Here is a 44,859-nt window from a genome sequence, read left to right on the forward strand (position 1 = left end):
GCACCATCAGACGCTTCGGCATGCCGAAGGGCGGCCGCTTCCTGCTTGCTCGCTTGCCTCTCACTACGTCACCGGCTGGAGGCTATCGCCGCGGCACCGCGCTGGGAGCGCGGCGTCTTCTCCCCCACCCGGCGGGATTCGATGGTGCGAGGGTCGACCGCTTCACCCGGGGCGCCTTGCTGGTAGACGCCCTCGGGGTCGCTGTCGCGGTCGTGCGGAAGGAGGAAGAAGACGCGGCGCAGCTGCAAACGGCTGTCGGGGTCGGCTTCGGCATCGGGGGCGAGTTCGCTGTAGCCGACCATGCGTCCGTCGCGGGCGTAGCGGGGCTTGCCGCGGCGGCGGGTGGTTTTGTCCAGGGCCTGGCGGACGTAGTCGAGGTGGTCAGTGTCCTCGAGCCAGACGACGTTGTCCTCGTGGGCCAGTTCGCTGTCTTGCAGTAGCGAGCTCATTCCTGCGGCCCCTTCTCGTCCCTGACGTTTTCGATGTGGCTGGTCAGCGGTGTGATCGCGGCTGTTCTGGCATGGCTGGTGTGTGGCTGTGCGCAGCTTTCATCGTACGTGCGCGAGAAGAGGGGTGGGCAGGACGCTCGGCGTACCCGGCCAGTGACGGTCCTCCACGCGGCCCACCGGCTGCGCAGCGAAAGCCTGCAGAGCGTCTACGGCCTGTGGCGGGCCGCCGACGACGCCGGGCGGCCCTTCGCGCTGTTCCTGACCGGGACCGAGCAGCTGCACCGTGTGTTCAAGCGGCTCTCGCTGGAGGGCCTGCGCAGCTACGCTCACCTCCGCCACCGCCTCGACTACTCCGAGGCGTCCTCAGCCCGCGTGCCCCGGGCAAGGACAGCCAGGACACCAATGTCTGCCGAGGAACGCAGCCATGAGGCCATGGGCGCGGTGGGTGGTGCGAACAGGTCCGGTACGGCCACCGACTCGACCGGTCGCGCCGGGCACCCGCTGCGGCGGGCTACATCCCCTAAGGAGGTCGCCTTCCAGATGCTCCGCCCCGACGGGCGGACCACCACGCAGCACGCACCGGCCGTATGGACGCTCGCCCGCCGCGGCTACAGCGGCAGCGGCCGCCTCGACCTGGGTCTACACCAGCAGGCTCGCCACGGCCTGCGGCCTGGACGAAGACCCCCAGGCCCGCGCCCTGTTCACCACCTGCGCCTACACCAAACTCCTTGAGCACCAGGACACCCATCCCGACACCCGCCTGCTGCGTGTCCAGGCCGCCTTCCTCCAGGACCCCAACATCTAGGCGAGCACCGAAGGTCGAGGTGCGTAACCGGCTCCTGCTCTGAGCAGCGAGCACGATCCAGACCGCAAGGACGCACCGGTACCGTTGTGATCATGGTGATCGATCCAGGCTTGCACGAGATTTCCGGCGCGGACATTCCCCGGATACTCGACGAAGCCGCCCGCTTGGGCGTGCCCGCCTTCACGCTCGCCACCGCCGGGCGCACCGACCAGGAAGCCTTCTTCAAGGCGGTACAGTCGGCACTTCCCTTGGACCCGCCACTCGGGACGGTGCACATGGTGTGGGAGGCCCTCACGGATTCACTCTGGGGCGGGCTCCACGCGCTGAAGGCTCCCCGTGTGGTCATCGTCTGGCCCGACGCCCATCCCGTCGCGGGCCCCCAGGGCGACTTCGAGGTCGCACTGGATATCCTCCACGAGATGGTCACCAGCCTCGCCGAAGCCCAGTACACCGGTGGACAGCCCACACACGTCTCCGTCTACACCGCACCGGCCACTGGCAGCAGACAGCACCCTGGGGCGTAACGGCCACGGGATCGAAGAGTCCTCGCGCATCACCGCCCCGGGCAGCAGACGCACCCACCCGCAGGGTCAGGCCGCCGGCGGCAGCCCCGCCGCCAGCTCCTCGACACGGCCCACGGGGACGCTTGCGCCCGGCACCACCTTAACGACGCGCAACACGGCCTTGTCGCCTTCAAGCCGCTGCTTGCGGTCCTCGGCCGCCGTCACCGAGTACGACACGGCAGACGAGCCCACTTTTTCCCCGCTGTCCCGCCACACCACTTTGACGTTCCGCATCCGTCTCCCAGGGGATCGCTACCGGCCGCCACCACAGTGGCTCGAAACCGATCAGGGATGGACGCTGGCCCGGCGCCTCTCCCGCCAGGTCCCCGTCACCGAGCAGGCACATGGGCACAGCCCCCTCCCGCAGATCACCGTCATCCACTGACAGAGCCGTGCCGCCGGGGCGATCAGCCGCCAGCAGGAGCATGCGTACTCATGTGCTGTCCCCGGCAGGCGCCGGAAGGCGGACATGGAGGTGGGGACACGACGGGCATGGCAGACCGGCGGCACCGAGGCCTCGGAGTCTTCAAGGAGGCGGGCGGGCTCCTGCTGGCGTTGTCTTTGGGAGGACTGGCGAGGGCATGCACGCGCGAGTCGGCCGCGCCGGAACTGCGCGCACAGGCCACCTCCCCCCAGACCGCATCCCGCAGAACAGCGGGGAAACAGGGCATGCGTACCGTGATCGCGCGCCTGATGGCCGTGGAGGGCGGGCCTGGAGCACGTGCTCACGCGTTTCCATGACTCCTGCGCCCGGCCCACCAAGCACTCGGTCTCGAGAACAACGCCCCGCGCAACGCCCTGGAGTGCCGCATGGACGCGGACGTCTACTGCGGGGTCCAAGCAGACATCACCTACAGACAGCGGGCAGCCGTATGCGAGCCGGCGCCTGCCGCGCGCTGGAACCAGAACTGGGCCCCCTCCCCCCCGTCCTGCCAGATACAGCAGCGCGGAGTCCCGCCCGTGCGGCCACGCATTGTCGTCCAGGGCTTGCAGGACAAACACCCGGTCCTTCACCAGCCGCCATGCCAGTGAAACGAGCCCGCGTGCTACCCGCACGTGGCAGACCGCGTCCAGTACGAGACCGTCACTTCCCGCTCCCGCCCGGGGGCGGGGCACCGCCATGTCCCGTGAATGATCCGCGGCGGGCTCGGGACGCGCCCCGCTGCGCGAGCCCGCGCCCTGGCGGGCTTCGCCCGCGACCAGGCGCCGGGCGATCCGGCGCCTGGCCGCATGCTCGTCGTAGCCGGCGTGATCCACCGCCCTCGTCCAGCAGCGCCGTCCCCTGTTGCCCCATCGGCACACTCGTGCCTGCCTTGGGCCTGGTCGCTTGTCCGTAGCCGGTGGCGTGCGGCCTCAAGTCGGCAGTTGTCCGGGCGCTGTCTACTCCTCAAGCGCGACCGCGCTCCGGGCCAGGTTGTGCTCCAGTCGCTGCAGCACGTCCAGAGTTGTGGTGCGCTCGTCGGCGCTGAGCTCGCCGGTAGCGGCGGCTTCGAGTTCCGCCCAGGTACGTTCGACTTCCCGGCGCAAGGCGAGGCTGGCAGGGGTGGGTTCGACGATGACGGCTCGCTTGTCGGTGGGCGAGGGGCTGCGGCGTACGAAGCCGGCATTCTCGAGCCGCTGGACGGTGCGGGTCATCGTGGCGGCGTCGGAGTCGATCAGACGTACGAGGTCGGTCTGGCGTTGGGGGCCGAGTTCCCACAGCTGCATCATCACCAGCTCCTGGCCCGGATACAGCCCGACGCGGCGCAGGAGCTGCCCAGCGATCATGCGGTGCAGGCGGGCCACGCGGAAGATGGCGTGGCTGATCGGACCCGCGTGGGCGGATGCCGGCACCGGCACGGTCGCCGCGCTCACCGCCGCCGCGCCTGCTGCCCGGGCGTGGGCCTCATCAGAAGGCGGATGTGTCATGACTACGCACTCTTTCCAAGGAAACTTGCCCGAGCAGTGACACGCCTAGTCTGCCATGACAGAGCCCAGCCTTCTTCGACGCCCTATCTCACCTGCATATTTACAATGTGATGCGGGTCACTGCAACCCTGGGGAATCCTCACCTCCATGATTTAGTTGTTCGGACAGTAAACGCGCTACGGATCGTGGATCGGCCCGGGCGCCCCCGCTGGTGAAGGAACGACATGACTACTGCATTCGACCCGATCGACCTGGGATCCGTGCGACTGGCCAACCGGGTCGCCATGGCGCCAATGACCCGCAGCCGGGCCTACGGCCCCGGTGCGAGCGCAACGCCCGCGATGGCGACCTACTACGCGCAGCGGGCGGGCGCCGGGCTGATCATCACCGAGGGCACCCAGCCCTCCGCAGTCGGCCAGGGCTACCCCGACACTCCGGGCCTGCACTCCGAGGAGCAGGTGGCGGCCTGGCGGAAGGTGACCGAGGCGGTTCACCGCGAGGGCGGAGCGATCTTCGCCCAGCTGATGCACACCGGCCGCATCAGCCACCCCGCCCTGCTGCCCGGCGGACTGCACCCCGTGGCACCTTCGCCGGTGGCAGCCGAGGGGCAGGTGTTCACCCACGAGGGCCCCAAGGACTTCGTCACTCCCAAGGAGCTCAGCGAGGCCGAGATCAGCGAAACCATCGCCGACTTCGCAGCCGCGGCACGCAATGCGATAGCCGCGGGCTTCGACGGAGTGGAGATCCACGGTGCGAACGGATACCTGATCCACCAGTTCCTCGCCCCCAACACCAACCAGCGCGCCGACGGCTGGGGCGGCTCCGTCGAGGGCCGCATCCGCTTCGCAGTCGAGGTCGCCGCCGCCGTGGCCGAGGCGATCGGAGGCGAAAGGGTCGGCTTCCGCGTCTCGCCCGGCAACCCCTACAACGACATCGCCGAGGACGACCTTGCCGCGACCTACGCGGCGCTGGTCAAGAAGCTGGCCCCGCTGGGCCTGGCCTACCTGCACATGCTCGAAGGCCCCCACCGCGACCTCACGCTCCAGCTGCGCAAGGAATGGCAGGCCGCCTTCATCCTCAACCCCTTCACCCACCCCGACACCACCGGCCCCAACGCGCTCGAACTGATCGAGGACGGCACGGCAGACATGATCGCCTTCGGCGCGCTGTTCCTGGCCAACCCCGACCTGCCCGCCCGCCTCGCCGCGAACGGCCCCTACAACACCCCCGACCCCACCACCTTCTACGGCGGCGACGAGCGCGGCTACACCGACTACCCCACCCTCGCCGCCTGACGTGTCAAACACGCGGCGGAGTCCCCGCGGCTCCTAATGTGCTGTGCCGACCCATGGAAAGTCCCTGCCGGCGTGCCGGTGGGATGCAGAGAAAGGGTGCAACCCGATGGCACTGCCTGTCTTGTTCGGCGCCAACGTCGACCCCTTGTGGGCCGAGGCGGGCCGGCCGCTTCGGCTGGCGACGCAAGCGGAGCGTGACGGCCTGGACCTGATCACCGTCCAGGACCATCCGTACCAGAGCGCCCACTACGACACCTGGACCCTTATGTCGTTCCTCGCGGCGGCCACCGAGCGGGTGACACTCGTCCCCACGGTGGCGAATCTGCCGCTGCGGCCGCCAGCGATGCTGGCCAAGGCCGCCGCGAGTTTCGACATCCTCTCCGGGGGCCGCCTGCGGCTGGGACTGGGGGCAGGGGCCTTCTGGGAGGCGATCGAGGCAATGGGCGGACCCCATCGGGACAAGAGGGAAGCCGTCGACGCTCTCGCGGAGGCCATCGAGGTCATCCGTGCGATGTGGAGCGGGCAGCGCTCGGCCAGAGCGGGCGGCGCCCACTACCGCGTCGCGGGAGTGCACCCGGGCCCCACGCCGTCGCCGGCGCTGGATATCTGGCTGGGCTCCTACGGCCCTCGCATGCTGGCACTGACTGGCGCCAAGGCCGAGGGCTGGCTGCCTTCCCTGGCCTACCTGGGCCTGGAAGCCCTTGCGGACGCGACCGCCAGAATCGACGACGCCGCCCGCGGCGCCGGACGCGACCCCGGCCACATCCGGAAGGTCTACAACCTCGGCGGCCTGATCACTCCCACCAAGCGCGGCGACTTCCACGGCCCCGCCGACCAGTGGGTCGACCAGATCGTCTCCCTGGCCACGGAGCGGGGGATGAACGGCTTCGTGTACTGGCCCAGCGAGGACCACGAACGCCAGCTGGCCCTCTTCGCTCACGAAATCGTCCCCGCCGCACGCTCAGCACTCTCCCCCTGACCGACAGGCCGTAGGTCAAGTGCCTCACCCTGCCGCAGGAGTGGGGCCCCGGCCTGCTCGGCTGCTCGCCACTGGGAGTCATCTGCAACTGTGGTCCTGGCGTGCGGTGTTCCTGCTCAACGTCGCACTCGCGCTGGTAGCGTTCGTCGGCACGCTCGTTTTCGTGCCGGAGTCCTCCGAGGCCGATCCGCCGGCGGTGGACGTGGCCGGAGCGGTCCTGGTGGCCGTCGGCCTGGCCGTCCTCGTCCACAGCGTGCTCGAGGCTCCCGAGCACGGCTGGGCCAGCCCTCCCACTCTCGCGCGCTTCGGGCTCGGCTTCCTCGTTCTCATCTGCTTCGTCGGCTGGGAACTCAGGCAGCGCCACCCACTGTGGTTCCTCGGCTGTTCCGCAACGCCCGCTTCTCAGACGGCGCACTCTCCGTCTCGTTGCAGTTCTTCGCCTTCTCCGGCTTCATCTTCGTGATCACGCAGTACCTGCAGCTGGCCCGCGGCGACAGCCCCTTCATGGCCGCGGTCGGCGTCCTCCCGATGGTCGCGGCGATGATGCCCAGTGTCCGCCTCACCCCGCGACTTACCGCCCGATTCGGTACCTGCGGCCTGTGGACCGCCGGCCTGACCGTCGTGGCGGCCGGCCTGACCGTTCTCGCCCAGTTGGAGGCGGACAGCTCCTACTGGCTCCGCGCCTGCGGACTTAATTCCTCCAGGCGCGGGGATGGGCCTGGCGATGAGTACCGCCACCACAGCGATCACCGACGTCCTGCCCCCAGCACTGCAAGACGTCGCCTCGCCATGAACGACCTCTCCCGGGAACTGGGAGGCGCACTGGGAATCGCCGGGTTCGCCAGCATTCTCAGCACCATCTATCGCAATCATCTGCAACTGCCCCCGATGCCGCCCGCCCTCGCCCACGCGACGCAGTCCTCACTCGCCGCCGCCACCGCAATCGGCGAACCCGCCCTCCACCCGGCACGCGCCGCGTTCACCGACGCCATGCACACCGCCCTGCTCAGCGGCGCCGCAGCCGCCCTCACCGCAGCAAAAACCGCCCGCATACTGCTGCGCCACTCCCCCGAGAAGGCCAACAATCCAAGCCACGACACCACCGCGCCGCCGACCGGCCACCCTCACTCCCGATAAGAAACCGCAGCCACTGCGCTCAGGACTCGACCCAGGGCCCGGCCGAGAAGGTGGGCACATCACGCCAGGATCCAAACCGCAGCACGCCCAACCCAGCAACGGTGAACAGGGAACCCTCGCTGTCGCCGGCATGAGCGAGGAGAAGCGGTCCTCGAAGCGGTCCTCGTCAATGCGGATCCCAGCATGCTTCGAGGCCAACCTCGAAGCACCAAAGTCCCGCGCCCCCCACCCCTGCCCCGGGAGCGTGAGCAGGCCCCGCGACCATCAGCAGGATCGCGGGGCCGCCGAGGGAGAACCGATCAGATTCCTTACGGGGTGTGAGGCCGATTCTTGCGGGCGCCTCGCAGATCGCGCAGGTAGAGCAGGGCCACGCACGCGATGAACCACGCGGCCAGGACGGCGAGGCCGGACCACAGGCCGTCATTGTGGAAGTAGGACATCCCCTGCAGGGCGCGCACCCCCGCGCCCACGGGCAGCACGCCGGAGAGCGGGTGCAGCCAGTCGGGCAGGTAGGAGGCGGGCATGACCCCGCCGCTGGTGGCGTTGCCGAGGATGAGCAGAACGACCGAGGCGATGGCGGCGCCGGCGGATCCGGTCCATTTCACGATGGCCATGGTCGCGCCGCCCGCCGCCATGGCCATCAGGGCGGTCACCACGGCAATGCCGGCGAAGGAGCCGGGAAGGGCGCCGAAGCCGGTGTCGCCGGTAAGGAGGGCAACGATGATGCCCCCAAGGGCCCCGAAGAGGGTGAGACTGGCGATGCGCTGGCGAAAACGCAAGGCCGGTGCGGCCTGGTAGGTCATCATGCCGAACAGATAGCCGGCCAGGACCAGGCCGAACGCGGCGTAGAAGACCGACAGGCCACGGGTGTCGCCGGCGGACACCTCGAGGATGTCCTGGGCGGCCGGAGGCGGGCCCGCCTCGGGGCCGGCTTGGGCGAAGGCGGCGGTGAGGGTGGCTGTCACAGAAGGGCCGTTGGCACCGGCGTACAGCAGCTTCTCCCTCCCCGCGCCACGGTCGGGAACGTAGGCGGCGTACACGTCACGGCGCTCGACCGCCTCACGGGCCGCTGCCTCGTCACCGTAGGGCCGCACATCGAAACCGCCAGATATGGCATGTTCCAGTCCGGCTTCCAGCCGCTGCGCCTCGGCGGCGGTACCGACCACCGCGACGGGCAGGTCATGCGGGCGGGGGGCGTGAAACGCGGCGAGGTACACACTTACGAAGATCGTCCCGATGGCGAGCACCACTGCGACGGGAAGCAGCACACCCTTGAGACCGGAACGAGGATGGGGCTCCGGGGCCGGGTCGGTCATGTCGCCGTGGGCGGCCGGCAAGACGTCGGCCGGGCGGAGTGGGGTCGAGGCTGGCATGAAGGAAGACCGTCCAGAAGTTGTAAGCTGCCTGATAACAACAGCAGTAAAACATAAGTTGCCTTACAAGTCGGGGAGCCACGTGAACGACAAGCCCATCCACACCGGCTACCTGGCCTGGCACTTCGCCCAGGCCATGGGCGCCCGCCTGGAGAAGGAACTGCGCACACTCGAGCTCAACCTCGCGCAGTACAACGCCCTCCAGCACGCCGATCGCCAACCCGGCATCTCCAGCGCCGACGCCGCCCGCCACGCCGGCATCACCGCCCAGTCCATGGGCTCCGCCGTGGGCAGCCTCACCGAACGCGGCCTGATCACGCGCTCACCCCACCCCACCAACCGCCGCGTCCTGTGCCTGCACATCACCCCCGACGGCTCCCGCCTGCTCACACGGGCCAGCACTGTCGTCCGGCACGTCAACGAAGAGGCCCTGGCCATCCTCGAACCCCAGGAACAAGCTGACGTCCACCGCCTCCTCCACCGCCTGGTCACCCACCTCAACCCCGGCGCCCTGCCCCCCGCCCCAGCTCCCAAGGCAACACCCGGCCCGTAAAGCCACCACGCCCCGCCCCACCCGCGCCACCTGCGTCCATCTCCGGACTCCGGCGCCTGTGGGCAGGGGTCAGACGGTGAGGGAGCTGGCCGGCTCATCCTCCGCGGATCCGAGCCCCGCTTCGAGGACAGCTGGGACGATAGCGTCCCTACGGTCGCCGGCGACCTGCTGCGCATCCCCGGCACCACCGCCGCCCAGCAGCAGCCGCGCCCCCTCCAGGCCCAGCTGCCCGCCCACCTACGGCAACCGACCTCGCCCGCCCCGGAGCCCCCGGCGCAGGAACCGACCCTGGGCCTGGCCGCGGCACTGGACGCGACGGAGGCCCTGGCGGAGGCGCAGCGGTGCATGGGCTCCTCGCGGCAGATGGCGCAGTGCCTGCCGTCGCCCGCGGCTCTTCGACCAGGCTGCGCTTACGTCGCTCTTCGTCCCGCCGCAAGAACGCAGGCGGGCCACGCGGAGTCGGCCACGGTGGCGGCCGCCGACGCCACGTCCGACGCTTGGCGGCCGCAGATGCTCCTAGGCGGATCGTTTTTGCGGTGAACATTGACGTCCACTCGGAGGAGCAGGGCTCGGGTTCAAGCACACTGCTGCCGACCTCCAGGCGAAACGCGGCCAGTGCCGCAAGAGACAGATTCCCGTGAGGAGCCTGCATTTGCCACGGTCCACCCTGCACGCGGCCAGCACCCGTGCCCGGCGGAAGAGCACTCCCCCGGGCCCGCAGAGCGACGAGCCTCCGAAGAAGAGGTGGTGGAGGTCCCGGTCGGAGTGGGGACCATGGGAGCAGAAGGAAGGACTTCGCGCACGCATCGCGGAGCTTCAGGTCGTCATCGCCACACTGGGAAAACGGGCGCAGGCAGATCCGGAGAGACGCGCCTGGGCGGGACCTTTCGCCGAAAAAGCGCAGGCGGAACTGCAGAAGGCCAACGAGGCGCTCGCACACAACGACCATCCGGTGATGAGACGGTCGGCGCACCTCGGTGCCGCACAGGCGCACATCGACAGTGCTGTGAACATGATGGTCTGGGCGGCGTCCGCCGAGGACATCAGAGCGCAGCTACCCCAGATGGTGGCGCTCGTGGACGAGCACTTCGCCTTCGGTGACCCACAGCAGGTCCGCGTCGCAGAGATCGCCCGCGAATTCCGCGACGATCCGCAAAGGGTACTCAATCCTAGTGAACGCGCGTTCCTTGCCGAGACCGTCAGTCTCGCCAGGCGGCTGCTCCGCAAGGAGATACTCCGTGTACGCAGTTTCGTGCGCATCGTCCGTGCCGTGACGCTCGGTATGGCAATCGCCGTGGTCGCGATCGCCGTACTCACGAACATTTGGGAGGACGCAGTCCCGCTCTGTTTCGTGCCGGAATCCAAAGCGCAGTATCGGGTCGTCTGTCCGACTATGAGTGGAGGCCTCACTCCGGTGGAGCCAACCAATGCCCAGATTGCGCATGTCGCCAGGGCCCAGGATTATCTCCTCATCGAAATCGCCGGCATGGCGTCCGCAGTGATCGCCGCTGCGGCAGCCCTCAGACGCATCCGCGGCACTGCCCTGCCCTACGACGTGCCGGTCACCCTCGCCTGCCTAAAGATTCCCACCGGCGCCCTCACCGCAGTACTCGGCCTCCTGCTCATGCGCGGCGGATTCGTCCCCGGGCTCAGCGCCCTGGACTCCACCCAACAGATCATCGCGTGGGCCCTCATCTTCGGCTACTCCCAGCAGCTGTTCACCAAATGGGTCGACACCCAGGGCCAAGCCCTGCTGGACGCGGTGCACGGCCCCAACAGCCTCACGCCACCACCGTCCTCTTTGCCGCAGCCCGGGGCCGGCAGCAGCCTGTAAAGGCGCCGAAGAGTGCTCTGAGCAGGGAGAACACACCCTTTGGATACCGAGCACGGAAGTGGCCCCGGCAGTGGGAACACAAGCGCCCACGACAGGAACCCCACCACCCGCCCCTTTCATGTAGGGCGGGATGGCCGCTATCTGTTCCTGCAGCAGACCACTGGCCAACCAGCGGACGGAGGACCGGGGGACGATGCCGCCAACCGAATGCCGTTGGCATGCGTGTCCCCGAAGGCCCAGGGATGTCAGACCGATGCGCTGGGGCCAGTGGCGCTTGCGCGTCATGGCAGCAGCGCACCAAGGGCCTGCTCGGCCAGCTGGATGCCGTGGGTGGCGGCGATGGTGGTGGCACCTCGCAGGAACTTGTCCTTCAGCTGAGTGGTGATCTGACGCAGTCGGCCGGGTTCGGGGTTCGCAGAGGTAGCTTCCGTGTGCAGGGCCTGGGCAACATTCTCCAGCTCCGCCCGGTCCGTCTCTGAACGGTGTGCGAGTCAGCGCATGACGCGCAGCGGCAGGATGCCTTCCCCCTGCGTTAGGACCCTGATGGGCGAAGGCGGCGAATGCCGCGGTCTCTCGCCGAGGTGGTTTGCCTAGGATCAGGCCCATGAGCAGCCCGAAGACCCCGGACACCGCCGGCACCCGTGCGGATGGCATAGGTGCCGTGAGTGCCGCCGAACTGGCCGAGCTGGAGGCTCAGGACGCGGCCCACCTCGCGGAGCCGGAGGCGACGGAGGCCATGCTCCGCGCGGAGCACGGCCCGTCTCAGGCGCCGGAGCCGGTCGTCGCGGCGGCGCCGCCCGGCGGCTGGCCGCCCTGCCCGTGCTGCGGCCACCAGAGGTTCAGCGCGTGGTGGTCCTACGAGATCTGCCAGGTCTGCTACTGGTAAGAAGACCCTTCCCAGCTGCGCTACCCGTGGTCGCCCTTGGGCCCCAACGGCATCAGCCTGATCGAGGCCCAGGACAACTAGCAGCGGCCCACCTACTGGCGCCGCCACGAGACCCCACGCCCCCGCCCATGAGCTGACCGCCCCCTTCTCCCCGGGACCGCATGGGCAACGGCTCCCTGGTGCACAGCGGTAACAACCAGACGGGGCGCGGTGACGGCGGCGGCGAGACCGTCGCGGTGGAGTTCGCGCGTATCCCCGACCAGATCACGTCGGTCGTGTTCGTCGCCGCCGCGTTCAACAAGGGCAGCTCCTTCGAGAAGGCCCGCAACATCAGCTTCAAGGTCTACGACGCGACCAGGGGCAGCGCCCAGCAGGTCGCCGACATCTGGCCGAGCCTGCTCACCCAGGACAACGGCTGCGCCGTCGCCAAGGCCGTACGGGTCGGCGCCAGCTGGAAGCCCGAGGTCATCAACATGACGGGAAGGATAAAGCAGGGCGACGAGCACGCCCTGATGCGCTTCGCCATCAGCAAGTAGCCCCACCCGCCGCCCCGTACGCAGGCGGCGGGCCGGACACCCGGGGGCAGCGCACGCTCCTGCGGCTGTCGCCGACGCACCACCGCGTCAGCCACAGCCGAGGGCGGGCCCGGAACGCTAGCCGTCCAGCCAGGGGCGGCGACCCGGCCCCGTCGGGTGGGTGCCGGTGACGGCCATGACAACCGAGTACAGGCTGGTCTCCGCCGCGATGAAGAGGCGGTTGCGCTTGGCCCCGCCCCAGGAGATGTTGGCGACCGCCTCGGGGACGACGAGCCGTCCGATGAGTGTGCCGTCCGGGTCGTAGCAGTGCACACCGTCGGCCATCGCCGCGGCCCACAGCCGACCGCCGTCGTCGAAGCGGAGGTTGTCGAAGCGCGCGTTCTCCCGGGCCCCCGCCTCGGCGAAGACCTTGCCGTCGGAGAGGGTGCCGTCGTCGTGTACGTCGAAGACCCGGATGCGGCCCGCGCGGGTGTCGGAGATGAACAGCTGCCGTTCGTCGTGCGAGAAGACCAGCCCGTTCGGCGCTCCGAAGCCGTCTGCTACCAGCCGCACTTCGCCGCTGGCGGGGTCGATGCGGTAGACGTTGTTGGCGCCGATCTCGCTTTGGGCGCGGTAGCCCTCGTAGTCGCTGGTGATGCCGAAGTCCGGGTCAGAGAACCAGATCGAGCCGTCGGACTTGACCGCCGCGTCGTTCGGGCTGTTCAGACGCTTACCCAGCCACCGGTCCGCCAGCACGGTGAGGGTGCCGTCGTGTTCGGTGCGGGTCACCCGTCGGTTGCCCTGCTCACAGGTGATCAGCCGGCCCTCGCCGTCGAGGGTGTTGCCGTTGGTGTGTCCCGCCGAACGGCGGAAGACGCTGACGGCGCCGGTCTCCTCGTCCCAGCGCAGCATCCGGTCGTTGGGGATGTCGCTCCAGACGACCTGCCGCCAGGAGGGTACGTAGACGGGTCCCTCGGCCCAGCGGCATCCGGTGTACAGGACCTCCAGGGCGTCGTCGCCGTTCATACAGCGCCCGGTGCGGAACCGCTCGTCGAACATCTCGTACAACCCAGGTCGCTCGTCAGCCATGAGCCTCTTCCTCTCCTACGAGTCCCGCCCTTGCCGAAGCTTGTTCGGTCTGTGGTGCACATTGCAGGATGAGCTATGGTCATTACAAGAAGATTCCGAATGGAGAGTTGTGGATCACATAGACCGAACCCTGCTGGCGCACCTCCAGCAGGACGCCACCCAGTCCTATGCCGCACTCGGTAAGGCCGTCGGCCTCTCCGCCGGTGCCGCGCACGAGCGCGTGCGCAAGCTGCGCGAGCGCGGCGTCATCCGACGCACTACGGTGGAGGTGGATCCGGCCGCGGTGGGCAGCGTCGTCCTGGCGTACGTGATGGTCGAATCGACCTCGTGGATGGGTGATTCGGCGCAGGACTTCGCCGCGCTGCCCGAGGTGCTGGAGGCGCATGTCATCGCCGGCAGCGCCTCCGTACTGGTCAAGGTGAGGACCGCGACCACCGAGCAGCTCCAGGACGTGCTGCGCCGGATCTACGCCATCGACGGCGTCAGCGGAACGCAGGCCACAGTGGTTCTGGAGACGTTCTTCGAGCGACCGCTCTCACCGCAGGAGAGCTAGTGGCCCGTCCGGCGGTCTGCCCGCCGGGGCCTCACGCGGAGACGATCGCCCGCTCCAGCACACCCTGCTCCTGCGGGGTGAAGCCGGCCAGCGGGGAGTCCAAGGCGAGGAGCCCGAGCAGGCGTTCGCGCAGCGCGGTGCCCTCGACGGTGAGGACGAGGTCCGCGCGGCGGTAGGTGGGGGCGGCTGGCGCTCGATCAGCAACTGTTTCTCCAGCTTGCCGACGACGAACGTGGTGTTGGAGGGGTCGCAGCTCATACGTTCAGCGAGCTCCCGCATGGCCATCGCCCCACTCATCTCCCGCAGCGCGGTCGCCTGGGACGCGGTGAGCCCCAGGATGGCGGCCCGCTCCCGTACATGCTGGGCGATCCGCTGGGCCAGCCCGTTCAGCAGGCCGCACAGCTGCCGCTCGGCGATGGGCTGCTGCTCGGGCGAGGTCGCCATGCCCCCACCCTGGCAACTCCATCAAGGCAACATATCTACAACTTCAATGATTCTAACTTGATGCTTATCGTGCCGTCAGGGAGCTGGCTGACGACCCATTGAGCGATGCTCGCCCTGCACCTGCTCCAGTCCGCCCTCGTGCACGTCAACACGCTGCTGATGCAGCAGGTCCTCGCCGACGAGGAGTGGGCCGACACGCTCACCGATGCCGACGGCGGGCCCTGTCACCACTGTTCTGGACGCATGTGAACCCCTACGGCCGGTTCGAGCTGGACATGAGCAGCCGCCTGAGCTGGGCCTGGTCTCCCCGGCCAGGGCGGTGTGTGGCCCACGCAGCCCGCAGGGCGATGCGGCATCAGCCAGAAGGGGACGCCACGGTTCTCGGTGTGGGCAGTGGGAGCGTTTCGCTCCAGGCGCGCGCCGTCGGTGTGCGGCGGTGGAGGGGCGCAGGGCGTGGCCTTGTTGAGGCCCGTTTCGTCAGGCGGTGGGGTCGGCCGTGGGGTGGTCCATGATGTCGGCCAGGTTGTAGTGGGCCCGCTTCTCGATGATCTTCCCGTCCTTGAACGTGAACAGGTTGATCATGGAAAAACGTACGTGCGCTCCGCGCGGGGGGATGCCGTAGTAGTCGCCGCCCTGGTCTCCTTCGACCACGACGTAGGCGTCGACCTTGTCGGGGCGCGGCCACGAACGAGTACGGCCAGCCGGGAACGAACTGGTCACTGGACCGTCCGCTGCGTCCCTAGCGCTCTGACTGGTGATGCCGAGAAACTGGCTGAGTACCGCTCGCACATGGTTGCGACGCTGGAGCCGTACGGTGGCAGATACCTCGCCCGGGGCGCAGACGTCGACGTTGTGGAGGGCGCCTGAACGCCCGGACGATCGTGCTTGTGGAGTTCCCGGAAGTGGCTGCCGCACGGCCGTGGAACGACTCGCCGGAGTATCAGGCGATCGCTGCGCTGCGCATCTGCAACACCGACAGCAAGCGGCTGATCATCCAGGGGCTGTGAGTTCGCACGGCCGTTCAAGGCAGCTGATCAGACTGCGGTCGCGAGCGGGCCCCCCAGCGGACGCCCTTGCCGCTGCGGACCCGGGCACGCTCCTTGCGCTGAGCGGCGAGGACGTCCGGGTTGGCGGGCGTTGGCGTTACGCAAAGCGCAGACAGGCGTGCAGGGCCCGGGCCTGGGTGGTGTGGTTGCGGTGGTCTGAATCGGCAACGGTGAATTGCCGCAGCGGACCGAAGTGGATCTCGATCAGCCTCGCCAAGGACGCGTAGGCCGGGGCGAAGCACAGCTCGACCCAGTGCTTCTTGGCCCGAACCCCCGGATTGCAAGGGTTCATTGGACGTATCGACCGCCAGTCATCAAACGATCGTTTGCCGACAGGTGAGCTCTCGGCAGGGGCGGCGGGCTGGTCTGCTTGCCGGGAATCGGATCGCCATTAACGGGGTTGGTGGGGGGAAAGCCGTTATTGGAGGGGTCATGAGAGCGATTCAGGTGTACGAAGTGGGCGGTCCCGAGGTGCTGCAGGAGGCCGAGGTGGACCAGCCGCGGCCGGGTCCGGGCGAGGCAATCGTGGAGGTCGCCGCATCCGGGGTCAACTTCCTCGACGTCTACCACCGCGAAGGCCGGTACAGCCTCCCGCTGCCCTTCACCCCGGGCGCTGAGGGCGCCGGCACGGTCGTCGAAGTTGGACCCGGCGTCGCTGACGTCGCAGTCGGGGACCGGGTCGGTTGGGTGGAGATTCCCGGCACGTATGCCGAGCGGGCCGTCGTGGACTCCTCCCGGCTGGTGCCGCTGCCCGACGATATCGGCTTCGAGACAGCCGCCGCCGTGCTCCTCCAAGGCATGACCGCGCACTATCTCGTCAAGGACGCCTACCCGGTTCAGAGGGGTGACACGGTGCTCGTGCATGCGGCTGCTGGTGGCATGGGGCTGCTTTTGACCCAGCTCATCACCCATCTCGGCGGCAGGGTGATCGGCACGACGTCGACCACGGCGAAGGCCGAGCTGGCGAAGCGTGCCGGGGCCGCTGAGGTGATCCTTTCCTCCGCGATCGACGATCTCGCAGCTGAGGTGAGGCGGCTCAACGGCGGTCAGGGACTGCCGGTTGTTTTCGACGGCGTCGGCGCGCACACCTTCGATGCGAGCCTCGCCAGCCTGCGAACCCGCGGCCATCTCGTGCTCTTCGGCGCGGCAAGTGGTGCCGTGCCTCCGTTTGATCCGATTCGGCTCGCCGACGGCGGTTCGCTGACCCTGATCCGGCCCAGCCTCGGGGACTTCATCGCCGATCGGTCCGAACTGCTCCGACGGGCCGCCGATGTGTTCGAGTGGGTGCGCTCCAAGGCGCTTGAGGTCACCGTAACGGGCCGCTACGCATTGTCCGAGGCCGCCCTGGCCCACAGCGATCTGGAGGGTCGGCGTACCACCGGCAAGCTGCTCCTCATACCCGATGCGGCCACTCTTGGACGCCGCGAGGAGACGCAGAGCTGATCGCGGGTGACGAGGTCGGGGATCTTGGAGGCTGGGATGTCGAGGGCATGGCCGACTGTCATCGCCAAGATCCCCGACAGCGTCAGGCACTCAGCAGGCCAAGATCAAGTTTTGACGGGTTTCTGGCGTATCCGGGTCACACCCCTTCAAGACCCCTCAGCCGAGACCTGGCTGACCCGTCCACAACCTCCGGGAGAGAACACCTAGAGCCAAGACCACTGACTTACCGTCGGAACACCGGACACCAGCTGCCGCACAGTCGAAATCCGGTTCGTCCCCCACAGAGCGGACCCTTCTAACCCAATAACCCGACCCCGCCCCGAGGGCCTTCCCGTGCCAGGGGATGGCCCTCGGGGCGCGGCGTCAGCGAGCGTGCGGACGCCATGACGCCGAGGAGAGCCGTCCCGCCCGGCGCGGAACGCCAAGCCGCGCGGGGTGCCGACGGCGCCTTTCAGGGCGGGTGGCAGTCCACGCGAGGGCGAAGACCCCGCTCAGCGCCGCCAGACCCGCCTCGGTGACCGGCAGCGGGTACGGGCCGACGCCCCACAGCACCCAAGGCCGACCGCCCCCGCCCAGGGCGCTGAGCAGCATCCCGGGCCGGTGAACGTGTTCCCAGGGCGGTACGTAGGCCACCCCACGTCAACGCCTTCGTCAACCACCCCGTGTCCGCCCCCTGCGCGCCCCTCGAGCGTGCGCCGCTCAGCGGGGACGAGACAGAAAAGGCGGCCTCGCCCCGCAGCTGCCCGTCAGCCTCCGCCCGGCGCACGCCGTAGCCGGCCCTTGGCGGGAGGCTGGGCGACCGGGACTTCGCGCTCGTGTTCCGGCTCGCCGACGGAGATCTGTACGTGGGTCATGGTGGTGATGGACCCCTTCATGTCGTCCGACCGGTACGAGTGACCGACCTCCATGAGCCAGCTTCCTTCCACTGTCCGGAACACCCGTCGGCCGTACATCTCGGGCTCCTTGGCCGCCCACCGGAAACCACTGCACGTACGGGCCGGCTCGGCAGCCTGCGCGACGGCTGCCTGACCTCGGCGGGCCAGGTGGGACGGCAACAGGTCCGAGCGTGGCATCCCGGGTCCGCTCAGTCCGCGATATGGAGCTCCGGGCGGGTCCACAGGGTGAGGTCGCTGCTGGTGGCGACTGCCAGGGTGCGACCGGACGGCGCGAAGCCGGCGGCGCGCAGCTCCGAATACTGGGAGTGGAAGATGTGCCACCAGGTGCTTCCCGCCGGTCCCTTGTGTGCTCCGCCGTCGGCGGAGAGGATGACGCGGTCGTGGGGCCATTCGGGGCTGACGACATCCAGCGTCCAACCGTCCGAGGTGGTGCTGTGCAGACCGCCGCCGAAGAGGCCTGCGACGCGGACCGCTGTCCCTGCGAGGGGACCGAGGCCGGGGCAGGTGAGGTCCGGGTGTGCGTCGGGCGTACTCGTGGCGGGATCGGGGTCCCGGTCACGTGCGATCCTCTCGCCCGTGACCGCGTCGAAGAGTCCATGGCCGGCACTGGATACGACCATGACGAGGTCGTGTCCGGTGTCCGGGTGGACTGCGAAGCCGATGCCGAGCAGACCGCCCACGGCGATTCCGTGGTCCAGGACGAGCTGCCATGGCGTCGGAGCCGACGTGAGGGCGGCCGCAAGGTAGCGCTCCCGTAGCCGCTGCTGGTGTTCCATGATCAAGCCTGTCTCCTCGGTGCGATTCGCGTCGAGGATCTCTCACACAGTGTCCCAAGCGCCACCAACTCCGGTGGCGACCTGTTCCTGCGGACCGGCAGCAGCAGCGGTACGTACAGCTCGCCTGACGAGTGGGTGCGTGATAGCGGGTGGGGTGTGTTGGCCGCTCATGGGGTGTAGGTGTGGTTCAGGGTGTGGCGGTGCGGTCGGAGATGAGGCCGGTGATGGCTCGGTAGGTGTCGGGCAGGCGGTCGTGGCGGTGGGTCCAGCGGATGAGCTGTTTCCAGCGTTTGTGGTCGGCCAGGGCATGTTCGCCGGTGATTCGCTGTCAGGAGTGGTCGTGTCGCTGGCGTTCTCGGTCTTCGACGAAGCGCGCTATCGCTCCCGGTCGTAGTTTGCGTGGCGGGGGTGAGGGCCCGCCCGGGATGGTCACGGCTCATTCCGAGGCAGACGTCATCAAGGAGGACCTGGACCACGCCGGTCGAAGACTGGCTGCTACCTGCCGTGCGGGCGGCGGCCGTGTCATGCATCCACCCTGGCCTGAGTGTGTCAGCCCGCAAGTGTGGCCGTTGTGGCCGGCGATGACGGTGGCTTTCCTTGTGTTCTGCTTCTTCTTACCCGACACAAACACACACCGGCCGCTCCGGCCCGCGGCGGGGCGGCGGACCTGGACGGGTGGCATCCAGTCCCCGCCCCTCGCCTGACACCGGCGGCCCTCCACCCCGGCCACCCACGGCCTGGCCAACTCCGCCACCAACGACGACAGATAAGCCATCGAGACACCCGTGAACAACGGACGCGGCGCCAGCACGGCCCGATCAACCATGCCCTCACCACCAGAGCATGCCCCACCCGCTATCACGCACCAACTCGCTAGCATGTGCATCAAGAAAGTCTGCTGATCAGCTCGGAGATGTCATGCCCTTGCGGATGAAGTTGAGCGCGATAACACTGGACTGCCCTGATCCACTGGCTCTGGCTGCGTTCTATCAGCAGGCCACCGGCCTGGAGCCCCACCCGAAGTCGGACGCTGACTTTGCCGGTCTCACCCGTGAGGACGGACTCCTCATCGGATTTCAAAGGGTCGACGACTACCGGGCCCCGAGCTGGCCCGATCAAACCGTTCCCCAGCAGCTTCACCTTTGCTTCGACGTCACAGACCTGGATGAGGCGGAGGCCGGGTTGCTGGAGCTGGGCGCGGGCAAGATGGATCACCAGCCGCATGAGGACAGGTGGCGGGTCCTCACCGATCCAGCTGGTCATCCCTTCTGCATCGTCAGGGGATGACTCGGACGTGCTCCCGCACACGACATAGCCGAGGGTGTTCATCCGTACGCGGTTGGGGAGGTTGAGGGCTTTGAACCCCACACCGCGTCAGTCCACCCACTGAGGGGGGAGCTTCCCATGAGGCTCCCCCCTCAGCTTGACTCGACCGGGGAACGACCCCTCACCCTCATCCACGTCCCGACTTCCACCACATCCCCGGGCATACGTGTGGGTGACACCTCACTGCCCTGATAGGCGGGTGCTCCCCGCTTGCCGGAGCGCAACAATCAAAGTGCCTCGGCCTGGGGGTCCTGGTTGTGGGCATCTGTCGCCAGGGATCCGTGTCTTGAGTGTTCTTGACGGGAACCATGCGTGATCGTCTGTGCGTGATCTTCGGACGGAGGTGCATCGATATGAGCACAGGTCTTCCTGAAGGTGTAGACACACCCGCGCTGGTGGTCGACGTCGAGGTGATGGAACGGAACATCGTTCGGATGGCAGCCGCGGCCGGAACAGGCGGTTTTGCGCTGCGTCCTCATGCGAAGGCGCACAAGTGCCGGGAGATCGCCGACCGGCAGATCGGCGCGGGGGCAGTGGGTCTGACGGTGGCCACCGTTGCTGAGGCGGAGGTGTTCGCCCGAGGCGGTACCAATGATCTGTTCATCGCCTACCCGTTGTGGGTCGACGATGGCAAGGCTCGGCGGTTGCGTCGACTGGCGGAGACCGCGGCACTGCGGGTCGGCGCCGACTCTGTGGAGGGTGTCCAGCGTCTGGGGCGGGCAGTTCGGGGGGCCGCGCGCCCGGTCGAAGTGGTGGTCGAGGTCGACAGCGGTCACCACCGCACCGGAGTCCTCCCGGCCGATGCCGCCGCGGTGGGCAAGGCGGCCGCTGATGCCGGGTTGGATGTCGCAGGGGTGTTCACCTTCCCCGGGCACGGATACGGCTACGACCCACAGGCCCGGGAAAATGCGGCGCGCGAGGAGGAGCTGGCGCTCGGCGAGGCGGTCGAAGCCCTGGAGGCCGTGGGTCTGTCTGCGCGGGTCGTCAGCGGGGGATCAACGCCGACGGCCGGGCGGTGGAGGCCCGGATCGGTCAATGAGCTGCGGCCCGGTGTGTATGTCTTCAACGACGCGACCCAGCTGGCCATCGGGACCTGCACCCCAACCGACCTGGCCCTGTACGCCATCGCGACCGTGGTGAGCGTGCCGGCCAGCGGACGCTTCGTGCTGGACGTCGGCAGCAAGGTACTGGGCTCCGACAGGTCACCGTGGGTCACTGGCCACGGGTACCTGCCCGCCTTTCCGGGCGCGTCCCTCACGTCACTGTCGGAGCACCACACCACGGTGGTGCTTCCCGAGGGCACGAAGGCGCCATCGCTGGGCACCGTGGTGGCAGTCGTCCCCAACCACGCGTGCACACCGGTGAACCTGGCCGATGAGCTGGTCGTCGTGCAGGGCCATCAGGTCGTGGACCGCTGGGCCGTGGCGGCACGAGGGGCCAACACCTGATGGGCGAGCTGTGGCACCAACCAGGCGGGGTCGCCCCGCTGGCCGGTGCTGCCGACCGTCGCACGGACGCGACATGTCATGAGTCCGGTGCCAGGACTGTTCCGGTGAGGCAACCGTCGATCAGGTGAGGGCGGTACTGGGTCATCTGGAGCTTGCGTTTCACTGCTCCGGTGATCTGGCTGAGGTCGGCGTGGCGGGGTTGCCGATGTCGCGTCTGACCAGGGACCGGATGCCTTACTCGGGGTTGAGGCCGGGGGCGTGGATCGGTAGCCGGAAGACGGTGAGCCAGTCAGTGTTGGCCGCGAAGAGCTCCCGCGGTGGCGCGACCAGGTGCATGCGCAGTTTGTCCCACACGAGCACGATCGAGCCGACGGCACCGCCATCGGGCGGGCGCTGATCCAGTTCGGTGACAGCGCCGACGGCTTCACCGCGAACCTGACGGTCCACTTCCTTGTCGCCTGCCCGGACGAGATCCTGGAGCACCGCCTGCGGCACTACGCCGTCGAGTTCCGCAACTGGATCGTCCCCGCCGCGGCCGCCCGCGCCTGAGACCCCCGGCCGGGCGCCGGGGCCGCCCGGGGCCCGGCCGCGGAAGCCGAAGGGCCGCCCACCCCTCCTCACCGCACTGCGGGCCATTTATCACGCTTCAGATGCCAACCAGCGCGCTCAAGGGCCCTCCAGCGGGCTCCTGAACCCGCGAAGACCCACAGGCGCTGCGCGCCTCCCGGTGCAACGCCTCCTTCATGCCCGCCCGCGGCCAAGCCGGGAGCACGTAATCCGGCTTGTTCTGGGAGAGCAGAACGAACGCCGACCGCTCCCCCGTCACTGCCGCTGCCCGCTTCGAGTAGCAAGCAGCCGGTAGCACCAGGTGAACCGGCTCGTTCTGGAGGAGCAGAACAACCGGCGGCTCATCGAAGCGCGGCCGCTGGATGCAGGCGGCCCGGACATCAGCCCGACCACAAACACCCCCGACCCGGTCAACCCCACCGGCCCGTGGAACCAGCGCGTCACTACCGAGCGAGCGGAGAAGGCCCTGCGAGTGGTGATCAACTCGGTGGTCTTCCGCTCCTCCGGCCAGGACCCGACCAAGGCCGGTACCTACACCGAGATGACCTCCCGGCTGGCCGAACCCGTGCTCCTCGGCCTGGCCGTCCTTGCCGTCCGCGGACGCGTGAAACGCTGATCACCGCCACATGCGGCAAGCCGAGGACAGCGCCCTGCACCGGGAAGTGACCCATCATGCTGGAGAAATCCAGGTGCCTAGGCGCGGGCGGCGGGAGAATTCTGCTCCAGGCGGGCGCCCAGGGTGGCGGCGAAGTCTTCGGCGCGGGCCAGCTGGATCCGCAGCTTCTCCACCTGTTCGGTGGCGGCCTGCTGGTAGGCCCGTACGCGTTCCAGGAGGGCTTCGCGCTCGCTGGTGTCGAAACCGGTGCCGGCATCGAGTTGGTCGGTGGCGTTCAGCAGGTCGCGCATCTGGTCCAGGGTGAAGCCGAGGGGCTTCATGCGCCGGATGACCGTGAGCCGGGCGACGTCGGCTTCGGTGTAGAGACGGAAGCCGCCCTGTGAGCGGGCGGAGGGGACGACCAGGCCGGTCTCCTCGTAGTGCCGGATGGTGCGCAGGGACAGCTCCGTGCGCGCGGCGACCTCACCGATCTGCATGTGCTTGCCGTCCACGCCCGTGATCCTCTGGCCCTTTGTCGTCGTCGGCGTTCTCGGCCCGGGTGGGCACTGCCGATCTCTACTCTAACGTTAGGGTAGAGTTGCTGGTGGTGAGGGCGGCGTGCCGCTGCCTCGCCGTTGCCGTGTCGGGGCCGATGGTGCCCCCGGCGAAGACCCGATTCTTGCAGGAGACAAGCGTGCGCGAGCCCATGATGCCCGGCGCCGCCGCCTGCCCGCCGTGAGGCTTCGTCCCCGGACGTGAGGTAAGGCCCCCGCTCTTGCGCAGGCCCAGACCCGTCCCTCCTCCCTCGACTTCCGGTTCCGCACTTCGCGGGGCCGCCCGCGGGGTGCCGGACCGGCCCCTGCGCGTCCTTCCCGCACGCCTCGGCCTGCCGTAGGGGTGTGCCCGAGCACGACGGGTTCCGTCTCCCTTGTCTTCTGCTGCCACTGCTGTGTCCCCGACCGCGCGACTGCGCGGTTTGAAGCCCGACTGGATCTCCGACCCGAAGGTCTGGCGCACCGAGGTCCTCGCCGGCCTGGTCGTCGCCCTCGCATTGATCCCCGAGGCGATCTCCTTCTCGATCATCGCCGGAGTCGACCCCGCGATCGGCCTGTTCGCCTCCTTCACGATGGCCGTGGTCATCTCGGTCGTGGGCGGTCGTAGGGCGATGATCTCCGCCGCGACCGGCGCCGTCGCGCTCGTGATCGCCCCGCTGAACCGTGAGCACGGCTTCGGCTACCTGGTCGCCGCCGTCATCCTGGCGGGCGTCTTCCAGGTCATCCTGGGTGCGGTGGGGGTGGCCAAGCTGATGCGGTTCATCCCCCGCTCGGTAATGGTCGGCTTCGTCAACTCCCTCGCCATCCTGGTCTTCATGGCCCAGGTCCCCGAGATGCACAACGTGCCCTGGGCCGTGTACCCGCTGATCGCCGGCGGCCTGGCGCTGATGGTGTTCTTCCCGAAGGTCACCACCGTGATCCCGGCGCCGCTGGTCTCCATCGGGATCCTGACCGTGATCACCGTCGGCGCGGCCATCGCGGTGCCGACCGTCGGCGACAAGGGCGCCCTGCCCTCCTCCCTGCCGGTCCCGGGCCTTCCGGACGTGCCCTTCACCGTGGACACTCTGACGACGATCGCCCCGTACGCGTTCGCGATGGCGCTGGTCGGCCTGATGGAGTCGCTGATGACCGCCAAGCTGGTCGACGACATCACCGACACCCACTCGAACAAGACCCGCGAGTCCATCGGCCAGGGCATCGCGAACATCGTCACCGGCTGCTTCGGCGGCATGGGCGGCTGCGCCATGATCGGCCAGACGATGATCAACGTAAAAGTCTCCGGCGCCCGCACCCGCCTGTCCACCTTCCTCGCCGGCGCGCTCCTGATGGTGCTCTGCATCGCCTTCGGGCCGGTCGTCTCCGACATCCCCATGGCCGCCCTGGTCGCCGTCATGATCATGGTGTCGTTCGCGACCTTCGACTGGCACTCCATCGCCCCCAAGACACTTCGTCGGATGCCCGCCGGGGAGATCGCCGTCATGGTCATCACCGTCGCCTGCGTGGTCGCCACCCACAACCTCGCCATCGGCGTCGTCGTCGGCTCGATCACCGCCATGGTCGTCTTCGCCAGGCGCGTCGCCCACCTCGCCGAGGTCACCGCCGTGGTCGACCCCGACGGCACGACGGTCGTCTACCAGGTCACCGGCGAGCTGTTCTTCGCCTCCGCCAACGACCTGGTCGGTCAGTTCAACTACGCCACCGACCCCGACAAGGTCGTCATCGACCTGTCCGCCGCCCACATCTGGGACGCCTCCTCCGTCGCCGCCCTCGACGCCATCGAGACCAAGTACGCCCAGCGCGGCAAGACCGTCGAGATCACCGGCCTGAACGACCCGAGCGCCGACCTCCACGGCAAGCTCACCGGCGAACTCGCCGGCAGCCACTGACACGGCACGCGAGCGGCGAGAGAACCCTGGCACCTGGCTAGGGTCCTCTCGCCGTTCTGCCAGTTCAGGTTCGCGAGCGAACCCACGCCAGACTCAAGGTTGTAGAGGCCGAATCGCCACCGGTTCGCCCGCCGGAGGGGCCCTCCAAGATTCGGCGAACTCCTCGGTTTCAGGTGGTCGGCCAGAGCATGGTGGAAGCGGCCGTCCGCGAGGGTGGCACGGTCATCGGACGCCGTCAGCCGACGGCCGTGCCTGGTGACATCGACGCCACCATGCTGGACGGCAAGGCCACTGTGAAGCCGCTCCAACGCGATGCGGCCGGTCATGCTTGGCCAGTCCCCCACAACGCCGATTTCGAGTCCTCGCCCGCCGATGATGCGGAAATCAGCCGGCTCGGCCTCGGCAGCGTGGACCAGCGCGAGGAGATCCGAGTGTCGGTAGAGGAAGGTCCGGTCCACCCTTCCTGCCGAGCGATGTCGGACACACTGATCCGGCCCCCGCCCCGGGCCGCGGCGCTGACCGCGTTGACCACACGCCGGCGGCGCCGGGCGGAGTCGGCCTTGCGGCCATCGCCCATCGCGGAGCACACGCCGACCCCCTCGGCCGGACATCGGCAGCGGCTGACCGACCCGGTGCATCCCCGGCATGCCCGGCATGCCCGGCATCACACTGCGCCCGCGGCGCACGACCGAGACGGCCCGCTCGATCTGCGCCCGGTCCTCTGCGCTCAGATCGTCCAGATCCGCCCTGCCCCGGCTGATCAGCCGCCGGACCCGGCGGATCTCCTCCCCCCGAGGGCATGGCCTCGCTGCGCGCCCAGTCGTCCGCCTCGAAGGCCGACAGCAGCTTCTCCCGGCTGCGGAGGCGGTCTGCGAGATACGCCTCCACGCCCGCCGGGCAGGGATCGAGACGTTCGTCGTGCGCGCGCATGAGTATTTTGTTGCGATCAAGGCCGAGAAGACCGCACTCCTTGGGTGAAGACGCGTATGGAGTTCTATACGCATGTGCGGGTGCAGGGCGGAGGGTGCGGGTGGCCGGTGTCTCGGTCGGGAGAACCCTCTGCCCAGCGCGACCCTTCGTAGCGGGTGGCCAGGGTCCGTACCGTCTCGGCGATGCGGTCGCGGAGTTCAGCCGGTGCCATGACCTCGACATCGGTGCCCAGCCGCAGGAACTCTCCGTGGGCGTGATCGATCGACTCGATGGGCACCCGGGCCTGCGTCCATCCGTCACCGGTGGGTGTGACGCCGAGGCGGCGGGCGCCCTCCGAGGTGAGCCGTACCACGGCCTCCCCGGTGTGTAGTCGCGCTCGGAAGTTGGCCAGATAGCTGTTCCAGTGCGTGGCCAGGTCGAACCCGTCCGGGATGACGAACTCGTCTTCCAATGCACGGAGTTCGAGGATCTGGTCGATCCGGTAGGTACGGATCCCGGATGGCCCGTCGGCGACCAGGTACCAGCGGCCGGCCTTGAGGACGAGCCCGTACGGCTCCACCCGTCGCTCGATCTCCTCCGGCGCCCGCCAGCGCCGGTACCGCAGTACCACCGCCCGCCGTGCCCACACCGCGGCGGCGGCCGCCGTCAGGTGAGGCACTTGATCCACGTCGCCGTACCAGCCGGGGGCGTCCAGCAGGAAACGTTCCTGGATCCGCTCGGCATGCTCGCGCAGCTCCGCCGGAAGGGCGGCCCGCAGCTTGAGCCGGGCGCTGGCGAGCGCCTCGCCGAGGCCGAGCTCGGCGGCGGCACCGGGAAGTGCGGCAAGGAACGCGGCCTGCGCCTCGTCTGCGGTCAGTCCGGTGAGCCGGGTCCGGTAGCCGTCGACCAGCCGGTAGCCGCCCGCGTGACCGGCAGCGCCATACAGCGGGATACCAGCGGCACCGAGCGCCTCGACGTCCCGGTAAACCGTCCGGACGGAGACCTCCAGTTCCTCGGCCAGCTGCCGGGCCGTCATCCGGCCCCGGTTCTGGAGGAGCAGAAGCAGGGTGACCATCCGACTCGCACGCATGCCGCTCAGTATCCACTGACAGGAGATGTCAGCAGACCCGCCCTAACCTGCGGCGCATGGACGACTTCGACTTCCTGCACGGCTCCTGGGACGTGGCCAACCGCCGTCTCACCGCACCACTCGGCTCGGGCCCCGGTACCTGGGGGGAGTTCCCCGGTCACGCGGTGGTCCGGCCGCTTTTCGGGGGCGCCGGCAACATTGACGAGATCACCTTTCCCACCCTCGGCCGTCAGGGCGTAAGCCTGCGGCTGTTCGACCGGGAGACGGAGCGCTGGTCGATCCACTGGTCCGACAGCCGGTCGGGCCGACTGGATCCGCCGGTGGTCGGCGGCTTCACCGGTGACCGCGGCGATTTCCACGGAAAGGACACCTACAACGGCCGGCCGATCCGAGTGCACTTCGCCGGGTACCGCCTCGGCCCGGACACTGCCCGCTGGGAGCAGGAGTTCTCCGCCGACGACGGCCGCTCCTGGAAGCTCAACTGGACCATGGATCTCACCCGCACGGGGCGGGACGGCGGATGAGCATCGTCGAACTCCGCCAGTACACCTTGCATCCTGGAGACCGGGAGACGCTGATCGAGTTGTTCGAGCGCGAGTTCGTGACCGGTCAGCGGGCGGTCGGCATCACCGTCGGAGGCCGTTTCCGCGACCTGGACGACCCGGACCGCTTCGTCTGGTTGCGCGCGTTCCCCGACATGGCGCACCGCCGGCGCGCGCTGGAGGCGTTCTACACCGGCCCGGTCTGGCGGGAGCACCGCGATGCGGCCAACGCCACCATGGTCGACAGTGACAACGTCCTGCTGCTGCGCGGCCCGGGCTTCACGCCTCCGCCCGGCGCCGGTGAAGTGTTCGCGACCGTCTGCCACCCCACCGACGCGGCCGCCTTCGATGCGTACGCCGCCCGGCACCTGGGCCCGCGCCATGCGCTGCACCGCACCGAGCACGCCGAGAACGATTTTCCCCGCCTGCCCGTCCGCACCGGGGAGGACGCCCGGGTCTGGTTCGGCCCGGCCGAGCCACCACCGTGGCCGGCCCGACGGCTGCGGCTGGAACCCGTGACGTCGTAGCCTCGCGCTCTCCGGCCGACAGGTGATCAGCTAAGCGCAAAGCGCATCTGACCAGCGAGAATGAGGATTACCTGGGCCCCTGTTCCCGCACCCGTCGGAGGCACTTTCCAGGTGAACATCGTCTTGGGTGCTACCCGCGTGTGCGGATATCGGGTGGCGGCCCAGGGGGTGGTCTCGCAGGCCGGCGGAGTGCTGCTCGTGGAGACAGCCCGCCGGACAGAGCTGGCCGACGTGCTGTCGGCGGCACTCACCTCGTGGCGCAAGCTCAGAGCGGTACACGATCCCGGCAAAATCCTACTGGGTGTCGCGCTCGCCGTTGTCGCGGTGCTGCGGGCCGAGCCCGCCGTGTTCGGCCCGGTGGCGTCCGACCCGACCTGCCCGCCGACTCACCCGTCGTCAGCGCCATGGAAGACCTACGTTCCGGCTTCCCTCAAGTAGGCAGCGAAATTGACGTTGTCCTGCCCAGCTGGCGTCCCACCGACCCCGACACCGCTCACCGCCTCGACGCCTACGCCCGCCGGCTCTCCAAGCTCCCAGGTGTTCAGGGACTGCGCACCGCGACCGGCACCTATCTGGACGGCAAGCCCGTCGGCGCCCGATGCGATCCCACAGCCGCCGCCGCGGCCGCGAAGCCGCCGTGCGCGGGAGTACGGCGGTTCGCCCTACCGTCCGGCACCTGGCTGGCCATCAGCTCCACACCCCGGCCCTACAGAGCTGCCGCCGCTGACCTCCTGCACACCATCCGCGTCCAGCCGGCCCCCGCACCTGCCCTCACCGGCGGAGCCACGGCGGACTTCCTCGACACCCGCGTCGCCGCCCTCCAGCGACTACCCGCAGCCCTGGCCGTCGTGGTCCTCGCGACCCTCGCCCTGCTGTTCGTCTTCACCCGTAGCCTCTTCCTGCCGCTCAAGGCCTCTCTGATCAATCTGCTCAGTCTCACCGCGACCTTCGGCGCGATGGTCTACATCTTCCAGCAGGGCCACCTGCACTACCTTGTCGGCGACTTCACCGTCACCGGTACCACCGACCTCATGCTGCCTTTCATCGCGTTCTTTCTCGCTTTCGGCCTGTCCATGGACTACGAGATCCTGCTCCTGGCCCGCATCACCGAGGCGTACGGCCGTACCCGGGACACCACCCGAGCGACGGCTGACGGGCTACAGGCTGCCGCGCCCCTGTTCACCGCCTCTGCCGCCGTGGTTCTCGTCGTTCTGCTGGCGCTCGCGGTGACGGACGTCGTCCAAATGAAGATCATCGCTGTCACTGTGGCCCTGTCCGTCCTCCTGGACACGGTGGTGATCCGCCCCTTGATGGTGCCAGCCGTCATGAAGCTGGCGGGGCGGGCCAACTGGTGGCTGCCAGCTCCCTTGCGACGTCATCCTCGACTGCTGCATCCGGCCACCGAGCCGTCCCAGCGCCAAACCGCCGACAGCAATGTTCCCAAGCCCGCGGCCGAGGCCCCCGTATCCCCATGACCAGGCGCCGTCTCCCCTCCCCGGCCAGCAGGAACGCAGTCACCAGGAGCAGCCAATGATCCCGAAGCCAGCAGCACAGCCCCGCACAACCGACGGCCTGCTGCCGTTGAAACAACACAACGCACAGACGGAACCAGCGATGTGACGCAAATGCCGGACTCCATGAAAGTGACCGAAAAGCACTCCGCAGCCGACTGGACCCGCACGTCGCAGCGAGTGGCCCCCGCGCACGCGGGGATGGTCCGATGGGCCTGACCAGTATCACTGCCGCCATCAGTGGTCCCCGCGCCTTCGGGGAATGATCCCGCGCATCCGGCCTGCTTTGACCTCGGTGGGCTGTGGTCGCCACCCTGCTCGGCCCGTTGCACGCGCTCCAGGAAGAAGAGGGCGTCGAGTCATAAAGCCTGCCCGGACGTGCTTTCGAGCGTGGATCGGGGTCGAAGGGCTCTCAACGGTACTCAGCGGTGCTCAGCCAAGACGTCGAAGTTGCAGCATCATCAGTTCCGCGATGGCCGTTCACGCTCCGGATCTTCCCGCGCCCCCACCGGCTCGGGAACGCCCTTCAGCCCACGCACTCCCGACGTGCCGACTCGAAGCCCCCACTTGCGTGGGGACCACGTCGTGGAGCCGGTCGGTTCCCACCCCGATCACCCATGCCTGTGTGGGGACCACGCCCTGCCCGGCCTTGGCGTTGGGGCGGATTCACCCCCGCGTGCGTGGGACCATTGCGACGGTCATATGCGTCAGGGCCGAAGGTGCTTGAGGGTGAACTCGGGCTCAGCATAGAGGCCGGCCTGGGTTCCGGTCGGAACGGCCGAAAGATCCCCGGGAATGTCCGCAGCGTGGGCTTCGGCGTTGTCGACGGGGACGTAAGCCAGTTCCGTCACGTCGGGAAGTTTCCAGAAGCGGCGGCTGTTGGCGGAGACGGCGTACGCCGTGACGAAGCGGATGGAGGACGGTGCCGTCAGAGCGGCCCGGATGTAGCCGACGGCATCGCGCGGGCTCAACCAGGTCGCCACGTGGCGGGGCTCGGTAGGCAGGGGCTCGAAGCTGCCGATGCGCAGGCAGACCACCGACAGACCGAACTTGTCGGCGTACAACTGCCCTAGGGCCTCGACGGCCACCTTGCTCACTCCGTAGAGACCGTCGGGGCGTGCGGGCTCCTGTGGACCGGTGAGATGTCCGGCGGGGTAGAACCCGGTCACGCGGTTGCTGCTCGCCAGCACCACCCGCTCGATTCCCATGCGCCGCGCCGCCTCCAGGACATGATGCGTCCCCAGCACATTGGCTTCGAGCAGGTCCGGGAGAGGAGCCTCGTCAGGCACGCCGCCCAAGTGGAGCACACGGTCGGCTCCCGCGAGGGCCGATTCCACCGCGGCGGCGTCCCGCAGGTCCACGGTGTACACGTCCTCGTTCTCGGCTTCCGGGCGGAGCGGTACGCGGTCGAGCAGGACCAGGCGTGCCGCCTCGTGTCGTAGCGCCTCACGCACCACGGAACCGATGGTGCCCGCCGCTCCTGTTACCGCCACTGTTCCCAGACTCACTGCGCTCCCCCTGTTTCTCGACACCCCTTCCATCTTCGCGCCCGTTGATCCACTCCTCAAGGCGGAGGGGAACTGAGCAAGCAGAGCCGGCGCCTGGTCTCCTGAACAACAGGTACGGATGCTCAAGGAGCGCCACACCCCACTAGGGCCTGTGTGAAGTCGTGATCAGTCGGCGGCTTTGAGGAGGTCGTCGATCCGGAGCATCGCGGCGCGGATGTGGAGGCCGACGAGGTCGCTGTCTGAGGTTTTGTCGTAGCGGGTGGCGATCCCCGCCAGGCTTTCAGCTCGCTGAGCAGACGTTCGACTGTGTTTCGTTCGTTGCAGAGGCTGGCATCGTGGCTGATGGGACGGCCGCCTTTGGGGGGCGCCGTCCACCCCCTGCTGCGGCGCTGCGCCGCCACTGGGCCGGGGCGTGGGCGGGACCGAATCCCGGCCCGCTGGCCTGCGGAGGCCCGTACCATCGCCCGGCTGCTGCTCGTTCACGTCCGTCGCCTCATGACATTTCCACGCTGTTCTGCTCACCTGCCGTTCTGGGTCCCCGCCCCGATCGAGGCGCGCACCGGCTCGCGTGCTCCAGCAACCCGTCGGCCTCCGCCGATGAGCTGTCCCACAGGGTGCGTGGGGAACGGCGTCGCGGCGGTAGTCGAGCGGCAGTGAAGTCAGTCCAGGCCGGTCGCCCACGCCGTCAGCGCGGCGAAGTCGTCGATGGTGAGGCCGCGTCGGAGGTCGATTCGGCGCAGTAGGGCGGAACCGTCGTGGTGTTCCGCAACCCAGGCGCGATCGGTCTCTGTGATCGCGTCGTCGATCCAGGCGAACGCACGGCCCTTCGCCCACGCGACGATCTCCGGCGTCTTCCAGAACACACCGCCGCCGGGCCGCACTTGCCGGGAGGGCCAGGAAATGAAGGGCAGCTCGGGCAGTCCCAGAACCGGCGCGATGAAAGCGTTGGCTTCTTCCTCCCAAGTGGTCGCCCACACAAGGTCGAAGGGAAGGGCGTCCAGCGCCGGGCCGTGATCCGGGTTGAGCCACACCCGCAGCGGCTTCACGGGCTTGTTCGGCAGGCCCCACTCAGCCAGCCGACGCCGCTCGGCGGCCTCCCAACGAGGCGTGCGCAGACGGTGCGTCTGATACCCCGCGGGTCGACGGTACGGCTTCGCGGCATACGGGTTGAGCGGTCCGTCCACATCCACCAACAGCACTGGGCGCATCAGCTCATCCCCCTCGGTCCTGCGCCGTACGGTATCGCCCGGTACCGAGAGCGCCCAGCCGAATTCGGCGGGTGGGGAGCTCCGCAAGTCAGGTTCGAGGATGGAAGGACGATCTTGCTGGGGAACCGAAGCGCTGCGGTGCGGAGGCCCGCTGGTCGCTCCCGCGTCGATCTCTGAGCCACTGTGACGCGCCGTCTGCCGGCGCCTGGGCACACGGTCATGTGGGGTGTGCCCCGGGCCGGGCGGCCGGACGATGGGTCGATATTCTTGCGGTTCAGACCTCGTGGGGGGATCCGCAGGGCTGGCCCCACCATGCGCGCTCGGCTTCGTCGGCGCGGCACATCCACATGTGGTGCGGCCCGAACCGCTTCCGCCACGTCCATCAACCGTCCGGAGTTCCTTGTGAAACACCTCTTCCGCGGTCGGCGCGCCCTGGCGCGCACGGCCACGGTGGCGACGACTGTCATCCTGGCCGCGACGGCCGCGGGTACGGCCGTCGCCGACGGCTCCGCCGCGTCGTCCTCGGCGAAGAACGCCTCCCTGGCCACGGCCAAGGCCGCCGCGGCCCACAAGCCGACGCCCGCCGCGCCGTCCTACTTCCTGTCCGGGATCCTCCCGTCGGGCCAGATGTACGTATACCTGCCCGACGGAAAGGGCGGCTTCGGCCCCCGCTCCGGCGCGTACGTCTGGAAGGACTTCAAGTACGGCGTCTCCATCGACCTGGAGATGACCGGCGCCCAGGACGGCGCCTACCACGTCATGAACGACGGAACGCTGAACCTGTGGCTGCACGGCAACCTCAAGCGGATTGGCGGCGGTTGGAGCCCGTACGACAACATCATCATGCCCGGCGCCCTCGGCAGCGCCAAGCACCCCGACCTGCTGGCGCGCGACAAGCAGGGTTACCTGTGGCGCTGGCAGAGCAGGACGGACGGCTCGCTGGCCCCGCGTACCCGGATCGGTGGCGGCTGGAACGAGTACACCCGGATCACCGGCCTCGGCGACCTCACCGGCGACACCCGGCCGGACATCGTCGCCCGCGACAAGCAGGGCGTCCTGTGGCTGTACAAGGGCACCGGTGACCTGCGCACGCCCTTCGCCCAGCGGGTACGCGTCGGCGGCGGCTGGAACCAGTTCAACAAGCTGGTGGCCACTGGCGACGTCGACGAGGACGGCCGCAGCGACCTGGTCGCCCGTGACACCAAGGGGGACCTCTACCTGTACAAGGGCACCGGCAAGGCGGCCGCACCCTTCAACGCCAAGGTAAAGATCGGCTACGGCTACAACCAGTACCGCGAGCTCTTCTGATTCCGAGCGTTCCTGATGTTCCCGGTCCAACCCGGTGTTCCCGGTGTAACCGGTTCCTGGGATTTTCGCCGCGCACATCGTGTGGACCCGGCTGTCGGCAGGCGCGCGCGTTCGCGCCTGCCGGCGGCCCAGGGGCCAGGCACACCCCTGCACCCTCACGCCGCGTGGCCGAGGATCAGGGTGGCCACGGCGGGCGCGAGATACAGGACGGGGAAGACGACGGTCTTGTACGACCGGGCCCGCAGCACCGTGACGACCGCGCCCAGGAAGTACAGCACCAGAGCGACCCCGGCCACGACACCTATCACAGGGACCGCCAGACCGACCAGCAGACCGACGGACCCGGCCGCCTTGGCCAGCCCCAGCAGCGTCCACGACGAACGCGGCACGCCGTAGTCGATCAGCGGCTCCGTGACGAACTCCGCCCGGCGCAGGAGCGAGAATCCGGAAAAGCCGATCCAGGCGGCGGTGAGAACGGCAACGATGACGTAGGCCATGGACATGGAGTACTCCTATGCGTGGTGACGCGGCTTCGGTGAACGGCCGGTGGGTCGATCTGGTGTGAAGGCGTCGGCGTCGCCGCGCACCCTCACACTTGGCTGAACCGCGTCCGCCCCGATGTGTGACAGCCTCGCGAGAAATTCTCGAAAAAGTTCGCCGGCCCGCGCGCCGGGCCGTCCGTCGGGCTCTGCCACGCGTCAGCCCGGTCGCCCTGCCAGCTGCCTCTCGTCCCCTTCGCTTTCGCTGATGACGGGGCGGCGCACAGACGGCCGCTCAGTACGTAGAGCCCTTCGACGCCTTCGGGGGTCCGCGGATGTGGTCCGAGCGGGACCGGCCGCCGGGATGCCGGTTTGAAGGCGTGCACTCCGCACGGGCGCCGGGGCGGGTACCGAACGGTCGGCGATCGTCGGCGGTCGGTCGGGACACGCTGATCGCCCACTCTCCCCACCCAGCACGTTGCGATGAGAAGCGCCACACCGGGGAACCGGTCCGGGTTGATCACCGTCTCCCGGCACGTCACCGCCGTGGGGCACCCGTTCTGCGGCGGTTGTCGGTATGGGGGGTGTTCAAGTGGAGGGGGGATCGGTGCGGGGATTAACAGGGGCTGACCGGCGGAGGGATCAACCGGCCGAGCAGGACGCCGCCGCCCACACGATGTCGCTCGCGGCGTTGGCGCAGGCACCGAACCGGGAACGGCGGCGGGATCCCGTCGCGTCCACGGGACCCGGGGACCGCGTTCGCCCTGTGGGCGTATGACGCGGCGGAGGGCTGTCACCGGCCCCGACCAGGTGGGCTGACTCGGCCTCCGTCGGGGCGTCCCCCGCAGTACGGGGCTGAGCCGTCGTCCGCGCCTCCGAACTCGCGCCGCCCCGCCGACCAGTAGGATTCCGCGTCTACCGGAGGTGGAAGCCGAGGTGGGGATCGATGCCGGCCAGCTCACAGCCGGCGTCCCACAGGCGGGCCGCGACCGTCCGGTCGGCCATATGCGAGGGGACGGGCTCTCGTCGTGGTGTGCCACGCAGGCCGAAGACCCTCGGTCCCCACAACTGCCCTCCTGCCACCTCCCAGTCGAGAACGGCACGGACGATGGGCCATGCTCCGGCGTCCTTGCCCTGCACCACGAGCCCCGCAGGCAGGGCCCGCAGCCGCTTCGCGAAGGTCGTCACGTGTACGGGCGGGCGTGACGGGGTGAGGGCGTCCAGTGCGCCACCGGGGTGGGCCACCACACTGATGACCGTGCTGTCGGCGGCGCGCAGGCGGCGGTCGAGCTCGAAGGCGAAGCACATCTGCGCCAGCTTCGATCGGCCGTAGGTGCGCTTGGGCCGATAGTCCCTTCTCGACTGCAGATCGTCCACGTCCAGTCGCTCGGACCGTGCGGCGAAGCTTCCCACCGTCACGATGCGGCCTTCAGGCGCTGCGGACAGCAGGGGCGCCAGCCATCGGGTGAGCGCGAAGTGGCCGAGGTGGTTGGTGGCGAACATCAGCTCGTGGCCGTCCCCGGTCTCCCGACGCGGCGGATCGTCGAGCGCGACCCCGGCGTTGTGGACCACAGCGTCGAGACGGTCGAGGCCCAGCGCATCCACGGCTGCCTCGAGGGACGACAGGTCGGCGAGGTCCAGTTGCAGGTGCCGTACACGAGCTCCGGGTACACGCGCATGGATGGAGGCCATGGCGGCATCGGCCTTCGCGGCGTCCCGGCTGCCGAGGACGATGACGGCGCCGGTGGTGGCGAGCTGTTCCGCAACGAAGTAGCCGATCCCGGCGTTGCCTCCGGTCACCAGGACAGTCCTGTCCTCGGCTGACGGCAGGCGGTGAACGTCCCACGGTTGCTTTTGGGGTCCGGGAAGCATGAGAACAGGCTCCTTGCTCTGGGGGAAACGTGTGCTCCTGGGGAGCGGCATCCCGAACACGGTCGCAAGCGCCACCGACACACCTCCTACAGATCACGGCCGGCGCCGACAGAGCTCCGACAGCCCCCGGAGAATCGGGGACCGGGACCGTCGTCCAGGAGACGGCGCGTCGTCCGAGGCGAAGAATGCCGCAGCCGCGGCGACCTCTTCCGGGCGTCCGAAGCGGCCGACGGCGACCTGGTCGACGCTCCCGTCAGGGTGTACGTGAGGTGGTCACTGAGGTGGGGCAGCGGGTCGGGCCGCGCGTTACCGAGGAGTGGTCGCCGTGAGGGACGGACAGGTGGCTGCCGCGCGGCGCCAGACGGGCCAGGGGCTCGCCGTTCGTCACGCCGGGGGTGACGTCCTGGCCGCCGTCCACGACCAGTAGCGGGGCCGCGATGCGGGGCGCCAGAGCGGCGAAGGTCCACCTGCCGTCCGTACGAACTCGGGGGCGGCAGTCACTCCCCCAGTGCGCGCTGAGCCATGATGTCCCGTACAGGCTGCGGGAGTTCGTCCCAGTCGAGGCGGAACGGGCCACCGGCGGTAGCGACGGCCGCCACGCGCGGCTCCAGCTGCGCGGCCTGGCCGCGAAATAGCCGCCCAGACTCAGTCCGACGAGCCCGATGCGGGGGACGCCGAGGGGGCCGCTCCCACGGAGGCAACCCTCTCATCGAGACCGGCACCGGCTCTCACGGGGTGAACTCCTGCCAGCACCCGAGCCACGGCCACGAGGTGTCATGGCAGCGCGTCATTCGTGTCCCCCTGCCCTCCGGCGTCACGGGCGCGATCGGGGTGCGGCCGGGACGGGGACGGCCGACGCCACGGGGACCCCGGCGCCCGGAGGCACAGCTCCCAGGGTGATGGCCGATCAGGCTGTCGGTGCGACAGGGCGGACAGGCAGGGGTGGCGCCGGTGTCCCGGACCGGGTGATCTAGGCTGCGGAGGACCAGATGATCACCAGGCCGGGTCCATCGAGGTCTTCTTCACGGCGTCGAGCCGGGCCGTGGAAGGAGCGCCGTGCCTCCCGTCCGACCAACTCGCCGTGCCCTCATAGCCGGGGGCGTCGCCGCAGTCGCGTCGTCCTCCGCCATACATCCCGCCTTCGCCGCTGCGGCGCCCGCGCGGTCCGGCGCGCCGACGGCCGGTCCCGTCACGGTGCGGCTTCCCGGACCGACCGGCCCCTTCCCGGTGGGGGCGGCGGAACTGCACCTGATCGACCCTTCCAGGACCGACCCGTGGGCGGATCCGAAGCAACCGCGTGAGCTGATGGTGACGGTCACCTATCCGGCGGACGACACCCGGGGCCGTGCGAGAATGCCGTGGCTGCCGGCCGGTGCCGAACGTGCGCTGAAGGCCCGTTACGGAGGCGTCCTGGACGCAGTCGTCCTTCCGGCGACACACAGCGCGGATCGCGCGCCGGCCCGTCGCGGCCGACGCCCCGTCCTCCTGTACTCGCCGGGCTACGCCTCGGACCGCACCTTCAACACCCTCGTCGTCGAGGACCTGGTGTCCTGGGGGTACGTGGTCGTCACCGTCGACCACCCCTACGACTCCGGGGAGGTGGAGTTCCCCGACGGCCATGTCGTGCTCACACGCCCCGAGGAGGACGAGGACACCGTCAGGAGGGCAGTCGCGGTACGCGCCGCCGACCTCCGGTTTGTACTGGACCAACTGGCCTGCCTCGATCGGGGTGGAAACCCCGACGCCCGGCGGCGCCGTCTGCCGCGCGGACTGTCGAGTGTCCTGGACCTGTCCCGGGTGGGGGCGTTCGGGCATTCCCAGGGCGGCGCCGCGGCGGCGGCCGTCATGGCCGAGGATCCTCGGGTGCGAGCGGGTATCAACCTCGACGGCTCCGTTCGCGGGCCGGTGGTCGAGCGCGGGCTGGACCAGCCGTTCCTGCTGGTGGACACCGCCGTCCACGACGGCCTCCGCCAGGATCCGACCTGGTCCGCGCTCTGGGAACACCTGCGCGGCTGGCATCGGTGTCTGCGCCTGGCCGACGCGGACCACCTCTCGTTCACGGACCTGGTGTCCATGGGACCGCAGTTGGGGGTGCCGCTGCCCCTGCCACTGGGTACGATCCCCGCCGAACGGGCGGTGGCAGGGGTGCGGGCGACCGTACGCACGTTCTTCGACGCGCACCTGCGCGGACGCCCCGACACCGGACACCTGCTCATGGGGGCCTCGCCGCGCTACCCGGAGATTCAGTACATCGCCGGCCGCTAGAAGTGGCTGGTCACTGACTCTGTGGATGGGACCTGCTCTCCCCCCATGCAGGGGTGCTGTCCGAACCCTCACCCGAGGGCAGGGCAGGAGATAGGGGGATGAGCAGGGGCGCTCAGTGCCGCTCCGCCGACCTGATCAGCTGCAGCGTCATCAGGTTTCTCGTCATTCCGCAGCGCGGCCGATGAGTTTGTGGCTCCCCACGGGTCCAAGCTCATGACACCCCAGGAAAGGACACCACCATGTCGGAGCTTCTCGTCGACTTCATCACCTCCCTCGACGGCCACGCATCGGGAGAGGGGTGGCCCGGGTTCTGGGGTCTGGAGGGCCCGGAGTACCTCGCGTGGCTCGGCGAGCAGCCCGCGGCCACCTACCTGATGGGAGCGAATACCTACCGCCTGATGTCGGGCTTCGCCGCAGGCGAGGTCCCGAACGACCAAGACGGGTTCAGGCCCGAAGAAGAGGCGTCCGTCGACGAGCTCACGCAAGCATCCAAGGTGGTGTTCTCCTCCTCCCTCGAGGAGCCACTGGCGTGGGCCAACTCCACGCTCATCCGCGACGACGCCATCGAGACGGTCCGCGCCATGAAGTCGAACGGCTCGGAGCTCCTCAGCACGATCGGCAGCCTCAGCCTGTGCCGATCCCTGCTACGAGCCGGACTCGTCGACCGCTTCCGGGTTGTGATGTTCCCGGTGATCACCGGGGCAACGGGCGAAGAACGCATCTACGACGGCTATCCGGACGTTGCCCTCGAAATGATCGAGCACCGCACCTTCGACGGTCGCATCCAACTGGTCGAGTACAGGCCCCGCGTGCTCGAGCACCCGCCGCTCGGCGGCCCTGCGTGACGTCGCCCCGCCGGCCCCGGCCTGGATGCCACCAGGCCGGCGCCGGCGGACGCGAGCAAGGCCGACAGCCTCGCCCAGGCAACCTGCCCCTGGTGGAAACTCCCGACGCGTTATAGGCCGGTCCCTTTGCGGGCCGGATGCCGCACGATGGCCGGCACGACGCGACTCGCCACCACGCCCCGCAGCAGCCCCGGCTGCCGCGGAACGGCCATCGCCTCGCTCTCGCCAAGCGGCTCAGATCGTGTCTGAGTCGGGCATGAGCACGCCCCGGATCAGCAAGGTAGCAACAACCCGGACAGCCGCTCTCTCCCTCCCGATCGCGCACGCACACGGACGCTCGAGTCGCCATAACCGGCACCGGCACCGGCACCGGCACCGGGAAGTCAAACCTGGGCCCAGAAGTCCGCCCAGAGGCGGGAGCCTTTCGTGACTGACTCGATGCCGGGCACGCCGTCGTCGCTCAGGTCCTGCCAACGGCGGGCTTCAGCGTCGGCCAGGACGTGCACGGCCTGGGGCGTGGCGGCCACGAACGCCGGGATTCGCAAGGCTTGGTGGCGGGCCTGTACAGGACTGTCGCCGCCGTCGGAACGGCCTGTCAGAACGGCTTCGTCGGCAGAAGTGCAGTAGGAGCCCCAGCGCTCCCACGCGCTCAACAGTGCGATATCGGGCGCCAGGACGGTGCCGGTCTGCGTCAGGGCGTTGACGATGAGGTCCAGATCGCGGGCACCGGGGGCAAACTCTGCGTGGCGTCCACGGATCGCATCGAAGCCGAGCAGCCGCCATCCCCCCTGGAGGTCCCAGCGCAGACGAGGCGCCGAGCTGGGCAGGTATGGGTTGACTCTCCGCTCGATGTCAAGATCGAGCACTTGACCGCAGCCTTGGCCGAGACCGAAGTGCGACTCGCGGACTTGGCCACCGCACACACGGTCACCGCCGAGCTCACACCTGAATGAGTCCTTCACACCGCGACACAGGGACGCACGCACCGGTATCCACCGGGACGACGTTTACGCCTGGATACAGATTCGCTACACAGCGTAGCGCAACAGGGTTCCTTTCGGTGGTTGCCCCGGGGGGTCGCGCCAGCGATATATGCCTATATGCAGTCACGGTCATGGGTGGCGCCCCCATGCGGGGCCGCGCGTCCGCCCCGGGGGCGGCGGCAGCACGGGCCCGCACGACTGCCGCCCCTGGCCAGGCCGGGGGCGGCAGCGGGGTGTGCCGGTTTCCGGCTCCTGTCAGGCTCCGGGCATGGGGCGGTGTGTGCCGGAACCGCGGCGGCTGGTGTTGTCGCGGGCGGCGGACGCGGCGGCGAGGGCGAGGAGGGTGGCGAGGGCGCCGGTGATGAGGTTGCTGGTGATCGAGCGGGTATGGGCCACGTCGCCCGCGACGACCCATGGGGCCACGCAGGTCCAGATGCCTATGGCGGCCGCCGCCCAGGCCATGGAATGGGTGCGCTCGTAGGAGTTGCCCAGCCCTCCCAGGAGAAGCATGTAGGCGATACCTGCGATGAGGTTGGTGACGGCGAGGGTGGTGAAGCCGTTGAAGCCGACGATCCACGGGGAAGCGGCGAGGAAGAGGCCGGTGAGCAGGGCCAGGGCCTCGACCATCTGGGCACGCGGGGTAGCGGCCGCGCGGTCGTGCCGGGCGCGCAGCTCCATCAGGTCAGGGTGCTCCTCGATGGGCGTGCGGTGGATTGACGTCATGATGGCCTCCAGAGAAGGAGTGGTTGACTCCCCTCTACCCGTAAGGCGGACATAAACTCACAAATAGGGCGATCAGTCTGGGAGCCCTCACGTGGCCACGGTGGGGAGGCCTCCGCAGACGGTGCGGCTCCCAGCTGTACGCTTCCGCCACTGCCGAGAAGTGCGCCGCGGGCTCGGTAGCGGGGGTCTCCCGCCCAGCCGCGCCGCAGCGTCTGCTCTGGCACCTCGACGGGCGCTCCGGAAAGCGGCCACGGCTGGTGTTCCATCGGTGTCTACCCGCGCCACCGTCCTCTCTACTGTCACAGCCCATTCCGTCGCGGGGAGCGGCCAGGCGCCCCGCAAGCCTCGCAGAACCTGTCGCGCTGACAGGCACACCCCCGCGGCAGCCGGCGCCGGACGAAGCTGCTTCCCAGCCTGGCGGACCGGGGACCCGTCCTGGAACCGGCTGGCCTGGTCTGGTGCGCCGCGTTGCCCGCGTACGACAGCGGCGGCCCCGGTGCAGCGCACTCAGGTCCCGACTGGCCCCCGGGCGATCAGGACATCGGCTTCGTGGCGCCAGCCGAGGCAGGAGTAGAGGCGCTGGCCTTCCTCACTGGCGATGAGAAGACCGGTGCGGGCGCCCTGGGCCACGGCGGCCTCCGCCAGCGCGCTCATCATGGCGCGGCCCAGGCCGCGTCGCCGGTGCGCCGCGTCCGTCTCGATGCGATCGGCGATCGCATCGGCGCCGACCACGGCGATGGTGCCGCGCGCCGCCACCTCACCGGAAGGATCACGGAGGGAGACAACCGTGACCGGCCCTTGCGTGTGAACCTCCCGCTTGTACGGCGCGGCGGGCGCGTGCTGCGGGTGCTCGCTCAGATCGGTCGTCATGAGCCACTCGGACCGGTGGAGCAACTCCAGTCCGGCGGCGCCGACGACGGCTTCGACGGTGCCCGGGCGCAGCGTAGGTACCGTAAGCCAGGTGGTCTGCCTCGCAGCGGCGACGGCCGCCGCAAGCCGTGCCAAGGACTCGGGCTCCTCATCCGCACGCAACGCGAAAACCTCGACCTCGCGGCCGGGTTGGCCGCACCTGGACTGTAGGCCGTCCCCGGCAGGCCCGACCGGCTCAGCCTCGGGCAGGGAACGAGCCACGGTCCAACCGTTCAGCCAACGCCGTATCAACTCTGATTCGATCTTCGTCATCCGGTGATTAGAGCATGGCCGCAACCGGTGGACGGGCGAATATTCAGCCCCCTCGTCCGCCGCCGCCGGGCGACGCAGCCTCCACCTGCCTGCCGGTCCACAAACCGGCACAGGGAGCAGCGGCCGTCCCCTTCACGGTCATCCCTCCAGGTGTTCATGAGCCGAGGGACGGGCCACGGCAACGGGCTCGGACGACAGTCCCAGCCCGTCCCCCAGGCCAGGACGACTGCCCGCCGGGTCTCGACGGCCTGTACCAGCACGCCCGGGGCACTGCCAGCGACAAGGTGGCCACCGGCCGCTATCCGGTGTTGTACGTACCGGACGCATGGGACGTGTGGTCCATGCTCGAACTCACCGTGCCCGGCATCGAGCGCCGCTGCCGCGACAACGGGGACAACGGGGACAACGCACTGTGTGGCTGTTGCACCCGGACGGCCCGTGGGCCCGGGCAGAGGGCCGGTGGCCGCGGTCTCCGTGCTCCTCCCGCGCGATCCGCGAGCACCTGCGCAAACGCGGCATCCGTGCGGTGACCCCCATGCCCGCCGACAAGAAGAAGCAGAACACGATGAAAGCAACCGTCGTGGCGGACTGACGGGGGTGCACACTGTGGACCGATGCGCTGCGGCCAGGACGGATGCATGATGCGAACGCCACCGCCCGTGAACAGCACAAACACGATCCGCCCGCTGTCACGCACCGACTCGTTAGCATCAGCCCGATCCGTCGATGCACACCTGCCGACGTCCTGTGCGCCCGCGAAGCACGCCCAGTGGCGGGCACCCCGCTGACGGCCGTACTTCGGCGCCGAAACGCCCGCGTCCTCCACTTTCGCGCGGCGCCCCTGGCCAGGGCCGCCCGCACGAAACGACGAGCATGGCCGTATCCGCCATGCACGCTCGTCACTCCGCGTCGCGCAAGGGGCAGATCTCTCCAGGGGACCGCCCCGGGCTGCGCCCGCGCTCGGGGCCAGACCGAGGAATTCGTGGCTCTGGGTGCTGTCGGAGTCCGAGACGCCGATGTAGACCAGGCTCACCGGGTTGCCGTCCTGACCCGTGGGCCCGCGACTCCGGTGGTGGCGACGGCCATCGAGCTCACCTAGAGTTGGCCGCCCTGAGCGGGACCGTGTCGTCCGGCCGCTCCGGCCCTCGATCATGCGGAGTCAACGACCGGGCGGGCGAGGGCGTCACACGCGCGTTGTCGAAATCGTACGGGCCACCAACGGGCCGTCCCGTCCCATCCGTCCGTCTGGACCTTAAGGCCGCCCACCAGGCCCTTTTCCCGGGTTCGGCGGAGCGTCGACCCCAGGGCGCCGGATAGTCTCCCCCGGTCCACTGTCTCCACAGAAGGGGGGAAGGCGCATGCGGATATCACGAACGTGGCTCGTGCTCGCGGCCCTCACCACCATGCTCGCGACCCTCGGTCCGGCGACGGCCTCGGCCCGATCCATGTCAGGACCTGAGGCAGCGTCAGTTTCCACGAGCGGCACGGCGTCACCGGCGGCCACTACAGATACAGCGTCGCCGGTGAGCACAACCGGTGCGGCGTCCCCGGTGGTCACCACGCCGACGGGAACGCTCCAGGCGTTCTTCAGCCGACCGACGGTCAACTCCTTCGACAACTCGCTCGAAGTAAACACCATCCGCCTGATCGACGCCGCGAAGCCTGGCTCGGACGTGCGGGTCTCCATCTACGCCATTGACCGCCAGAGCGTTGCCGACGCCCTCGTCGCCGCGAAGGAACGCGGCGTCGACGTACGAGTCATCGGGGAACGCTGCCACCAGGGGCCGACCGGCTGGATCTGCCCCGAGGCGGACTCCGCGCTGCTGCCCGTCCAAAAGGACCTGGACAACCGTCTCGGTACCGATCGGACGACGTGGTGCCTGAAGGGCTGCATGCGCACCCAAGTCGAGAATCACGACAAGTTCTGGCTGTTCGGCGCCCTCAGTGACGGTCGGACCAACGTGGTCGCCCAGTCCTCGTACAACATGGCCGAGAGCAGCTACGCACTGCACAACGACATGCTGATCAGCGCCGGCGACAGCGCGATCTACAACGCCTACCTCGGGGCATGGAACCGCATGTGGCAGGTCGAGGCGTCGGGGGGCGACGAAACCTGGACGGACACCAACGGCGGGCATCAGAGCGGGCACGGCGGCACCGTTGAGGCGTGGTTCTACCCGCGGGCCTCCGCCGAGGACGACATGCTCGCGGCCCGCATCGCCGCGGTCCCGTGCGCCTCGGGCGGCCACATTCGCATCGCGATGGCCAGTTGGAGGACCGACCGCCCGCTCGTCGAGACGGCGCTGCGCGGGCGCGCCCAGAGCGGTTGCCGCATCGAGGCCGTCATCAGCGCGGGTGCCGAGGACGGCGCGAAGTTTCTGCCGCCGCTCGGGGTACCGGTCTACGTCCTGCCGGACGGCGGGTGCGGCCGCGACCCCCAGGCTCCGAAGCTGGACGGCAGCCCGGGACGCCAGTGCTCCAACTACCTGCACTCGAAGTACGTCCTGCTGGAATGGACGGGAGCCGACGGCGTACCCGAGCGACACGTCTACACCGGCTCGGCCAACCTCTACGGCCCCACGATCACGAAGACCGACGAGTCCTCGCTGCACATCGCGAACGCGGCCATCTACGATGCCTACGCGGCGGACTGGCAGACGCTGCGCGACTCCACCGTCAAGTTCCTGCCCGAGCGCTTCCCTAATGCGGCCTTGACCGCCGGCGTCAACGCCGACTCCGTCGGTGACCAGCGGGCCCCCGCGGTCGCGGCCCGCAACGGCTGGACGGCGGTCGTCTGGGAGAGCCAGGCAACGCTCGGCGCGGGCCACCCGACCCATGTGTGGCTGCGCGTCTACAAGGACGGTGTCAGCCAGTACGAGACGCGCGTGTCCATGGACACCGAGAACGCGGACGGCAGCCACGTCGACCCGGACGTCGACATCGACGCGAACGGCAACGCCGTCGTCGTCTGGACCGAGGACGCCGAC

General features: G+C 69.1%; 42 protein-coding genes and 7 pseudogenes. 28 read left to right on the forward strand and 21 right to left on the reverse strand.

Annotated elements, in window-relative coordinates:
• Nucleotides 1–68: 68 nt before the first annotated feature.
• Nucleotides 69–449, reverse strand: coding sequence for a DUF6009 family protein (locus ACZ4MU_RS34040; RefSeq protein ID WP_467883408.1), 381 nt, complete (start codon nucleotides 447–449; stop codon nucleotides 69–71).
• A gap of 153 nt (nucleotides 450–602) precedes the next feature.
• Here ACZ4MU_RS34040 and ACZ4MU_RS34045 point away from each other — a divergent pair, with 153 nt between their 5' ends.
• Nucleotides 603–1,181, forward strand: a complete 579-nt coding sequence (locus ACZ4MU_RS34045) for a hypothetical protein (protein WP_467883409.1) — start codon at nucleotides 603–605, stop codon at nucleotides 1,179–1,181.
• 165 nt (nucleotides 1,182–1,346) lie between these two features.
• Nucleotides 1,347–1,778: a barstar family protein gene (locus ACZ4MU_RS34050; RefSeq protein ID WP_467883410.1), complete on the forward strand. Its 432-nt coding sequence runs from the start codon at nucleotides 1,347–1,349 to the stop codon at nucleotides 1,776–1,778.
• 66 nt (nucleotides 1,779–1,844) lie between these two features.
• Here the strand turns inward: ACZ4MU_RS34050 and ACZ4MU_RS34055 are convergent, their stop codons facing one another.
• A complete protein-coding gene (locus tag ACZ4MU_RS34055) occupies nucleotides 1,845–2,051 on the reverse strand; it encodes a hypothetical protein (protein WP_467883411.1) in 207 nt (68 codons plus the stop codon).
• A gap of 1,146 nt (nucleotides 2,052–3,197) precedes the next feature.
• Nucleotides 3,198–3,725, reverse strand: coding sequence for a MarR family winged helix-turn-helix transcriptional regulator (locus ACZ4MU_RS34060; protein ID WP_467883412.1), 528 nt, complete (start codon nucleotides 3,723–3,725; stop codon nucleotides 3,198–3,200).
• Between the two features lie 224 nt (nucleotides 3,726–3,949).
• Here ACZ4MU_RS34060 and ACZ4MU_RS34065 point away from each other — a divergent pair, with 224 nt between their 5' ends.
• From ACZ4MU_RS34065 to ACZ4MU_RS34080, 4 genes are all read left to right on the forward strand, one after another.
• Nucleotides 3,950–5,020, forward strand: a complete 1,071-nt coding sequence (locus tag ACZ4MU_RS34065) for an alkene reductase (protein ID WP_467883413.1) — start codon at nucleotides 3,950–3,952, stop codon at nucleotides 5,018–5,020.
• A gap of 106 nt (nucleotides 5,021–5,126) precedes the next feature.
• The gene (locus ACZ4MU_RS34070; protein WP_467883414.1) at nucleotides 5,127–5,999 is read left to right on the forward strand and encodes an LLM class flavin-dependent oxidoreductase; all 873 of its coding nucleotides are present in this window, start codon (nucleotides 5,127–5,129) and stop codon (nucleotides 5,997–5,999) included.
• A 106-nt stretch (nucleotides 6,000–6,105) separates the two neighbouring features.
• A complete protein-coding gene (locus tag ACZ4MU_RS34075) occupies nucleotides 6,106–6,462 on the forward strand; it encodes a hypothetical protein (protein ID WP_467883415.1) in 357 nt (118 codons plus the stop codon).
• Complete coding sequence (locus tag ACZ4MU_RS34080) at nucleotides 6,426–7,136, forward strand: MFS transporter (RefSeq protein WP_467883416.1); 711 nt, start codon at nucleotides 6,426–6,428, stop codon at nucleotides 7,134–7,136. The genes ACZ4MU_RS34075 and ACZ4MU_RS34080 overlap by 37 nt, the downstream gene beginning before the upstream one ends.
• 308 nt (nucleotides 7,137–7,444) lie before the next feature.
• Here the strand turns inward: ACZ4MU_RS34080 and ACZ4MU_RS34085 are convergent, their stop codons facing one another.
• Nucleotides 7,445–8,452, reverse strand: coding sequence for an ABC transporter permease (locus ACZ4MU_RS34085; protein ID WP_467883417.1), 1,008 nt, complete (start codon nucleotides 8,450–8,452; stop codon nucleotides 7,445–7,447).
• A 139-nt stretch (nucleotides 8,453–8,591) separates the two neighbouring features.
• On the opposite strand from ACZ4MU_RS34085, the gene ACZ4MU_RS34090 reads away from it, so the two are divergent.
• The 4 genes and pseudogenes from ACZ4MU_RS34090 to ACZ4MU_RS34105 form a co-directional block, all read left to right on the forward strand.
• The gene (locus ACZ4MU_RS34090; protein WP_467883418.1) at nucleotides 8,592–9,062 is read left to right on the forward strand and encodes a MarR family winged helix-turn-helix transcriptional regulator; all 471 of its coding nucleotides are present in this window, start codon (nucleotides 8,592–8,594) and stop codon (nucleotides 9,060–9,062) included.
• A 637-nt stretch (nucleotides 9,063–9,699) separates the two neighbouring features.
• Nucleotides 9,700–10,896, forward strand: coding sequence for a hypothetical protein (locus ACZ4MU_RS34095; protein WP_467883419.1), 1,197 nt, complete (start codon nucleotides 9,700–9,702; stop codon nucleotides 10,894–10,896).
• Nucleotides 10,897–11,500: 604 nt separating this feature from the next.
• Nucleotides 11,501–11,782, forward strand: a complete 282-nt coding sequence (locus ACZ4MU_RS34100) for a hypothetical protein (protein ID WP_467883420.1) — start codon at nucleotides 11,501–11,503, stop codon at nucleotides 11,780–11,782.
• Between the two features lie 155 nt (nucleotides 11,783–11,937).
• A pseudogene (locus ACZ4MU_RS34105) lies at nucleotides 11,938–12,318 on the forward strand (TerD family protein); the annotation flags it as partial.
• Between the two features lie 117 nt (nucleotides 12,319–12,435).
• On the opposite strand, the gene ACZ4MU_RS34110 reads toward ACZ4MU_RS34105, so the two are convergent.
• A complete protein-coding gene (locus tag ACZ4MU_RS34110) occupies nucleotides 12,436–13,386 on the reverse strand; it encodes an SMP-30/gluconolactonase/LRE family protein (protein ID WP_467883421.1) in 951 nt (316 codons plus the stop codon).
• A 109-nt stretch (nucleotides 13,387–13,495) separates the two neighbouring features.
• Between ACZ4MU_RS34110 and ACZ4MU_RS34115 the strand changes: the two genes are divergently transcribed.
• Entirely contained in the window at nucleotides 13,496–13,939 is a 444-nt protein-coding gene (locus tag ACZ4MU_RS34115) for an Lrp/AsnC family transcriptional regulator (RefSeq protein ID WP_467883422.1), read from the forward strand.
• Here the strand turns inward: ACZ4MU_RS34115 and ACZ4MU_RS34120 are convergent.
• Nucleotides 13,922–14,383: a MarR family winged helix-turn-helix transcriptional regulator gene (locus tag ACZ4MU_RS34120; protein WP_467883423.1), complete on the reverse strand. Its 462-nt coding sequence runs from the start codon at nucleotides 14,381–14,383 to the stop codon at nucleotides 13,922–13,924. The two genes, ACZ4MU_RS34115 and ACZ4MU_RS34120, sit on opposite strands and share 18 nt — an antisense overlap.
• 105 nt (nucleotides 14,384–14,488) lie before the next feature.
• Here ACZ4MU_RS34120 and ACZ4MU_RS34125 point away from each other — a divergent pair, with 105 nt between their 5' ends.
• Nucleotides 14,489–14,632, forward strand: coding sequence for a hypothetical protein (locus tag ACZ4MU_RS34125; RefSeq protein ID WP_467883424.1), 144 nt, complete (start codon nucleotides 14,489–14,491; stop codon nucleotides 14,630–14,632).
• Nucleotides 14,633–14,860: 228 nt separating this feature from the next.
• On the opposite strand, the gene ACZ4MU_RS34130 is transcribed toward ACZ4MU_RS34125, so the two are convergent.
• The gene (locus ACZ4MU_RS34130; protein ID WP_467883448.1) at nucleotides 14,861–15,034 is read right to left on the reverse strand and encodes an ester cyclase; all 174 of its coding nucleotides are present in this window, start codon (nucleotides 15,032–15,034) and stop codon (nucleotides 14,861–14,863) included.
• Between the two features lie 138 nt (nucleotides 15,035–15,172).
• Between ACZ4MU_RS34130 and ACZ4MU_RS34135 the strand changes: the two are divergent.
• Nucleotides 15,173–15,390: pseudogene (locus tag ACZ4MU_RS34135) on the forward strand (DUF1330 domain-containing protein).
• 14 nt (nucleotides 15,391–15,404) lie between these two features.
• Here ACZ4MU_RS34135 and ACZ4MU_RS34140 read toward each other — a convergent pair.
• A pseudogene (locus ACZ4MU_RS34140) lies at nucleotides 15,405–15,694 on the reverse strand (IS630 family transposase); the annotation flags it as partial.
• 167 nt (nucleotides 15,695–15,861) lie between these two features.
• On the opposite strand from ACZ4MU_RS34140, the gene ACZ4MU_RS34145 reads away from it, so the two are divergent.
• Entirely contained in the window at nucleotides 15,862–16,872 is a 1,011-nt protein-coding gene (locus tag ACZ4MU_RS34145) for a quinone oxidoreductase family protein (protein ID WP_467883425.1), read from the forward strand.
• Nucleotides 16,873–17,618: 746 nt separating this feature from the next.
• On the opposite strand, the gene ACZ4MU_RS34150 is transcribed toward ACZ4MU_RS34145, so the two are convergent.
• The 3 genes and pseudogenes from ACZ4MU_RS34150 to ACZ4MU_RS34160 all read right to left on the reverse strand — a co-directional run bounded on the left by ACZ4MU_RS34150 (nucleotide 17,619) and on the right by ACZ4MU_RS34160 (nucleotide 19,370).
• Nucleotides 17,619–17,780 carry a hypothetical protein gene (locus ACZ4MU_RS34150; RefSeq protein ID WP_467883426.1) on the reverse strand — a complete coding sequence of 54 codons (162 nt, stop codon included), beginning with the start codon at nucleotides 17,778–17,780 and terminating at the stop codon, nucleotides 17,619–17,621.
• A 176-nt stretch (nucleotides 17,781–17,956) separates the two neighbouring features.
• Nucleotides 17,957–18,550: a hypothetical protein gene (locus ACZ4MU_RS34155; RefSeq protein WP_467883427.1), complete on the reverse strand. Its 594-nt coding sequence runs from the start codon at nucleotides 18,548–18,550 to the stop codon at nucleotides 17,957–17,959.
• A 181-nt stretch (nucleotides 18,551–18,731) separates the two neighbouring features.
• Nucleotides 18,732–19,370, reverse strand: a pseudogene (locus tag ACZ4MU_RS34160) (transposase family protein).
• A gap of 92 nt (nucleotides 19,371–19,462) precedes the next feature.
• Between ACZ4MU_RS34160 and ACZ4MU_RS34165 the strand changes: the two are divergent.
• Both ACZ4MU_RS34165 and ACZ4MU_RS34170 read left to right on the forward strand, forming a co-directional pair.
• Entirely contained in the window at nucleotides 19,463–19,831 is a 369-nt protein-coding gene (locus ACZ4MU_RS34165) for a VOC family protein (protein WP_467883428.1), read from the forward strand.
• 392 nt (nucleotides 19,832–20,223) lie between these two features.
• A complete protein-coding gene (locus ACZ4MU_RS34170; RefSeq protein ID WP_467883429.1) occupies nucleotides 20,224–21,318 on the forward strand; it encodes an alanine racemase in 1,095 nt (364 codons plus the stop codon).
• 76 nt (nucleotides 21,319–21,394) lie between these two features.
• Here ACZ4MU_RS34170 and ACZ4MU_RS34175 read toward each other — a convergent pair.
• Nucleotides 21,395–21,687: pseudogene (locus tag ACZ4MU_RS34175) on the reverse strand (IS630 family transposase); the annotation flags it as partial.
• Between ACZ4MU_RS34175 and ACZ4MU_RS34180 the strand changes: the two are divergent.
• The gene (locus ACZ4MU_RS34180) at nucleotides 21,649–21,867 is read left to right on the forward strand and encodes a hypothetical protein (protein ID WP_467883449.1); all 219 of its coding nucleotides are present in this window, start codon (nucleotides 21,649–21,651) and stop codon (nucleotides 21,865–21,867) included. The pseudogene ACZ4MU_RS34175 and the gene ACZ4MU_RS34180 sit on opposite strands and share 39 nt — an antisense overlap.
• A gap of 388 nt (nucleotides 21,868–22,255) precedes the next feature.
• A pseudogene (locus tag ACZ4MU_RS34185) lies at nucleotides 22,256–22,501 on the forward strand (hypothetical protein); the annotation flags it as partial.
• 77 nt (nucleotides 22,502–22,578) lie between these two features.
• Here ACZ4MU_RS34185 and ACZ4MU_RS34190 read toward each other — a convergent pair.
• The gene (locus tag ACZ4MU_RS34190) at nucleotides 22,579–22,992 is read right to left on the reverse strand and encodes a MerR family transcriptional regulator (RefSeq protein WP_467883430.1); all 414 of its coding nucleotides are present in this window, start codon (nucleotides 22,990–22,992) and stop codon (nucleotides 22,579–22,581) included.
• 437 nt (nucleotides 22,993–23,429) lie between these two features.
• Between ACZ4MU_RS34190 and ACZ4MU_RS34195 the strand changes: the two genes are divergently transcribed.
• Entirely contained in the window at nucleotides 23,430–24,920 is a 1,491-nt protein-coding gene (locus tag ACZ4MU_RS34195; RefSeq protein ID WP_467883431.1) for a SulP family inorganic anion transporter, read from the forward strand.
• Nucleotides 24,921–25,093: 173 nt separating this feature from the next.
• Nucleotides 25,094–25,852, forward strand: coding sequence for a LexA family protein (locus ACZ4MU_RS34200; RefSeq protein WP_467883432.1), 759 nt, complete (start codon nucleotides 25,094–25,096; stop codon nucleotides 25,850–25,852).
• Nucleotides 25,853–25,914: 62 nt separating this feature from the next.
• On the opposite strand, the gene ACZ4MU_RS34205 is transcribed toward ACZ4MU_RS34200, so the two are convergent.
• On the reverse strand, nucleotides 25,915–26,919 hold the full coding sequence (locus ACZ4MU_RS34205) for a helix-turn-helix transcriptional regulator (protein WP_467883433.1): 1,005 nt from the start codon (nucleotides 26,917–26,919) through the stop codon (nucleotides 25,915–25,917).
• Nucleotides 26,920–26,975: 56 nt separating this feature from the next.
• Between ACZ4MU_RS34205 and ACZ4MU_RS34210 the strand changes: the two genes are divergently transcribed.
• From ACZ4MU_RS34210 to ACZ4MU_RS34225, 4 genes and pseudogenes are all read left to right on the forward strand, one after another.
• A complete protein-coding gene (locus ACZ4MU_RS34210; protein WP_467883434.1) occupies nucleotides 26,976–27,443 on the forward strand; it encodes a hypothetical protein in 468 nt (155 codons plus the stop codon).
• Complete coding sequence (locus tag ACZ4MU_RS34215; RefSeq protein WP_467883435.1) at nucleotides 27,440–27,988, forward strand: NIPSNAP family protein; 549 nt, start codon at nucleotides 27,440–27,442, stop codon at nucleotides 27,986–27,988. The genes ACZ4MU_RS34210 and ACZ4MU_RS34215 overlap by 4 nt, the downstream gene beginning before the upstream one ends.
• Nucleotides 27,989–28,059: 71 nt before the next feature.
• Nucleotides 28,060–28,363 (forward strand): annotated as a pseudogene (locus ACZ4MU_RS34220) (transposase); the annotation flags it as partial.
• A gap of 29 nt (nucleotides 28,364–28,392) precedes the next feature.
• Nucleotides 28,393–29,463 carry an MMPL family transporter gene (locus ACZ4MU_RS34225; RefSeq protein ID WP_467883436.1) on the forward strand — a complete coding sequence of 357 codons (1,071 nt, stop codon included), beginning with the start codon at nucleotides 28,393–28,395 and terminating at the stop codon, nucleotides 29,461–29,463.
• A gap of 743 nt (nucleotides 29,464–30,206) precedes the next feature.
• Here the strand turns inward: ACZ4MU_RS34225 and ACZ4MU_RS34230 are convergent.
• Entirely contained in the window at nucleotides 30,207–31,007 is an 801-nt protein-coding gene (locus ACZ4MU_RS34230) for an NAD-dependent epimerase/dehydratase family protein (protein ID WP_467883437.1), read from the reverse strand.
• Between the two features lie 659 nt (nucleotides 31,008–31,666).
• Nucleotides 31,667–32,215, reverse strand: a complete 549-nt coding sequence (locus ACZ4MU_RS34235; RefSeq protein WP_467883438.1) for a hypothetical protein — start codon at nucleotides 32,213–32,215, stop codon at nucleotides 31,667–31,669.
• 402 nt (nucleotides 32,216–32,617) lie between these two features.
• Here ACZ4MU_RS34235 and ACZ4MU_RS34240 point away from each other — a divergent pair, with 402 nt between their 5' ends.
• Nucleotides 32,618–33,523, forward strand: a complete 906-nt coding sequence (locus ACZ4MU_RS34240) for an FG-GAP repeat domain-containing protein (protein WP_467883439.1) — start codon at nucleotides 32,618–32,620, stop codon at nucleotides 33,521–33,523.
• Nucleotides 33,524–33,678: 155 nt separating this feature from the next.
• Here the strand turns inward: ACZ4MU_RS34240 and ACZ4MU_RS34245 are convergent, their stop codons facing one another.
• Both ACZ4MU_RS34245 and ACZ4MU_RS34250 read right to left on the reverse strand, forming a co-directional pair.
• The gene (locus ACZ4MU_RS34245) at nucleotides 33,679–34,026 is read right to left on the reverse strand and encodes a DoxX family protein (RefSeq protein WP_467883440.1); all 348 of its coding nucleotides are present in this window, start codon (nucleotides 34,024–34,026) and stop codon (nucleotides 33,679–33,681) included.
• A gap of 891 nt (nucleotides 34,027–34,917) precedes the next feature.
• Nucleotides 34,918–35,874 (reverse strand): SDR family NAD(P)-dependent oxidoreductase, encoded by a 957-nt coding sequence (locus ACZ4MU_RS34250; protein ID WP_467883441.1) that lies wholly within the window; start codon nucleotides 35,872–35,874, stop codon nucleotides 34,918–34,920.
• A 1,194-nt stretch (nucleotides 35,875–37,068) separates the two neighbouring features.
• Here ACZ4MU_RS34250 and ACZ4MU_RS34255 point away from each other — a divergent pair.
• Together ACZ4MU_RS34255 and ACZ4MU_RS34260 are read left to right on the forward strand one after the other, a co-directional pair.
• Nucleotides 37,069–38,139: an alpha/beta hydrolase family protein gene (locus ACZ4MU_RS34255; RefSeq protein ID WP_467883442.1), complete on the forward strand. Its 1,071-nt coding sequence runs from the start codon at nucleotides 37,069–37,071 to the stop codon at nucleotides 38,137–38,139.
• Between the two features lie 239 nt (nucleotides 38,140–38,378).
• Complete coding sequence (locus ACZ4MU_RS34260) at nucleotides 38,379–38,984, forward strand: dihydrofolate reductase family protein (RefSeq protein ID WP_467883443.1); 606 nt, start codon at nucleotides 38,379–38,381, stop codon at nucleotides 38,982–38,984.
• A gap of 383 nt (nucleotides 38,985–39,367) precedes the next feature.
• On the opposite strand, the gene ACZ4MU_RS34265 is transcribed toward ACZ4MU_RS34260, so the two are convergent.
• The 3 genes from ACZ4MU_RS34265 to ACZ4MU_RS34275 form a co-directional block, all read right to left on the reverse strand.
• Nucleotides 39,368–39,850, reverse strand: a complete 483-nt coding sequence (locus tag ACZ4MU_RS34265) for a hypothetical protein (RefSeq protein WP_467883444.1) — start codon at nucleotides 39,848–39,850, stop codon at nucleotides 39,368–39,370.
• A gap of 372 nt (nucleotides 39,851–40,222) precedes the next feature.
• Nucleotides 40,223–40,690, reverse strand: coding sequence for an SPW repeat protein (locus tag ACZ4MU_RS34270; RefSeq protein ID WP_467883445.1), 468 nt, complete (start codon nucleotides 40,688–40,690; stop codon nucleotides 40,223–40,225).
• 507 nt (nucleotides 40,691–41,197) lie between these two features.
• Nucleotides 41,198–41,872 (reverse strand): GNAT family N-acetyltransferase, encoded by a 675-nt coding sequence (locus ACZ4MU_RS34275; RefSeq protein WP_467883446.1) that lies wholly within the window; start codon nucleotides 41,870–41,872, stop codon nucleotides 41,198–41,200.
• A gap of 1,523 nt (nucleotides 41,873–43,395) precedes the next feature.
• Between ACZ4MU_RS34275 and ACZ4MU_RS34280 the strand changes: the two genes are divergently transcribed.
• On the forward strand, nucleotides 43,396–44,859 hold a 1,464-nt coding region (locus ACZ4MU_RS34280), incomplete at its 3' end, for a phospholipase D-like domain-containing protein (protein ID WP_467883447.1).

The sequence above is a fragment of the Streptomyces sp. NPDC026377 genome, assembly GCF_055567715.1.

Bases quoted from the DNA above. Each gene is read 5' to 3' on its own strand.
- ACZ4MU_RS34215 (WP_467883435.1), top strand. From the start codon at position 27,440: ATGAGCATCGTCGAACTCCGCCAGTACACCTTGCATCCTGGAGACCGG.
- ACZ4MU_RS34250 (WP_467883441.1), bottom strand. From the start codon at position 35,874: ATGCTTCCCGGACCCCAAAAGCAACCGTGGGACGTTCACCGCCTGCCG.
- ACZ4MU_RS34270 (WP_467883445.1), bottom strand. From the start codon at position 40,690: ATGACGTCAATCCACCGCACGCCCATCGAGGAGCACCCTGACCTGATG.
- ACZ4MU_RS34110 (WP_467883421.1), bottom strand. From the start codon at position 13,386: ATGGCTGACGAGCGACCTGGGTTGTACGAGATGTTCGACGAGCGGTTC.
- ACZ4MU_RS34060 (WP_467883412.1), bottom strand. From the start codon at position 3,725: ATGACACATCCGCCTTCTGATGAGGCCCACGCCCGGGCAGCAGGCGCG.
- ACZ4MU_RS34085 (WP_467883417.1), bottom strand. From the start codon at position 8,452: ATGACCGACCCGGCCCCGGAGCCCCATCCTCGTTCCGGTCTCAAGGGT.
- ACZ4MU_RS34120 (WP_467883423.1), bottom strand. From the start codon at position 14,383: ATGGCGACCTCGCCCGAGCAGCAGCCCATCGCCGAGCGGCAGCTGTGC.
- ACZ4MU_RS34170 (WP_467883429.1), top strand. From the start codon at position 20,224: ATGAGCACAGGTCTTCCTGAAGGTGTAGACACACCCGCGCTGGTGGTC.
- ACZ4MU_RS34260 (WP_467883443.1), top strand. From the start codon at position 38,379: ATGTCGGAGCTTCTCGTCGACTTCATCACCTCCCTCGACGGCCACGCA.
- ACZ4MU_RS34210 (WP_467883434.1), top strand. From the start codon at position 26,976: ATGGACGACTTCGACTTCCTGCACGGCTCCTGGGACGTGGCCAACCGC.
- ACZ4MU_RS34235 (WP_467883438.1), bottom strand. From the start codon at position 32,215: ATGCGCCCAGTGCTGTTGGTGGATGTGGACGGACCGCTCAACCCGTAT.
- ACZ4MU_RS34040 (WP_467883408.1), bottom strand. From the start codon at position 449: ATGAGCTCGCTACTGCAAGACAGCGAACTGGCCCACGAGGACAACGTC.
- ACZ4MU_RS34100 (WP_467883420.1), top strand. From the start codon at position 11,501: ATGAGCAGCCCGAAGACCCCGGACACCGCCGGCACCCGTGCGGATGGC.
- ACZ4MU_RS34055 (WP_467883411.1), bottom strand. From the start codon at position 2,051: ATGCGGAACGTCAAAGTGGTGTGGCGGGACAGCGGGGAAAAAGTGGGC.
- ACZ4MU_RS34070 (WP_467883414.1), top strand. From the start codon at position 5,127: ATGGCACTGCCTGTCTTGTTCGGCGCCAACGTCGACCCCTTGTGGGCC.
- ACZ4MU_RS34065 (WP_467883413.1), top strand. From the start codon at position 3,950: ATGACTACTGCATTCGACCCGATCGACCTGGGATCCGTGCGACTGGCC.
- ACZ4MU_RS34225 (WP_467883436.1), top strand. From the start codon at position 28,393: ATGGAAGACCTACGTTCCGGCTTCCCTCAAGTAGGCAGCGAAATTGAC.
- ACZ4MU_RS34275 (WP_467883446.1), bottom strand. From the start codon at position 41,872: ATGACGAAGATCGAATCAGAGTTGATACGGCGTTGGCTGAACGGTTGG.
- ACZ4MU_RS34165 (WP_467883428.1), top strand. From the start codon at position 19,463: ATGCCCTTGCGGATGAAGTTGAGCGCGATAACACTGGACTGCCCTGAT.
- ACZ4MU_RS34205 (WP_467883433.1), bottom strand. From the start codon at position 26,919: ATGCGTGCGAGTCGGATGGTCACCCTGCTTCTGCTCCTCCAGAACCGG.
- ACZ4MU_RS34245 (WP_467883440.1), bottom strand. From the start codon at position 34,026: ATGTCCATGGCCTACGTCATCGTTGCCGTTCTCACCGCCGCCTGGATC.
- ACZ4MU_RS34125 (WP_467883424.1), top strand. From the start codon at position 14,489: ATGCTCGCCCTGCACCTGCTCCAGTCCGCCCTCGTGCACGTCAACACG.
- ACZ4MU_RS34150 (WP_467883426.1), bottom strand. From the start codon at position 17,780: ATGGAGGTCGGTCACTCGTACCGGTCGGACGACATGAAGGGGTCCATC.
- ACZ4MU_RS34145 (WP_467883425.1), top strand. From the start codon at position 15,862: ATGAGAGCGATTCAGGTGTACGAAGTGGGCGGTCCCGAGGTGCTGCAG.
- ACZ4MU_RS34050 (WP_467883410.1), top strand. From the start codon at position 1,347: ATGGTGATCGATCCAGGCTTGCACGAGATTTCCGGCGCGGACATTCCC.